This is a genomic window from Rhodococcus sp. NPDC003382 (genome assembly GCF_053589135.1).
In genome coordinates this window covers 1-57064 of sequence record NZ_JBSFRH010000023.1, presented here as the reverse complement: position 1 = coordinate 57064, position 57064 = coordinate 1, and the positions used below count along the sequence as shown (strand labels likewise).

The 57064-nt window shown below is 70.7% G+C and carries 55 protein-coding genes and 1 pseudogene (1 of these 56 cut by a window edge); 16 read left to right on the top strand and 40 right to left on the bottom strand.

Annotated features, from left to right (window positions below; translation table 11 throughout):
• Positions 1-118 carry the 3' portion of an alpha/beta hydrolase fold domain-containing protein gene (locus tag ACWDUD_RS16915; RefSeq protein ID WP_450110040.1) on the top strand. The gene continues 800 nt to the left of window position 1, outside the view, so the window shows 118 of its 918 coding nt (coding positions 801-918); its start codon lies off the left edge, out of view; it ends in the stop codon at positions 116-118.
• Here the strand turns inward: ACWDUD_RS16915 and ACWDUD_RS16910 are convergent.
• The 4 genes from ACWDUD_RS16910 to ACWDUD_RS16895 all read right to left on the bottom strand — a co-directional run bounded on the left by ACWDUD_RS16910 (position 77) and on the right by ACWDUD_RS16895 (position 4000).
• Positions 77-1000 (bottom strand): glycine betaine ABC transporter substrate-binding protein, encoded by a 924-nt coding sequence (locus tag ACWDUD_RS16910; RefSeq protein WP_450110039.1) that lies wholly within the window; start codon positions 998-1000, stop codon positions 77-79. The two genes, ACWDUD_RS16915 and ACWDUD_RS16910, sit on opposite strands and share 42 nt — an antisense overlap.
• 91 nt (positions 1001-1091) lie before the next feature.
• Entirely contained in the window at positions 1092-2285 is a 1194-nt protein-coding gene (locus ACWDUD_RS16905) for an NAD(P)-dependent malic enzyme (protein WP_450110038.1), read from the bottom strand.
• Positions 2286-2699: 414 nt separating this feature from the next.
• Positions 2700-3149 carry a hypothetical protein gene (locus ACWDUD_RS16900; protein WP_450110037.1) on the bottom strand — a complete coding sequence of 150 codons (450 nt, stop codon included), beginning with the start codon at positions 3147-3149 and terminating at the stop codon, positions 2700-2702.
• Positions 3146-4000 carry a PHP domain-containing protein gene (locus ACWDUD_RS16895; RefSeq protein WP_197257407.1) on the bottom strand — a complete coding sequence of 285 codons (855 nt, stop codon included), beginning with the start codon at positions 3998-4000 and terminating at the stop codon, positions 3146-3148. Before ACWDUD_RS16895 ends, ACWDUD_RS16900 begins: the two co-directional genes overlap by 4 nt.
• A 109-nt stretch (positions 4001-4109) precedes the next feature.
• On the opposite strand from ACWDUD_RS16895, the gene ACWDUD_RS16890 reads away from it, so the two are divergent.
• Entirely contained in the window at positions 4110-5165 is a 1056-nt protein-coding gene (locus tag ACWDUD_RS16890) for a magnesium and cobalt transport protein CorA (protein ID WP_248674315.1), read from the top strand.
• On the top strand, positions 5156-6961 hold the full coding sequence (locus ACWDUD_RS16885) for a hypothetical protein (RefSeq protein WP_450110036.1): 1806 nt from the start codon (positions 5156-5158) through the stop codon (positions 6959-6961). The genes ACWDUD_RS16890 and ACWDUD_RS16885 overlap by 10 nt, the downstream gene beginning before the upstream one ends.
• Positions 6962-6992: 31 nt before the next feature.
• Here ACWDUD_RS16885 and ACWDUD_RS16880 read toward each other — a convergent pair whose 3' ends face one another.
• The 3 genes from ACWDUD_RS16880 to ACWDUD_RS16870 form a co-directional block, all read right to left on the bottom strand.
• Positions 6993-7820, bottom strand: a complete 828-nt coding sequence (locus tag ACWDUD_RS16880) for an SDR family oxidoreductase (protein WP_450110035.1) — start codon at positions 7818-7820, stop codon at positions 6993-6995.
• Positions 7821-7903: 83 nt separating this feature from the next.
• Positions 7904-8500 carry a suppressor of fused domain protein gene (locus ACWDUD_RS16875; RefSeq protein ID WP_197257415.1) on the bottom strand — a complete coding sequence of 199 codons (597 nt, stop codon included), beginning with the start codon at positions 8498-8500 and terminating at the stop codon, positions 7904-7906.
• Between the two features lie 44 nt (positions 8501-8544).
• Positions 8545-9657, bottom strand: coding sequence for a winged helix DNA-binding domain-containing protein (locus tag ACWDUD_RS16870; protein ID WP_450110034.1), 1113 nt, complete (start codon positions 9655-9657; stop codon positions 8545-8547).
• 79 nt (positions 9658-9736) lie between these two features.
• Between ACWDUD_RS16870 and ACWDUD_RS16865 the strand changes: the two genes are divergently transcribed.
• Positions 9737-11260 carry an MFS transporter gene (locus ACWDUD_RS16865; protein WP_450110033.1) on the top strand — a complete coding sequence of 508 codons (1524 nt, stop codon included), beginning with the start codon at positions 9737-9739 and terminating at the stop codon, positions 11258-11260.
• Positions 11261-11290: 30 nt separating this feature from the next.
• Here the strand turns inward: ACWDUD_RS16865 and ACWDUD_RS16860 are convergent, their stop codons facing one another.
• The 5 genes from ACWDUD_RS16860 to ACWDUD_RS16840 all read right to left on the bottom strand — a co-directional run bounded on the left by ACWDUD_RS16860 (position 11291) and on the right by ACWDUD_RS16840 (position 15260).
• Positions 11291-11656, bottom strand: coding sequence for a DoxX family protein (locus ACWDUD_RS16860; protein WP_450110032.1), 366 nt, complete (start codon positions 11654-11656; stop codon positions 11291-11293).
• Positions 11657-11817: 161 nt separating this feature from the next.
• Positions 11818-12678: a hypothetical protein gene (locus ACWDUD_RS16855; protein WP_450110031.1), complete on the bottom strand. Its 861-nt coding sequence runs from the start codon at positions 12676-12678 to the stop codon at positions 11818-11820.
• 4 nt (positions 12679-12682) lie between these two features.
• Positions 12683-13498, bottom strand: coding sequence for an NAD(P)H-binding protein (locus ACWDUD_RS16850; protein ID WP_450110030.1), 816 nt, complete (start codon positions 13496-13498; stop codon positions 12683-12685).
• 204 nt (positions 13499-13702) lie between these two features.
• Positions 13703-14191 carry a general stress protein gene (locus ACWDUD_RS16845; protein WP_450110029.1) on the bottom strand — a complete coding sequence of 163 codons (489 nt, stop codon included), beginning with the start codon at positions 14189-14191 and terminating at the stop codon, positions 13703-13705.
• A gap of 112 nt (positions 14192-14303) precedes the next feature.
• A complete protein-coding gene (locus ACWDUD_RS16840; RefSeq protein ID WP_450110028.1) occupies positions 14304-15260 on the bottom strand; it encodes an HpcH/HpaI aldolase/citrate lyase family protein in 957 nt (318 codons plus the stop codon).
• A gap of 205 nt (positions 15261-15465) precedes the next feature.
• Between ACWDUD_RS16840 and ACWDUD_RS16835 the strand changes: the two genes are divergently transcribed.
• The 5 genes from ACWDUD_RS16835 (at position 15466) to ACWDUD_RS16815 (ending at position 20618) form a co-directional block, all read left to right on the top strand.
• A complete protein-coding gene (locus ACWDUD_RS16835) occupies positions 15466-16740 on the top strand; it encodes a magnesium transporter MgtE N-terminal domain-containing protein (protein WP_197250213.1) in 1275 nt (424 codons plus the stop codon).
• Positions 16733-17260 (top strand): DUF1003 domain-containing protein, encoded by a 528-nt coding sequence (locus ACWDUD_RS16830; protein WP_197250212.1) that lies wholly within the window; start codon positions 16733-16735, stop codon positions 17258-17260. The genes ACWDUD_RS16835 and ACWDUD_RS16830 overlap by 8 nt, the downstream gene beginning before the upstream one ends.
• Positions 17261-17447: 187 nt before the next feature.
• Positions 17448-18422: a hypothetical protein gene (locus ACWDUD_RS16825; protein WP_450110027.1), complete on the top strand. Its 975-nt coding sequence runs from the start codon at positions 17448-17450 to the stop codon at positions 18420-18422.
• Positions 18423-18583: 161 nt separating this feature from the next.
• Positions 18584-19459, top strand: a complete 876-nt coding sequence (locus ACWDUD_RS16820; RefSeq protein ID WP_450110026.1) for a lytic transglycosylase domain-containing protein — start codon at positions 18584-18586, stop codon at positions 19457-19459.
• Between the two features lie 25 nt (positions 19460-19484).
• Positions 19485-20618: an Mrp/NBP35 family ATP-binding protein gene (locus ACWDUD_RS16815; protein WP_450110025.1), complete on the top strand. Its 1134-nt coding sequence runs from the start codon at positions 19485-19487 to the stop codon at positions 20616-20618.
• Positions 20619-20645: 27 nt separating this feature from the next.
• Here ACWDUD_RS16815 and nhaA read toward each other — a convergent pair whose 3' ends face one another.
• The 5 genes from nhaA to sigE all read right to left on the bottom strand — a co-directional run bounded on the left by nhaA (position 20646) and on the right by sigE (position 25729).
• The gene (gene nhaA, locus ACWDUD_RS16810; protein ID WP_450110024.1) at positions 20646-22529 is read right to left on the bottom strand and encodes a Na+/H+ antiporter NhaA; all 1884 of its coding nucleotides are present in this window, start codon (positions 22527-22529) and stop codon (positions 20646-20648) included.
• A 25-nt stretch (positions 22530-22554) separates the two neighbouring features.
• The gene (tatB, locus tag ACWDUD_RS16805) at positions 22555-22926 is read right to left on the bottom strand and encodes a Sec-independent protein translocase protein TatB (protein WP_197250207.1); all 372 of its coding nucleotides are present in this window, start codon (positions 22924-22926) and stop codon (positions 22555-22557) included.
• An 83-nt stretch (positions 22927-23009) separates the two neighbouring features.
• Complete coding sequence (locus tag ACWDUD_RS16800) at positions 23010-24554, bottom strand: trypsin-like peptidase domain-containing protein (protein ID WP_450110023.1); 1545 nt, start codon at positions 24552-24554, stop codon at positions 23010-23012.
• A gap of 127 nt (positions 24555-24681) precedes the next feature.
• A complete protein-coding gene (locus ACWDUD_RS16795; RefSeq protein ID WP_197250095.1) occupies positions 24682-25035 on the bottom strand; it encodes a zf-HC2 domain-containing protein in 354 nt (117 codons plus the stop codon).
• Between the two features lie 16 nt (positions 25036-25051).
• Positions 25052-25729, bottom strand: a complete 678-nt coding sequence (gene sigE / locus ACWDUD_RS16790) for an RNA polymerase sigma factor SigE (RefSeq protein WP_231609761.1) — start codon at positions 25727-25729, stop codon at positions 25052-25054.
• A gap of 275 nt (positions 25730-26004) precedes the next feature.
• Between sigE and ACWDUD_RS16785 the strand changes: the two genes are divergently transcribed.
• A complete protein-coding gene (locus tag ACWDUD_RS16785; RefSeq protein ID WP_197250096.1) occupies positions 26005-26640 on the top strand; it encodes an O-methyltransferase in 636 nt (211 codons plus the stop codon).
• 15 nt (positions 26641-26655) lie between these two features.
• Here the strand turns inward: ACWDUD_RS16785 and glgC are convergent, their stop codons facing one another.
• Positions 26656-27870: a glucose-1-phosphate adenylyltransferase gene (gene glgC, locus ACWDUD_RS16780; RefSeq protein WP_197250097.1), complete on the bottom strand. Its 1215-nt coding sequence runs from the start codon at positions 27868-27870 to the stop codon at positions 26656-26658.
• Between the two features lie 106 nt (positions 27871-27976).
• On the opposite strand from glgC, the gene glgA reads away from it, so the two are divergent.
• The gene (glgA, locus tag ACWDUD_RS16775; RefSeq protein ID WP_450110022.1) at positions 27977-29146 is read left to right on the top strand and encodes a glycogen synthase; all 1170 of its coding nucleotides are present in this window, start codon (positions 27977-27979) and stop codon (positions 29144-29146) included.
• Positions 29147-29236: 90 nt separating this feature from the next.
• Here glgA and ACWDUD_RS16770 read toward each other — a convergent pair whose 3' ends face one another.
• The 10 genes and pseudogenes from ACWDUD_RS16770 to dapE all read right to left on the bottom strand — a co-directional run bounded on the left by ACWDUD_RS16770 (position 29237) and on the right by dapE (position 38056).
• Entirely contained in the window at positions 29237-30091 is an 855-nt protein-coding gene (locus tag ACWDUD_RS16770) for a putative RNA methyltransferase (RefSeq protein ID WP_450110021.1), read from the bottom strand.
• A gap of 88 nt (positions 30092-30179) precedes the next feature.
• Positions 30180-30347: a DUF3117 domain-containing protein gene (locus ACWDUD_RS16765; RefSeq protein ID WP_006554284.1), complete on the bottom strand. Its 168-nt coding sequence runs from the start codon at positions 30345-30347 to the stop codon at positions 30180-30182.
• A 148-nt stretch (positions 30348-30495) separates the two neighbouring features.
• Positions 30496-31068: a DNA-3-methyladenine glycosylase I gene (locus ACWDUD_RS16760; protein WP_450110020.1), complete on the bottom strand. Its 573-nt coding sequence runs from the start codon at positions 31066-31068 to the stop codon at positions 30496-30498.
• A gap of 251 nt (positions 31069-31319) precedes the next feature.
• A pseudogene (locus ACWDUD_RS16755) lies at positions 31320-31670 on the bottom strand (DivIVA domain-containing protein); the annotation flags it as partial.
• Between the two features lie 28 nt (positions 31671-31698).
• Complete coding sequence (locus ACWDUD_RS16750) at positions 31699-32652, bottom strand: glucosyl-3-phosphoglycerate synthase (protein WP_248676145.1); 954 nt, start codon at positions 32650-32652, stop codon at positions 31699-31701.
• Complete coding sequence (folP, locus tag ACWDUD_RS16745) at positions 32649-33617, bottom strand: dihydropteroate synthase (protein ID WP_231609762.1); 969 nt, start codon at positions 33615-33617, stop codon at positions 32649-32651. The genes ACWDUD_RS16750 and folP overlap by 4 nt, the downstream gene beginning before the upstream one ends.
• An 89-nt stretch (positions 33618-33706) precedes the next feature.
• On the bottom strand, positions 33707-35491 hold the full coding sequence (locus ACWDUD_RS16740; protein WP_450110019.1) for a long-chain-acyl-CoA synthetase: 1785 nt from the start codon (positions 35489-35491) through the stop codon (positions 33707-33709).
• A gap of 90 nt (positions 35492-35581) precedes the next feature.
• Positions 35582-36175 carry an LOG family protein gene (locus tag ACWDUD_RS16735; RefSeq protein WP_374068486.1) on the bottom strand — a complete coding sequence of 198 codons (594 nt, stop codon included), beginning with the start codon at positions 36173-36175 and terminating at the stop codon, positions 35582-35584.
• Positions 36169-36969 carry an LOG family protein gene (locus ACWDUD_RS16730; RefSeq protein WP_197250103.1) on the bottom strand — a complete coding sequence of 267 codons (801 nt, stop codon included), beginning with the start codon at positions 36967-36969 and terminating at the stop codon, positions 36169-36171. Before ACWDUD_RS16730 ends, ACWDUD_RS16735 begins: the two co-directional genes overlap by 7 nt.
• Before the next feature lie 10 nt (positions 36970-36979).
• The gene (dapE, locus tag ACWDUD_RS16725; protein ID WP_248676143.1) at positions 36980-38056 is read right to left on the bottom strand and encodes a succinyl-diaminopimelate desuccinylase; all 1077 of its coding nucleotides are present in this window, start codon (positions 38054-38056) and stop codon (positions 36980-36982) included.
• Positions 38057-38132: 76 nt separating this feature from the next.
• On the opposite strand from dapE, the gene dapD reads away from it, so the two are divergent.
• Both dapD and ACWDUD_RS16715 read left to right on the top strand, forming a co-directional pair.
• Complete coding sequence (gene dapD / locus ACWDUD_RS16720) at positions 38133-39086, top strand: 2,3,4,5-tetrahydropyridine-2,6-dicarboxylate N-succinyltransferase (RefSeq protein ID WP_197250104.1); 954 nt, start codon at positions 38133-38135, stop codon at positions 39084-39086.
• Positions 39087-39204: 118 nt separating this feature from the next.
• Complete coding sequence (locus ACWDUD_RS16715) at positions 39205-40530, top strand: amino acid permease (RefSeq protein WP_374068489.1); 1326 nt, start codon at positions 39205-39207, stop codon at positions 40528-40530.
• Positions 40531-40548: 18 nt separating this feature from the next.
• On the opposite strand, the gene ACWDUD_RS16710 is transcribed toward ACWDUD_RS16715, so the two are convergent.
• The 8 genes from ACWDUD_RS16710 to ACWDUD_RS16675 form a co-directional block, all read right to left on the bottom strand.
• Positions 40549-42192 carry a hypothetical protein gene (locus ACWDUD_RS16710; protein ID WP_450110018.1) on the bottom strand — a complete coding sequence of 548 codons (1644 nt, stop codon included), beginning with the start codon at positions 42190-42192 and terminating at the stop codon, positions 40549-40551.
• 93 nt (positions 42193-42285) lie between these two features.
• The gene (locus ACWDUD_RS16705) at positions 42286-43539 is read right to left on the bottom strand and encodes a PucR family transcriptional regulator (RefSeq protein WP_450110068.1); all 1254 of its coding nucleotides are present in this window, start codon (positions 43537-43539) and stop codon (positions 42286-42288) included.
• 178 nt (positions 43540-43717) lie between these two features.
• Complete coding sequence (locus ACWDUD_RS16700; protein WP_450110017.1) at positions 43718-45148, bottom strand: acyl-CoA synthetase; 1431 nt, start codon at positions 45146-45148, stop codon at positions 43718-43720.
• A gap of 27 nt (positions 45149-45175) precedes the next feature.
• Positions 45176-45850: a rhomboid family intramembrane serine protease gene (locus ACWDUD_RS16695; RefSeq protein WP_450110016.1), complete on the bottom strand. Its 675-nt coding sequence runs from the start codon at positions 45848-45850 to the stop codon at positions 45176-45178.
• 50 nt (positions 45851-45900) lie between these two features.
• On the bottom strand, positions 45901-47010 hold the full coding sequence (gene dapC, locus ACWDUD_RS16690) for a succinyldiaminopimelate transaminase (protein WP_248676139.1): 1110 nt from the start codon (positions 47008-47010) through the stop codon (positions 45901-45903).
• 13 nt (positions 47011-47023) lie between these two features.
• A complete protein-coding gene (gene fdxA, locus ACWDUD_RS16685; protein ID WP_138997778.1) occupies positions 47024-47347 on the bottom strand; it encodes a ferredoxin in 324 nt (107 codons plus the stop codon).
• A 168-nt stretch (positions 47348-47515) separates the two neighbouring features.
• Complete coding sequence (locus ACWDUD_RS16680) at positions 47516-50116, bottom strand: bifunctional FO biosynthesis protein CofGH (protein WP_450110015.1); 2601 nt, start codon at positions 50114-50116, stop codon at positions 47516-47518.
• A gap of 46 nt (positions 50117-50162) precedes the next feature.
• The gene (locus ACWDUD_RS16675; protein ID WP_197250110.1) at positions 50163-50357 is read right to left on the bottom strand and encodes a hypothetical protein; all 195 of its coding nucleotides are present in this window, start codon (positions 50355-50357) and stop codon (positions 50163-50165) included.
• A 267-nt stretch (positions 50358-50624) separates the two neighbouring features.
• Between ACWDUD_RS16675 and ACWDUD_RS16670 the strand changes: the two genes are divergently transcribed.
• Genes ACWDUD_RS16670 through ACWDUD_RS16660 form a run of 3 tightly spaced genes read left to right on the top strand, consistent with a single transcriptional unit; the run spans position 50625 to position 53358 of the window.
• Positions 50625-51101, top strand: a complete 477-nt coding sequence (locus ACWDUD_RS16670) for a PH domain-containing protein (RefSeq protein WP_248676149.1) — start codon at positions 50625-50627, stop codon at positions 51099-51101.
• Positions 51098-52627 (top strand): PH domain-containing protein, encoded by a 1530-nt coding sequence (locus tag ACWDUD_RS16665; RefSeq protein ID WP_450110014.1) that lies wholly within the window; start codon positions 51098-51100, stop codon positions 52625-52627. Before ACWDUD_RS16670 ends, ACWDUD_RS16665 begins: the two co-directional genes overlap by 4 nt.
• Positions 52624-53358 carry a uracil-DNA glycosylase gene (locus tag ACWDUD_RS16660; protein ID WP_450110013.1) on the top strand — a complete coding sequence of 245 codons (735 nt, stop codon included), beginning with the start codon at positions 52624-52626 and terminating at the stop codon, positions 53356-53358. The genes ACWDUD_RS16665 and ACWDUD_RS16660 overlap by 4 nt, the downstream gene beginning before the upstream one ends.
• On the opposite strand, the gene ACWDUD_RS16655 is transcribed toward ACWDUD_RS16660, so the two are convergent.
• The 4 genes from ACWDUD_RS16655 to ACWDUD_RS16640 all read right to left on the bottom strand — a co-directional run bounded on the left by ACWDUD_RS16655 (position 53321) and on the right by ACWDUD_RS16640 (position 56891).
• Positions 53321-53758 carry a hypothetical protein gene (locus tag ACWDUD_RS16655; RefSeq protein ID WP_450110012.1) on the bottom strand — a complete coding sequence of 146 codons (438 nt, stop codon included), beginning with the start codon at positions 53756-53758 and terminating at the stop codon, positions 53321-53323. The two genes, ACWDUD_RS16660 and ACWDUD_RS16655, sit on opposite strands and share 38 nt — an antisense overlap.
• A 67-nt stretch (positions 53759-53825) precedes the next feature.
• Positions 53826-53984 (bottom strand): hypothetical protein, encoded by a 159-nt coding sequence (locus tag ACWDUD_RS16650; protein WP_197253962.1) that lies wholly within the window; start codon positions 53982-53984, stop codon positions 53826-53828.
• 73 nt (positions 53985-54057) lie between these two features.
• Positions 54058-54939, bottom strand: a complete 882-nt coding sequence (gene mshB, locus ACWDUD_RS16645; RefSeq protein ID WP_450110011.1) for an N-acetyl-1-D-myo-inositol-2-amino-2-deoxy-alpha-D-glucopyranoside deacetylase — start codon at positions 54937-54939, stop codon at positions 54058-54060.
• Positions 54936-56891 carry an ABC transporter family substrate-binding protein gene (locus ACWDUD_RS16640; protein ID WP_450110010.1) on the bottom strand — a complete coding sequence of 652 codons (1956 nt, stop codon included), beginning with the start codon at positions 56889-56891 and terminating at the stop codon, positions 54936-54938. The genes mshB and ACWDUD_RS16640 overlap by 4 nt, the downstream gene beginning before the upstream one ends.
• Between the last annotated feature and the right edge of the window lie 173 nt (positions 56892-57064).

Genomic DNA, 57064 nt, shown 5'->3' with positions numbered 1-57064 from the left:
GCACGTCGCCCACCTGCAGGCGTCGCTGGTCCGCGAGGCCGCCGACGCGATCGTCGACCTGGGTTCGTTCCTGCGCTCACACATGCTCGCCGAGCCACGCGTCCGCGACGGCGGCTGAGTCCTCGCCGTCGTCCACCCGGGCGCGCATCTCGGCGAGGTCGGCGGTGGTGAGTTCACCGGCGATCACACTCAGCGCATCGAGCTGACGTTCCCCGAACACGTCCCGCCGGAACAACGGGACGACGTTCTGGGCCGCGAACACCGGTGGCGCCTCCTCGGCGGTTGCGTCCTCACCGGGCGCGCGGTCCGGGGCGTCGGCCAGTGCGACGAGGCCGGCATCGACGAGCGCGGGTGAGGCCGTCGTGAGGGCGCCGAGCGCGCCGCGATCGGTCGCCGCGCGCACGGCGTCGGCGTCGGCGACCTGCTCGACGGCGGCGGGCACGCAGCCCGCGGCGGCGAGCGCCTCGAGGCCCCCGGTCGCGGCGAAGCCCGGCGTCGCCGCGACCGTGAGTTCCGCGCAGCGGCCGGTGATCTCGTCGACGCCCGTGACACCCAGCGCGGCCGCCGTCGCGTCGCTCAGCACGAGAACGGCGCGGTCCTGGGCGGTCGCGTAGTCGGCGACCGTCAGGTCGGTGGGCAGTGCCCGGCCGAGCGCGGTGAACACGTCCTCGGCGTCCGTCTGCGGTGCGGACGGGTCGAAGTGGCGCAGTAGCCGGCCCGTGTAGCCGGGGACGAGCGTGACCTCGGCGGCGTCCAGCGCGGGGAGGTCGCCCGGATCGCGGACCGTCACGTCGATCCCGGTGCGACGCAACGCCCCCGCGTAGAGCTGGGCGAGCAGCTCGCCGTCGGTCCCGGTTCCCGTGCCGACGACCACGCCGGACGGTCCGGGGGCCTCGTCGAGGACCGGAGACGCGCACCCGGCGACCGCCGCGGCCGCGATCGCCGCCGTTGCGGCCAGGGTTCTTCCCGACCGTGTCGTGCGCTTCGAGTTCGTGGTCACCGTGCCATCCTCGCGCACCGTCCGCAACGCCGAACGCCCCGGTCCGGAAGCCTTGGTGCGGGCTCCGTCCGGGGCGTGCGGTGCGATGCCGCTAGTCGGTGACACCCTCGGCCTTCGCCGCGGCCGCGACGGCCTCGGCGACGGCGGGTGCGACGCGCGGATCGAGCGGGCTCGGAACGATCTTGTCCACCGCCAACTCATCGCCGACAACCGAGAGGATGGCCTCGGCGGCAGCGAGCTTCATGCCCTCGGTGATGCGGCGGGCACCGGCGTCGAGGGCGCCCTTGAACACACCGGGGAAGGCCAGCACGTTGTTGATCTGGTTCGGGAAGTCGCTGCGGCCGGTCGCGACGATTGCGACGTGCTTGCTCGCGACCTCCGGGTGGATCTCCGGGTCCGGGTTCGACAGCGCGAACACGATCGCGTCGTCGGCCATGGTCGCAACGATCTCCTCGGGCACGGTGCCGGCGGAGACACCGACGAACACGTCGGCTCCGTCGAGGGCCTCGATGAGCCCGCCGTGGCGACCGGCCGGGTTGGTGCGCTCGGCGAGGTCGGCCTTGATCGGGCCGAGCTCGGTGCGCTCACGCGAGACGATGCCCTTGGAGTCGAGCACGACGACGTCGGTGGCACCGGCGGCGAGCAGGATGTTGGTGCACGCGACACCGGCGGCACCGGCGCCGGAGACGACGATGCGCAGGTCCGCGATGTTGCGGTTCTGGACCTTGACGGCGCCCATGAGCGCGGCGAGCACCACGATGGCGGTGCCGTGCTGGTCGTCGTGCATGACCGGGCAGTCGAGGGCCTCGATGACGCGCTTCTCGATCTCGAAGCAACGCGGGGCCGAGATGTCCTCGAGGTTCACGGCGCCGAAGCTCGGACGCAGCCGGATCAGGGTCTCGACGATCTCGTCGGGGTCCTTGGTGTCGAGAACGAGCGGGATCGAGTTCAGGCCCGCGAACTTCTTGAACAGCGCGGACTTGCCCTCCATCACCGGCAGCGAGGCGCGCGGCCCGATGTCTCCGAGACCGAGCACGGCGGTGCCGTCGCTGACGACGACCACCAGGCGGTCGGTCCAGGTGTAGCGGGCGGCGAGGGTCTCGTCGGCGGCGATCGCGCGGCTGACCTGCGCGACACCCGGGGTGTACGCGATCGACAGGTCGCGCTGGTTCTCGAGCGGCGACGTGAGCTCGACGGACAGCTTGCCGTCGATGTGCGCGTCGAAGATCTCTTCGTTGGTCAGTTCGACCTTGCTGGGCGTTGGTGCGTCGGACACGATAGACACGATGACACTCCTGCTGGTTCCGTGACCACCCAGGTCGCGGTTACTGCGAAGTAGCTGCGACGATTTACCATTCGTTCGCAGGTGCTTCGCCAAGGACAAATTCTGTGAAGCATCCGGGCGCGATCACGATTACCGCTGTACTACGCTGTACGACTTCCGGAGCGTGATGGCGCCGTGGCTGGTGAGCCCTGGCGACGAGCCCTTGTACAGGGGTCTGCCATCGTCCGGCGTCGGGGGGTATCTCCGGCGCCGGATTGGACGCAAGTTTGCCACCTTCACAACGGAACAATCAAATCGCCACACATTGCGAAGCTCTCACTTTTCGAGCGTCCCACCTGTGAGTTTCGACGAAACCGGGGGTCTTGTCCACGTAACGGACGAATTACTCACGGGTAGCAGGGAAGATACGGGGCGTCATCCCCACCACTGCGTGAACATCAGGAAAGCCGCAGTGACAAACACCACAGCGGAACCGGGTAGAGCGGACAGCCCGCGACGGCGATCCGCGGATATCTGAGCCGCGATCACGACGATCGCGGCCACCACGTGAGCCGCCACGGATTCGACGCCCGGCCCCGGCACTCCCCGATTCCCGGCGAGGTACTGGGCGCCGCCCACGACCAAGGCGAGTATCACGACCGCGCCGCACACCAGTCCGGACAGCGTCCGCACCGCGCGCACGGCGACGTTGTCCCGCCGGCCGGCACGATCGAACACCTCCGTCGGCGAATCCGACGCGTCGTAGTACTGATGGTCGTAGTACTCATCGTCGTAGTACTCGGTGTCGTCATTGCCCGCGGCGTAGTACCGATCGTCGTAGTCGTCCCCGTACGACTCGCGGCCCCGCCGACCCCACGCACTCATCCGACGACCACCTCGACACCCGAGGTCCGTGCGATCAGTTCCTCGAGCGCCGCCGGGTGCGTCGTGAACCGGCCGATGCCGATGTCCTTGTTCGCGCCGTGGTAGTCCGACGACCCGGTGACGAACAGCCCGAGGTTCGCCGCCATGTCCCGCATCAGCCGCACGTCCGCGGCGTCGTGATCGGGATGCTCGGCCTCGAGCCCGCCGAGCCCGTGGTCGACGAGTTCCTCGACGTGGTCGAGCGCCAGCAACCTGCCGCGCGCCCGCGCGCGGGCGTGCGCGAGCACCGTCACTCCCCCGGCCGCCGTCACCATGCGCACCGCATCCTCGAGGGCGGTGTCGTCCTTGGGCACGTAGTAGCGGCCCCGCGGCGACAGCAGATCGGTGAAGGCCGCACCGACCGTCGGAACCACCCCGGCCTCGACCAGCGCCCGCGCGAGGTGGGGGCGTCCCGCCACGGGCCCCGCCGCCTCGACGACGCTCTCCGGATCCGGCAGCAGGCCGTCCTCGGCCATCCGGTACGCCATCGCACGGATCCGCCCGACCCGCTCGGTACGGAGTCGTTCCCGTTCCGCTGCGAACACCGGGTCGGCTGGATCGAACAGGTACGCGAGCAGATGCACCGCGACCGGATGCCCGTCCTCACCGCGGCCGGTGCACGACATCTCCATCCCGCGCACCAGTGTCATCCGGGACGGCAGCGCCGCGACCGCCTCGTCCCAGCCCGCGGTCGTGTCGTGATCGGTGAGCGCAACGACGTCCAGCCCCGCCGTCGCGGCGGCACGGACCAGGTCCGCCGGCGTGTCCGTTCCGTCGGAGGCCGTCGAATGGGAATGCAGATCGATGCGCACCCCTCCAGTTTGTCAGGCGCCGGCCGCACACAGCTCGAGGCAACGCCCCGGGCGGCGTCCGCGGGCGGGTTAGCATGGCCGGGCCGAGCTGCCGCGCGGAAGGGAACCGATGCCGAACCTGCCGTCCCGCCGCGACGCCGACTCCCGAGCCGTCCCCGTCCCCGCCGAAGAGGCCGTCGTCGACTGCGCGGTCTACATCGACGGCAGGCGCCTGCCCGGCCGGTACACGCACTCGGACGCGCTCGCCGAGGTGCGCAGCCGCGGCGAGGGCTTCGTCTGGCTGGGACTGCACGAACCCGACGAACACCAGATGACGAGCGTCGCCCGGACGTTCGGCCTGCACGAGCTGATGGTCGAGGACGCGGTGCACGCGCACCAGCGGCCCAAGCTCGAGCGGTACGACGACGTGCTGTTCCTGGTGCTGCGCACCGTCAACTACGTCGAGCACGAATCGGTGACGACCACCAACGAGATCGTCGAGACCGGCGAGATCATGATCTTCACCGGCCCCGACTTCGTGGTGAGCGTGCGGCACGGCGACCATTCCGGGCTGTCCGACGTCCGGCACCGGCTGGAGCAGTCACCCGGCCGGCTCGCGCTCGGGCCCGCGTCGGTGCTGCACGCCGTCGCCGACTACGTGGTGGACAGCTATCTGGCGGTGACCACCCTGGTCGAGCCGGACGTCGACGACCTCGAGGAACTCGTGTTCACGCCCAGCACCCGCATCGCCGTCGAACAGATCTATCTGCTCAAGCGCGAGATCGTGGAACTGCGCCGCGCGGTGGTCCCGCTCGCCACGCCGCTGCAGCAGCTCACCCGAGGACAGGGCCACCCGATCCCGAAGGACGTGCGCCGCTACTTCCGGGACGTCGCCGACCACCACACCACCGTCGCCGAACGCATCGCGACGTTCGACGAAACGCTCAGCACCCTGCTCGACGCCGCGATCGCGAAAGTCACCGTGCAACAGAACACCGACATGCGGCGCATCTCGGCGTGGGTCGCGATCGCGGCCGTCCCGACGATGATCGCCGGCATCTACGGCATGAACTTCGACCGGATGCCCGAACTGCACTGGGAATACGGCTACTACCTGGTCGTCGGGGTGATCGTGGTGAGCACCGTCGCCCTGTTCCTGACGTTCCGGCGCAACAAGTGGCTGTGAGAACAGCACTTCTCGACCGTTCCTCCACGGTGCCCACGGACCGGCGGGATCGTGTGCGCCTGGTCCTCGGGGTCGGGTTCGCGCTCGTCGCGGTGCAGGTGGCGATCCGCGCGGCCGTCGCCGCGGTCGGCGAACTCTACTGGGACGACCTGATCCTGATCGGCCGCGCGGGAACCTATCCGCTGTGGTCCGCGGAGCTGCTGCTGCACGACCACGACGGCCATCTCATGCCGGGCGCATTCGCCGCGGCCGCGCTCGCCGACGCGGTGGCGCCCCTGCAGTGGTGGCCCGCCGCGGTGTCGCTGGTGGTCGGGCAGGCGGTGGCGTCGCTCGCGGTGCTGCGGGTGTTGTGGCTGTTGCTCGGCCCACGCCGGGTCCTGTGGGGACCGCTGCTGTTCTACCTGTTCGCACCGCTGACGCTGCCGGCGTTCGCGTGGTGGGCGGCGGGACTCAACGCGCTGCCGTTGCAGGCGGCGCTGGCGTGGGTCGCGGGGGACGCGCTGCTGCTGGCCCGCACCGGCCGGCGCCGCTACGCGGTGTCCGCGACCGTGGTCACCGCGATCGCCCTGCTGTTCTTCGAGAAGTCGATCCTGGGGCCGTTCGTCGCGTTCGCGACCGTCGCGCTCGCGTACCGGGTCGACGGGCGCGCCCGGCCGGTGCGGCTCGCGGCGCGACGCGGGCGGGTGCTGTGGATAGCCTCGGCGGCGCTGCTCACCGGGTGGGCCGCGTGCTATCTCACGTTCGTCGAATCCCGTTTCGGGATAGCCGATCTCGCGATGGTGTCCGGGCTGACGCATCACGGGCTGTCGTACGGGTTGGTGCCGACGTTGCTCGGCGGACCGTGGCAGTGGGAACGCTGGAACCCGAGCCCGCCGTGGGCGACGCCGCCGATCGTGCTGGTCGTCGTGAGCTGGGCGGCGGTGATCGCGGCGCTGGTGTGGAGCGTGCGGCGACGCCGGCGGACGGGATGGGTGTGGGCCGCGGCCGCCGCCTACGTGCTCGCCTCCCTGGCGGCGATGATCAGCACCCGGTTCGGTGCCGAGACCACCTACGAACTGGCGCAGACCCTGCGCTACTTCGCGGACTCGGCGGTGATCGGTGCGATCGCGGCCGCCCTGGTGCTGCGCGCTCCCGCACGGGGTGCACCGGCCCGCATCTCCCCTGTCGTCGCGGCGATCTGCGCGGTCGCGTTCACGGCCGGTTCGCTGTGGTCGACGGTGACGTTCACGCGGAGCTGGGTGGACAATCCGACCGGCGACTATCTCGCCACTGCCCGGGTCGCGCTCACCGCCCACCCGGACGTGCCGATCCTGGACCACCCGGTGTCGGTGTGGGTGCTGCTGCCGGTCACGCATCCGCACAATCTCATCGGATCGGTGTTCTCCGCGCTGCCCGGTCGCGCCGAGATCACCGACAGCGCCGAGAATCCGGCCGTGCTGGACGACTCCGGCGCGCTCGTCGAAGGAGCCCTGTTCGCCGTGCGGTGGGTGCCGCCGGGACCCGAGCCGGACTGCGGGTACCTGCTCTCGCCCGGCACAACCGTCGCGCTGCCGCTGGACGGCCCGATGATGGAACTGGACTGGACCGTGCAGCTGAACTATTTCGCGTCGCAGCCCGGGCGGATCGAGGTCGGGTTCCCGGGCGTCGACCCCACGCAGGTTTCGGTCGGGTCCGGTCCGGGCACCGTCTACGTCCGGGTGCCGGGCGGTGGCAACGGCCTGCAGGTGCGCTCCCCCGCGACCGGACCGACCGTGTGTTTCGGGGGCGGTCCGGTCGGGGTGATCACGCCGAAATAACCGGATTCGGTCGGCCCGGCCGCGCCCGGCGTCAGCCGGCCCACCCGACAGCACGCACCGCGGCGACGGCACCGCCGTCGACGAGCAGATCGGTGCCGGTGACGAAACCGGCCTGCGGATCGAGGAGGAACGCGACCGCGGCGGCGATGTCGTCGGGCGTGCCGAGGCGACCGGTCGCGGACATCTCGACCAACGCGCGCATGTTCGCGCCGGACTCGCCGGCGAGTTCCTCCTGGCCCATCGGGGTGGAGATCACGCCGGGGCTGATCGAGTTGATGCGGGCACCCCGCGCGCCCCACGCGGCGGCCGCCGCCTGCACGCGCAGAGCGTTCGCGCGCTTGGCGACCACGTAGGCCATCGCCGGATGCCCCAGCGTTTCCGGTGCGAGGAACGGCAGGTCGAGCAGTTCGCCGGTCGGGGTGGTCGCGAGCGCCTTCTCCTGGTCGGCGGGCAGCCCGCCGGACATGTGCCCCGCCATGCTGGCGATGACGACACCCGCACCGCCGGACGCGACGACGCGCGCGAACTCGTCCAGGACCAGGGCGACACCGAGCAGGTCGACGCGCAGGATGGCCTCGGTGGACGCCTGCACGGGCGAGAGCCCCGCGGTGTGCGCGATGTGGGTGACGCGCCCGAGTCCGGCGGCGGCGTCCGCGAGGGCGACGACCGAATCGCGTTCGGAGACATCGACTGTCCGTTCGGTGACGTCGTGGCCCTCGCCGCGCAGTGTCGCAGTCGCTGCCGCGAGCGTGGTCTCGGCGAAATCGGCGAGCAGCACCTTCCGGCCGCTGCCGAGGCGGCGGGCGATCGCCAGTCCCATGCCGCCTACGCCGATGACGACGACGACGTCCTTGTCCATCCGTGCCTCCCGTGGTGATCGGATGGACGCGACTGTAGAGCAGGGGCGACCCGGATCACATCAGGCAGCAGGAGTGGATCGCGTCACATCCGCGGCTGGCCCCGGTTCGGGTCGCGCACGTCGATGCCGGCTTCGGTCCATGCGTCGCGCAGCGCACCGGCGCCGCGCAACCGCTTCCACGCGGCCTCGGTGCCGGTGAGCGGTACGGCGTCGAAGAACCGGACCGGATCGGCGGGTTCGGGCAGCTCCAGGTCGGGAATGTCGCTGGGTCCGAGCAGCACCGCGGTGAACGGCGCGTTCTCCCACAGTGGTTCACCGAGATCGAGCAGTGCGTCGTCGGTCAGGACGACACCTTCGACGGCGGGCAGCGCCGCGAGGATCGCGAGGGTGCGGTGAACACCGGCGGTGATGCCCTCCGCATTCCGCAGGCTCAGGACCAGCTCGGCGCGCGGGCCGCGGGTGGGATCGGCGACCATCGCCGTGGGATCGCCCATGGGATGCCGCGAACAGCCGAGCGTGACGAACCGGGTGACCCCGGAGTCCGTCGACCGGAACCGCAGCACCTCGATGGGTTCGAGACCCAGGAACGTCACCGATGCCGATTCCGGGTCGGCACCGGACGCACCGGCGACATGCTCGGTGAGGTGGGCACGGACTGCAGGGAGTACAGCGTCGGTCACCCCTGCAATGTACGCCGCGCGCGGCATTCGTCCCGGGTGGCGGGTCAGCGGTCGTCGTCGACGAATCGCACCCGGTGGTCGGCGGTCGCCGGGGCCGCGAAGTCCAGCAGCCGCAGCCCTTCCGCTTCGAGCGCGGACCGGTTCGCGGCCGTGAGCCTGCGCCACGGTGTGATATCCAGTGCCGCAGCATGTTTCGTAATCCTCAGGTCGGCGATACCCGAGACGGTCCCGCCGACGAGCACGGCCGGCTTGACGATGCCGTTCTGCGTCATGATGCGGCGCCGGTTCTCGTCCGAGATCAGCCGCGACCGGTCGGCATGCGAGAGCAGCACGTTGTCGTAGGGCGCGAGGATGCGCGCCGGGGCGGGGGTCGCGGGATCGGGGCGCGGTGCGTCGGGCAGGTCGAACAGTTCGACGCCGCGCTCGTCGCGGAAGACCTCGAGCCGCGGCCGCAGCCGCTCGAAGACCTCGTCGAGCCGGGTGAGCCCGCACCACGCCTGCGCGTCCCGCACGCTCGCGGGCCCGAACGCCCCGAGGTAGCGCAGCAGCAGCGACTCCGGGTCCGGTGCGACCGGCGGGTGACCGGTCCACTCGTCGAGCACGGCCAGCCGCGGCTGCCCGGACCTGCCCCACAGACCGCGCGGCGGCACCTGGACCATCGGCACGAGTCCGCGCACCCCGTGCGCGAGGGCTTTCGGATCGCGGCCCGGGAACCGTTCGGCGAGCAGCGGTTGCAGTTCCTGCTGACTGCGCGGCACGTCGCGGACCAGTTCGCGTCCGGCTGCGGCGAGCGCGTCACGATCCACCCCGGCCAGCGCGGCGGAATAGGCGGTGTTGGTGTCCAGGTCGCGGTCGAGCAGCGGCTGCACCCACGGACGCAGCACGGCCGCATCGGCCGCCGAGACCGCGAAGATCGTGCCGCGCATGAGCACGATCCGCACGACCGCGCGGGCGGCGAGGAGGTCGGAGAGGGACTCGGGTTCGAATCGCCGGATCCGGCTCCACAGCGCGAGATAGGGCGGGAGGGGTGCCTGCGCCTGCAGACCCAGCAGGTGCTCGATCATCGGCAGCGGCCCGAGGTCGCTGCGGCGCAGCAGGTGCTGGCGCGCGAGGGTCGCGCGGCCGAGCTCGCGGTTCGTGAAGATGCGGGGCGTCACCGACTCACCTTCGCACCCCTGTGTCCCGCGTGCCGGTCGCTCGCACGCTGTCGTGGTTCGTCACTGCTACGGTCGGCTGATGGCGAGATCGGACACGTTGCGTACCCGGCTGTTGTTGCCCGCACTGTGTCTCGTCGTCACCACCGTCGCGGTGATGCAGACGGTCGTGGTGCCCATCGTCGGCACCATCCGCGCACAACTCGGCGTGAGCACGACCGCGTCCGGCTGGCTGCTCACCGCGAACCTCCTGGCCGCGGCGGTCGCGACCCCGGTTCTCGGGCGGCTCGCCGACCTGCGCGGCAAACGCTCGATCCTCCTCGGAATCCTGTGGGTGGTGCTGGCCGGGTCTCTGCTGTGCGCCGTCACCGATTCGTTCGCGCTGCTCGTCGTCGGCCGCGTGCTCCAGGGCGCGTCGTTCGCGTTGTTCCCCGTGGGCATCGCGGTGCTCCGCGACGAGATCGCCCCGGATCGGCTCGTCGGCGCGATGGGACTGCTGTCCGGAACGATGGGCGTCGGCGGGGCGATCGGCATGGTTCTCACCGGCACGACCGTGTCGGGCGACACCGATTACCGGCGGGTGTTCTGGCTGTTGGTGCTGTTCAACCTGGCCGGGCTGGTGATGACGTTCGCCGTCGTCCCGAAGCGCACTGCCGCGGCGCACGGCCGGATCGACTGGGCCGGGGCGGTAATGCTGTCGATCGGACTGGCCCTCGCGCTGCTGGCGCTGTCGGAGGGCGGCACGTGGGGCTGGGGTTCACCGGCGACGCTGCTGTGCGCGGCCGGCGGCCTGATCGTGCTCGCCGGCTGGTTCGCGTTCGAACGACACGTCGACGAACCGCTCGTCCCGCCGCGCATGCTCACCCACCGGCCCGTGCTCGTGCTGCACCTGGCGGCACTGCTCGTCGGGGTCTCGATGTTCGTGAACTTCCTCGCGACGTCGTACTTCGTCCAGACACCGCCGGCCGCGGGCTACGGATTCGGCGCGACGGTGCTCGAGGCGACCACCGTGTACATGCTGCCGGGCGCGCTGGTCGGGGTGATCGCCGCGGCACTGGCGGGCCGTCTGGTTCATCGCTTCACCGCCAAGTTGGTCCTCGGGGTGTCCTGCGTGATCGGCACGGCCGGGTTCGTGCTCATCGCCGTGCTGCACGACCGGAGCTGGCACATCATCGTCTCGGGCATCCTCGTCTCGGTCTTCGTCAGCCTCGCCTACGCGGCGCTGCCCGCGCTGCTCGTCGCGGAGGTCCGGCCCGACGAGACCGGTGTCGCCAACAGCATCAACTCGATCGCCCGGACCGTCGGCAGTTCCCTGAGCAGCGCGCTGGTCACCACGCTGCTCGCGACGCTCGTCGGCGCGGGCGGATTCGCGAAGCAGTCCGCCTTCGTCGCCGCGTTCGGGCTCGCCGCGGTCGCCGCGACCGCCGCCGCGGTCCTGGTGTTCGGCACGGTGCGGGCGCCCTCGCGGCCGCTCACCGACGTCGAGGAGGACGAGGTCGAGGCGACGGCGCTGGCCGCGGAATGGGCCGTGGTCGACGGGCTCGCCGGCGGCCGGGTCCCTACTACCGGCAGAACCGATCTCGCGGGTACGCCGGAGCACCCGTAACGGGAATTCCCCGTGTAGGTCCGGCACCGATCACCACGGGGCGTGATACAGCACGCTCGACACGAGGGCAGCGACCGCGAGGGCGAGGAACGTCAGGACGTTCGCGAGCCGCCCCGGATCGTGGTCGCGCACCCGTATGTGGGCGCCGACGGCGGCGAGGAAGTACAGCACGAGAGCGACCGCCGTGACCACGCCGAGCACGGGGACCGCGAATCCCACGATCAGCCCGACCGCACCCGCTCCCAGGAGCGCACCCAGTCGCGGCACCCACGAGCGGGGCAGCTCCACGACGTCGGCTGCGGCCACGACGAGCCGGTGCCGAACCAGGCTCAGCGTGGCGGCACTCGCCATCGCGACGGCGGCGAGGACGGTGATTGCGATGTATGAGGTGTCCATGAGCTTCTCCGTCCGATAGTCCTGTCGTCTGTTCGACGATTCGGACGCCCGGATCGTGACTCCCGCATCGGGCTCGTTCCCATCCACGACGCGTTTCGGAATCCGCCCACGCTGCAGCGTGGGCGGATTCGCATTCACCGCGTCGATCGTCGGGGCTTCGGTCACTCACCCCGCAGACGGCTGACCGCTGCATTCGCCGCCGAGGCCGCGCGCTCGGCCTCCTTCGCGTCCTGCGCCGCGGCTTTGGCGGCACTGCGCGCGAACTCGCGCTGCTCTTCGGCGTGCTGGAGTTGTTCGCGCAGCTCCCGCACCCGCGTCTCGTGGCGAGTGAGTTCCTGCTCGGCTCGTTCGGTCGCGGCGCGGGCCTCGACGACCGCCGCGTGGGCGTCTTCCGCGTCGGCGATCGCGCGTTTCAGTTCGGCCGCGCGGGCCTTCTCCTTCTCCTTCTCGGCGGCGCGCGCCTGCTCGTCCTCGGACTCCTCGGTCGCGGTGTCCTTTGCCCGATCGCGGACGACGTGCAGCGGAGCCGCACCGGTGTCTCCGAATCCGCTGTATTCGAGCGAGGTTTCGAGCCGCCCGGCACGCACCCGTTCCTCGATGTCCGGGTCGGCGAGAGCGGCGTTGAGGGTCTGCCCGACCTCACGCAGCGCCGCCTCGCTCACCCGGCGTCCGCGCGCGACGGCCAGACGGCCCGCCTCCCGTTCGAGCGCCCCGACCGCGTGCCGACGCTGGTTCGACAGCTTGCGCAGATCGCTGCCGGACAGGCGGCGTTGGGCCTTGCGCAGGGCCTCGCCGAGGTCGAGCAGCGCGGCGAGTTCGTCGGCGCGGTCGCGGGCGAGCAGATTCACCAGCCACGCCGCGACCGTCGGTTTGCGCAGCCTGCCGATCGCCGCTGCCGTGTCCCGATCGCCTGCCTTGCGGGCCTGCGCGACGTATTCGTCCCTGGCCGCGACGAAGTCGTTCGGGTCGAGGCCGTACAGCTCGTCGGCGATCTCCTCGGGATCCACGTCTGCGTCCGCCACCGCGTCACCGGAACTCGTCGACGTGGGCGTGCGCCCACTGGGCGAAGGTCGTGGCCGGTCGGCCGAGAACGTCCTCGACGGTCCGCGTGACCTGCTGCGGACGACCGATCATGGATGCTCTGCCGTCGAGATACCAGCCCGCGTACTTCCCCATCGACCGCTGCAGCAACGTCTCCGCCTCTTCGCGGCTCACCTCGCGGAACGGCACCTCACGGCCGAGCACCCGGCCGATCTCGCGGACGATGTCGGGGTGGGTGAGCGACTCGGGGCCGGTCAGCTCGTAGGTACGGCCCGCATGGGCGTCGTCGAGCAGTGCCCGGGCAGCGACCGCCGCGATGTCCTCGAGGGCGATCGGGGCGGTCGCCGCCGTCGGGTACGCACCGCGCACCTCGCCGGTGGTGCGGATCTGTTCCGCCCAGATCAGGGCGTTCGACATGAACTCCCCCGGCTCGAGATGCGTGCAGGCCAGTCCGGATCGTTCGACGTCGGCCTCGATGCCGTGCCAATCCGAGCCTTCCCCGCCGGTCAGCGTCACGATCCTGCGCACACCGGCGTCCCGGGCCAGCTGCGCGACCGCACCGGCCACGGCCGGCACCGGCGCCAGGTAGAGGACGTCGACGTCGTCGAACACACCGTCCAGGGACTCCGGCCGGCCCACGAATCCCTTCGCGACCTCGACCCCGTCGGGCAGCGCGGCGCGAACCGGGTTCACCGTCAGCGCCCGGATCGGGGGAACGGACCGTTCGGTCCCGGTGCGCACGAGCTCGTCGACGACCAGCCGTCCCACATTGCCCGTGGCTCCGGTCACGAGGATCGTCATGGGGCGAGACTACGTCGATCCCGCCCCGCAGGGAGCCGGTCCAGGGCGTGTCTCCTGATCCCTCTCGGATGCACCTGGCGAAACAATCGTCGTCCTGCAAGGCGGAGGAGAAGCCGATACCGGGGTTGTATCGGCGCCGACGACAACGCAGCAGGGCGGCGATTGGGCGACTGGTGCGCCGAAATGGGGATTGGGAGACATGCCCTAAATGGCCAGCTTGGCGAGCAGGTCGCGGGCCCGTTCGGCGGTCTTCGGTTCGCACAGCACGTCGTAGCGGCCGGCGACCAACTGCATCGTCGACGAGAAGTCCCGCTGGCCGCGTGTCGCGGCATACGGGATGGTCGCCGAGATCAGACCGAACACGATGCCACCGACCAGGCCGACGAGCAGCGGACCGAGGAAATCGGTCGAGAAGATTCCCAGCAGGAGACCGAAGAACAGGCCGAGCCAGGCACCCGACACGATTCCCCCGCCGATGACCTTCGGCCACGTCAACCGGCCGGTGACGCGCTCGACCTGCATGAGGTCGACACCGACGATCGTGACGTCCTGAACCGAGAAGTTCTGGTCGGACAGGTAGTCGACGGCGTGCTGGGCCTCGGCGTAGGTCGCGTACGAGCCGACCGGCCAACCACTCGGCGGGGTCGGCAGACCCGGGGCGGGTCGGCCGGGCTGTCCGAGAGGGTTCGTCATGGGCATGAACTCCTTTTCGCGGGGCGACGCGAGTCGCTTCGCAGTCGGGGGCGGCGCACAGCTCCGGCTGTGCGCACGTGTCCATTCTGCCCGGTTGACGACTCCCGCGTGGCTACTGCGGCGGGTCGAACACCGTGGTGCGCGTCATGCCCGCCGCGCGGCCCTTCGCGGAGATCACCAGAGCCATCTTCCGGCTGGCCTCGTCGATCATCTCGTCCCCGAGCATCGCCGCGCCGCGCGCGCCGCCGGCGGCCGAGGTGTGCCACTCGTAGGCGTCGAGGATCATCTCGGCCTTGTCGTAGTCCTCCTGCCGGGGGCTGAAGACCTCGTTGGCCGCGTCGATCTGGCTCGGGTGCAGCACCCACTTGCCGTCGAAACCGAGGGCGGCGGTGCGCTGCGCCGATCGGCGGAACGCCTCGACGTCGCGAATCTGCAGGTAGGGACCGTCGATGGCCTGCAGCCCGTGGGCGCGGGCGGCCATGAGGATCGTCATCAGGATGTGGTGGTAGGCGTCCCCGCGGTCGTACCCGTCGGGCTGTTCGCCGACGACGAGGGTGCGCATGTTGATGCTGGCCATGAAGTCGGCGGGACCGAACACGAGCGTCTGGACCCGCGGGCTGGCCGTCGCGATCTCGTTGATGTTGGTCAGGCCGATGGCGTTCTCGATCTGCGGTTCGATACCGATCGCGCCGACCTCGAGGCCGTGTGCCTTCTCCACCTGTGTGAGCAGCAGATCCAGGGCCTTGACGTGGCTCGCGTCGGGCACCTTGGGCAGCAGGATCGCGTCGAGGTGCGCGCCCGCGCCGCCGACGACGGACGTGACGTCGAGGTAGGTGGCGTCGGTGGTCCAGTCGTTGACGCGCACGACCTTGAGCTGCTCGCCCCAGCCGTCCTCGTTGAGCGCGTCGACGATGTTCGTGCGGGCCTCTTCCTTCGCCAGCGGCGACACCGCGTCCTCGAGGTCCAGGAAGATCTCGTCGGCGGGCAGGCCCTTCGCCTTCTCGATCATCTTCCGGCTGCTTCCGGGGACGGCGAGTACGGATCGACGCGGCTTGTACGAGAACGACATGAGCTGGACGGACCTCCCGTTTGCAGTTTCGGCGCCCCCACGCCCTGACCCGGCCATCATGTCAGCAGTGACCGAACCCTGAACGACCACCCGTCTGTGGCGTGGATTTCACGGCGGGGGCGCGGGTCCGGGCGGTGCGGCGTGACCGGCGGGGGCCGCTCTTATGCTTGGCTGGTCCGGCACCGAATTCGTGGGGAGTGACCACTTGGCAGCAGTGAGCAAGGTGTTCGCGGCCAGGCTTGCGGGCCTGGTCGTTCTCGGACCCGACGGCGAATCGATCGGTCGCGTCCGCGACGTCGTGCTCACCATCCGGATGGGACGCCAGCAGCCGCGTGTCATCGGCCTCGTCGTCGAGCTGCCCACCCGGAGGCGGATCTTCGTGCCGATGCTGCGCGTCACCGCGATCGAGCCGGGCGCGGTGACCCTCACGACCGGAAACGTCAGTCTGCGCCGATTCAAACAGCGCCCGACCGAGATCCTCGCCCTCGCCCAGGTGCTCGATTCGAAGGTCCGGGTCGACGACCCGGAACTGCCCGAGCTCGCCGGGGTCGACGCGGTCGTCGTGGATCTCGGCATCGAGCTGACCCGCACCCGCGACTGGCTCGTCACGCGCGTGGCGGTACGGCAGCACCGGGGCCGGCTCGCCCGGCGCTCGGCGATCCACGTCGTGCGGTGGCAGCACATCTCCGGGCTCACCGCGGCAACGCTGGCCATGCCCGGCCAGGGCGTCTCGCAACTGCTGCTGCAGTTCGAGGACATGCGCCCGGCGGACGTCGCGCTGGCACTGCGGGAACTGCCCGAGAAGAGACGCAACGAGGTCGCGGTCGCGCTGGACGACGAACGCCTCGCCGACGTCGTGCAGGAGTTGCCCGCCGACGACCAGACCGAGCTGCTCACCAGCCTCGGTGTCGATCGCGCCGCCGACGTGCTCGAGGCGATGGACCCGGACGACGCGGCCGACCTGCTCGGTGAGCTCCCCGAAACCGAAGCCGAATCGCTGCTGCAGTTGATGGACCCCGAGGATTCGGAGCCGGTGCGCCGCCTGCTCGAGCACTCGCCCGACACCGCCGGTGGTCTGATGACCCCGGAGCCGGTCGTGCTCACCCCGGCCACGACGGTTGCGGAGGCGCTTGCGCGGGCACGCAACCCGGACCTGACACCGGCGCTGGCGTCGATGCTGTTCGTCGTGCGGCCCCCCACCGCGACCCCCACGGGCCGCTACCTCGGCTGCGTGCACCTGCAGCAGTTGCTGCGCGAACCGCCCGCGAGCCTGGTCGGCGGCATCGTCGACAACGACCTGCCCCGGCTCGATCCCGGCGATTCCCTGACGGCCGTCACCCGGTACTTCGCGACCTACAACCTGGTGTGCGGTCCGGTGGTCGACGACGAACAGCATCTGCTCGGCGCGGTCACGGTCGACGACGTGCTCGATCACCTGCTGCCCGAGGACTGGCGTGAAGAGGAGACCGACGATGAGTGACCGCACCACTCTGGCCAGCCAGCGTCTCGACACGCCGCGGTCGTCCCGGTTCCGGCTCAACTTCGACGCGGAGGCCGTCGGCCGGGTCAGCGAGTCGATCGCGCGCTTCCTCGGGACCGGCCGCTATCTGCTGATCCAGACGATCATCGTCGTGGTGTGGATCTCCCTGAACATCCTCGCGGTGGACCTGAAGTGGGATCCGTACCCGTTCATCCTGCTCAACCTGGCGTTCTCGACCCAGGCGGCGTACGCGGCACCGTTGATCCTGCTGGCACAGAACCGTCAGGAGAACCGCGACCGGGTCTCGCTGGAGGAGGACCGCGCGCGGGCCGAGCAGACGAAGGCGGATACCGAGTTCCTCGCACGGGAACTCGCCGCCCTGCGGCTCGCGGTCGGCGAGGTCGCGACCCGCGACTATCTGCGCCGCGAACTGGACGACCTGCGTGCCCTGCTCGTCGACACCGAGGACGAGTCCGCCCGGTCCGGGAGCCAGGCGAAGGCGCGCAGCGCGCGGCGCTGACGCCACCCGGTGCGCGGCGCTGACGTCATCCCGAGCGAGCACTCGGCTCGACTGTTCTGTAATCTCCGTCACAGACATGCCGGGTCGGGCGGCGTGGGGGTCCGAGTTCGTGACTTGTGCGGGGAATGCTGTGCAACGCAATGCTGTGCAACGCAATGCTGTGCAACGCAATACAAGGGGTGGTCGTGTGCGGTGGCAGGGTCTGATCGCGGTGCCGGTGATTCTCGCGGCGGGATATGCGGCCGCCTCGTCGTCGGCAGCACCGTTGACCGAACCGGCTGCCGCGGCCGAGGAAGCCGTGACGACCACGGCCGGGGCCGTGGGGATCGTCCCGGGCACTCCCGCGCCGGGTACCCCGCCACGCGGCCCGGCGGCCGCCCCCGCGGGCATTCCCACCGACCCGCTGGCGCAGTTCCCGCCCGATGTCACGGTCCCACCCGGCCAGCCGTCCCCCGTGCTCGCGGCGGAGGGTCCGCTCGCGGTGCCCGAACTCGTCTACTACGCGTATCGCGCTGCGGAGATGCAGTTGCAGATCGACACGCCCGGGTGCGGGCTGCCGTGGAATCTGCTCGCGGCGGTCGGGCGGCTCGAATCCGGGCACGCCGAGGGCGGCCGTACCGATGTGCTCGGCACCCTGAGCACCCCGAAGGTGTCGCCGAACGGTGAACTCGGCCCGATGCAACTGCCGGCGGCGGTGTGGGAGCAGTACGCGATGGACGGCAACGCCGACGGACGCACCGATCCGCAGAACGTGTTCGACCAGTCCCTCGCGGCGGGCCACTGGATGTGCGCGAACGAGGCGAACCTGCGGGAGCCGGAGGGCCGCGCCCGGGCGATCGCACTGTTCGACCCCCGCCCGGAATACCGGGTGAACGTCGAGGCGTGGTCGGCTGCGTACGAGAAGGGTGCGGCCACGTCGCCGGGCGTGATCACCCCGCCGCCGATGCCCACGACCACCGTCCGGCCGGTTCCCGACGCCGCGGATGTCGCGGCCCCCGAGCCGGTGGCACCACAGCCGGTCGCATCCCAGCCGGTCGTCGTGGAGGAGCCGGCCGCCGAGCCCGCCCCGGCCGAAGCCGCGCCTGCTCCGGAGGCTCCGGCTCCCGCTCCCCCGGCCCTGCCGGAAATCCCCTGCCTGGTTCCCGCGCTCTGCCAGCAGTAGCGGTGTGTCTTTGTGGCGGCCCCAGCCGCCATAAAGGCACACGGGCGCGCAGCGCACCCTGTTACATCACGTTTGAATAACGGAACAATCTCAGCCCGTGTTATCGTCGGTCGGCCAGATAACGGAGGCATCTCGAAAGGGTGCCCGAGGGAAGGTAGCGAGTGGGCCGGCACAACAAAGTTACGACCTCCAAGTTGCGACGAAATTCCGTCATCGCAGTAACAGGACTCGTACCGGTGGGCCTGGTCACCGCGGCCGCCGCCACCGCGGGCGCGACCTCGAAGAGCTTCCTCGGTATCCACCAGACCGCCGGCTCCGCCGAGGCCGAAACCGCTGCCGCCGACACGACTCCCGCCGAGGTCGTCCGGTCCGTCGCGCCGGTCGCCGACCTGATGGTCGCGCCGGAACCCGCCGCCGCACCCGCCCCGAAGGCCGCGCCGGCACCCGAACCGGAACCGGCCGCATCCGTCGTCCGGCAGCAGGGGCCGCTCGGGATCCCCGCGGTGAACTTCGCCGCCTACCAGAACGCCGAACGCATCCTCGCTGCCGAGAACCCCGGCTGCGGCATGTACTGGACGCTGCTCGCGGGCATCGGCCGTGTCGAATCGGGCCACGCCAACGGCGGACGCGCCTCCGACGACGGCAAGCTCTTCGATCCCGTCATCGGGCTTCCCCTCAACGGCAGCCTGCCCGGCCAGGCCACCATCTACGACACCGACGGCGGCGCCCTCGACGGCGACACCGTCTACGACCGCGCGGTCGGCCCGATGCAGTTCATCCCCACCACCTGGAACCAGTACGCGGGCGACGGCAACGGCGACGGCGTCGCCGATCCGCAGAACCTGTTCGACTCCACCCTGACGACCGCCAAGTACCTGTGCGACGGCGGCCTCGACATGCGCAACGTCGCACAGGCCACCAAGGCCATCCACCGCTACAACAATTCGATGGCCTACGTCGCGAACGTCCTGGCCTGGTCCGCGGCCTATTCGACCGGCATCGAGCCCAGCCCCGTCGACCTGCCGCGCATCCACTGATCCGTACCCGCCTACGATGGGCGCCATGGCAGTGAGTGAATCCGAAATCCGCAGTGCCCTCTCCCGGGTGCAGGATCCGGAGATCCGCAAACCCATCACCGAACTCGGGATGGTCAAGAGCATCGACATCGACGCCGACGGAAACGTCGCCGTCGCCGTCTACCTCACCACCGCCGGGTGCCCGCTGCGCACCGAGATCACCGAACGCGTCACCAAGGCCGTCGCCGACGTCGCCGGGGTCGGTGCCGTCGACGTGACCCTCGACGTGATGAACGACGAACAGCGCACCGAACTGCGCAAGTCGCTGCGCGGGGACTCCACCGAACCGGTCATCCCGTTCGCCCAGCCCGGATCGCTGACCCGCGTCTACGCGGTCGCGTCCGGCAAGGGCGGGGTCGGCAAGTCGTCGGTCACGGTCAACCTCGCGGCCGCGATGGCCGCGCGCGGTCTGTCCGTGGGCGTCCTCGACGCCGACATCTACGGTCACTCGATCCCGCGCATGCTCGGCACCGACGCCAAGCCCACGCAGGTCGAGCGCATGATCATGCCGCCGATCGCGCACGACGTGAAGATGATCTCCATCGCCCAGTTCACGCAGGGCAACACTCCGGTCGTGTGGCGCGGGCCGATGCTGCACCGCGCGCTGCAGCAGTTCCTCGCCGACGTGTTCTGGGGCGACCTGGACGTGCTGCTGCTCGACCTGCCGCCCGGCACCGGTGACGTTGCGATCTCCGTGGCCCAGTTGATCCCGGGCGCCGAGATCCTCGTCGTCACCACCCCGCAGCAGGCCGCTGCGGAGGTCGCCGAGCGGGCCGGGTCGATCGCGCTGCAGACCCGTCAGCGCATCGCCGGTGTCGTGGAGAACATGTCGTGGCTCGAACTGCCCGACGGCACCCGCATGGACGTCTTCGGCACCGGCGGCGGCCAGGCCGTCTCCGAACGGCTCACCCGCGCGGTCGGCGCGCAGGTCCCCCTGCTGGGGCAGATTCCGCTCGACCCGGCGATCCGGGAGGCCGGCGACGCCGGAACCCCGATCGTGCTCAGTGCCCCGGATTCCGCCGCCGGAACGGCGCTGCGCGAGATCGCCGAGAAGCTCGCGGTGCGGCGCCGCGGCCTGGCCGGCATGTCGCTGGGTATCGACACCACCCGTCACCTCTGAGCGTCACGGCCGGCCCCATACCGGGGCTCAGCCGGCGCCGACACCCGATTCGCCCCGTCGCCGCGCGTCCTCGAGCCGCCGGATCAGGGTCGCCGCGTCGAACGGTCCGGTGTGCCGGAGCAGATCCTCCCCGGACACGCCCAGATAGAACGTGGGGGTCTGGGTGATCTCGCCGACCTCGGCGTCGACGGCATCGTCGACGACCCGCAACCGCGTGGCACCGGTCCGCAACGTCTCCTCGAAACGCTCCAGGTCCACACCCAACTCGGCCGCGTAGCCGTAGATGTCGTCCTCGCCGAGGCGGTCGGCGTGCGCGAACAGCTCATCGTGCATCTCCCAGAACAGGTCCTGCTCCGCCGCGGCCTCGCTGGCCTCGGCGGCGAACCGCGCGTTCGGGTGCGCCTCGTCGCGCGGAAGGTGCCGGAACACGTACCGCACCGCGTCCCCGAAATGCGCGTGCACGTCCCGGATGCTGCCGGTGGCCCGGCTGCAGAACGGGCATTCGAAGTCGCCGTACTCCACGAGCGTCAGCGGCGCGTCGACCGGGCCGCGGATGTGGTCCCGCCCCACCTCGACCGGGCGCGGCAGGAACCGGCTCGTCACCGGGACCGGGCCGCGCCGCCGGTCGTCGATGCGGAACAGCACCCACCCCACCACGGTGGAGACGATCGCAGCGGCGAGCACCGCGACCCGCGCGTCGTTCGCGAGGGTCGGCGACGGGATCGCCAGATCCACGATGAACAGGGAGATGGTGAACCCGATCCCGGCGAGCGCGCCGCCCCCGGCGATCTGCGACAGCGTCAGCCCCGGCGGCAGCGCCCCCGGACGCATGCGGGTGAACAGCGCGACCGCGCCGGTGATGCCGACGAACTTGCCGACCACCAGACCGAGCAGGATGCCCCACGCGAGCGACGACCGCACCGCGGCACCGACCGCCTCCGCGCTCAGCACCACCCCGGCGTTCGCCAACGCGAACACGGGTACGACGAGAAACGACGTGTAGGGGCCGTAGAGCCGCAGCAGGCGCTCGTTGACGGACACCGCGCGGAGCACACCCAGCTGTGCCGCCCGCGCATAGTCCGAGTTCGGTGACTGCCGGAACGCACGGGCGAGTTCCCCGGCCCTCTCGACCTCGCTGCGCCGGGGTGGATACACCGGAAGTATCAGCGCGATCAACACCCCGGACAGAGTCGGGTGGACACCGGACTCGTAGAACGCCACCCAGGTGGCCGCCGCCACCAGGAAGTACACGACGCCGCGCCAGACCGCGAGGCGACGCAGCAACGCGATCCCCAGCAGCCCGATCGCGCCGAACACGAGAGGCCCGACCCGCAGATCGTCGGTGTAGAACAACGCGATCACGCCGAGCGCCCCGATGTCGTCGGCGACCGCGAGGGTGAGCAGGAAGATCCGCAGCCGGGCCGGGCACCGCGGGCCGACCAGCGCGAGCGCGCCCATGACGAACGCCGTGTCCGTGGAGATCACGACACCCCACGCTCCGGCCGCCTCACCGCTCGGGTTGAGCAGCAGGAACAGCACGACCGGCACCGCCAGCCCGGCGACCGCCGCGACGACCGGGACCGCGGCCCGGGTCCGATCGGTGAGCTCGCCGATGGTCAGCTCACGCTTGACCTCGAGCCCCACGACGAAGAAGAACAACGTCATCAGCGCGTCGTTGACCCAGTGCTGCAGGTCCATGCCGATGCCGTAGTCGCCGATCTGCACGGTCAGCGGCAGATGCCAGAACGCCTCGTAGGAGTCGCCGAGGTTCGCCCAGATCAGCGCCGCCACGGTCGCCGCGAGCAGAAACGCCGCCGACGCCGAATCCTCGTCGGTGATCTCGCGGATGCCGGCGAGCCGGGCCGCGAGACGGCCGCGCCGCACAGGGGTTCGGACCTCCTGTGCTGCCACGGCTATCCGATCAGATCCCGCGCGCTCAGGTCGCGTCGGTGTCGATCGGGGGCAGCTCCCCCGCTCCGAGCGGTTTCGCCGCCGGCGGTTTCGGTGCCGGCTTGTCGAAGTTGCCGGTGAGGATCGAATCGTCGCCGTCGAGCAGATGCTTGGTGATGACGGCCTTCGGGGTCATGCCCCGCAGTTCGTTCAGCTCGGACAGCGGCTTGCGCAGGTCCTCGAACTCCGGTCCGAGTTCGTCCTTGAGCTGCTGGCGGGCGCCGGACGCGTAGTCGCGCACCTGACGCAGCGACTTCGTCACCCAGGAGACCGCGCCGGGCAGCCGCTCGGGTCCCAGGACCACGAGCGCCGCCACGAGGAGCACCATGAACTCGCCCCAACCGATGTTGCCGAACACCGTTCCAGAGTACGTGGTCGGATACCGGGGCGTGCGGTTGACGTGCGCAGATCACAACCGGTGCCCGAGAGGCTCCCGGCCGGTCAGTCCGATTCGGGGGTCACCTGCACGTCGACGAGACGGCCGCTGCGCACGAGCTGGACGGTCACCGGTTCCCCGATCCGCTGCTCGTGAACCGCCACGACCAGCTCGTCCGCGCTGGTCACCGTGCGGTCGCCGACCTTGACGATCACGTCGCCCTCGACGATCCCGGCACGCTGGGCCGGGCTGTCGGCCTGCACGTTCGCGACCTCCGCCCCACTTGCGGCGTCGTTGACGACCGTGCGGGCGTTCACCCCGATCTCCGGGTGGTGCATCTCCCCGCTGCGGATCAGTTCCTGGGCCACCTGCGTGACCGTGTCGATGGGAATCGCGAAGCCGAGCCCGACCGAACCGCCGGTCTCCGTCTTGATCGCCGAGTTGATGCCGATCACGCGACCTTCCGCGTCGACGAGCGGACCACCGGAGTTGCCGGGGTTGATGGACGCATCGGTCTGCACGGCGTCGATCACGGCGTCGGTGTCGGTGCCCTGTCCGCCCAGGCGCATCGGCCGATGCAGGGCGCTGACGATGCCGCGCGTGACGGTCTTGCTCAGGCCGAGCGGCGAGCCGACCGCGATGACGTCCTCACCGACCTGCACGTCGGCGGACCGTCCCAGTTCGGCGACCGTCAGGTTGTCGACGTCCTCGACCGCGAGCACCGCGAGGTCGGTGTGGATGTCGCGGCCGACGATCGAGGCGGGCACCTTGGTGCCGTCGTTGAAGGTCACCTGGATCTTCGCGTCGGGGCTGCTCGCCGCCATCGACACGACGTGGTTGTTGGTGACGATGTACCCGGCGCCGTCGATCACGACCCCGGAACCGGTGCCGGCCTCGTCGCCGAGCGTCACCTGGATCGACACGACCGCCGGGAGCACCGCGTCGGCGACCCGCGCGACCTGCCCGGTGGGCAGTTCGTCGTCGCCGGCGATCTGCGAGAGCGACACACCGCGGCTGGTCAGGGATCCGTTGTCGGCGGTCACCAGCGCGACGATCAAGCCACCCACCATGCCGATCGCGACGGCGACCGCCGCGAGGGTCGCGAGAGCGCGCGGTTCGACGCGACGGTCGAACAGCACCTCCCGCAGGGTCAGTTTCCGTCCGGGCGGCAGAACCTGCTCACCCTCCTGCTGCGCGGCGGGTCCGAGCCGCACCGGGGTCGACGGATCGCGCCAGGGATCGGGTTCGGGGGCCGCCTCGTTTCCGGCATCGGCGCCGGGTGCGGCGGGCGGGCGCTGCAGGGTTTCGGTGGCGTCGTCGGGCCGGCCGAACGCCTCGGCGAGGACCGGGTCGGCGGGCGGGACGTGCGCTACCGGGGGTTCGGCGGCGCGGGCGCGGGCGGCGTCGGTGAACGATCCGGCAGTTCCCGACGGCCGGCCGAAGACCCGCGCGGCGGCCGGGTCGACCGCGGGCCGGTACACCGGGCGCGGTTCCAGGCGTGGCGTATCCGCCGGACGTTCGATCGCCGGGGACGCGGCGGTGGGGCCTGCCGGCTCACCGTCGGTGGCTTGCCACCCGGACTGCTGCACTGATTCCGCTTCCGCCGTCACGCGTGTCCGTCTCCCCCGTCGTGGTCACTCACGGTGCCCAGTATCACCGATGGGACCCGATATCTCCGACGGGCCCACGTATTCGGGTGGGGCAGCATGTTCAGGTAGATGAGCGTATCCGGGTGGGTCAGCGGCGCCGGCGGATGGACCAGCGGCGTGCCCCCGGCCACATCTGTTCCAGCCCGGGCAACAGCGACTGCGGTGCCTGCGCGGGGGAATCCTGGAGATGGGTGGGGATGTTGCTGAGCGCACCGAGCAGGGAACTCGGCATCTGCGGTGCCCGACGAGCGGCGTTGCGCAGCGCGTGACGTGCCTGCTGCTGGGCCTCCACCTCGGCTGCGCACTCGGGGCACATCGCCAGGTGCTGGGACGCCCGCAGGTACGCGTTCATCCGCAGTTCGCCGTCGACGTACGCCGCGACGGCTTCGCTGGCGAGATGCTCAGTGGAGCCGAACTGTCGGGGCGGGAACCCCATCGTCATCAGACCCTCCTGGCGGCTACCCCGCACGGACTCGACCGGACTCGTTCTCCGCATTCTGACGGAGATGCTCGCGCAGTGCCTGGCGACCCCGGTGGATGCGGCTGCGCACCGTGCCGAGTTTGACGCCGAGCGTGGCACCGATCTCCTCGTACGAGAGTCCTTCGATGTCACACAGCACCACAGCCGCACGATACTCCGGCGCCAGCGAATCGAGCGCGGACTGCAGGTCTGCATCGAGACGGGCGTCGTGGTAGATCTCCTCCGGGTTCGGCCCCTCGGCGGGAACCCGGTCGTAGTCCTCGGGCAGCGCTTCCATGCGGATGCGGTTGCGGCGGCGCACCATGTCCAGGAACAGGTTCGTGGTGATGCGGTGGAGCCAGCCCTCGAACGTGCCGGGCTGGTAGTTCTGGAGGGACCGGAACACGCGGATGAACGTGTCCTGGGTGAGGTCTTCGGCGTCCTGCGCGTTGCCGGACAGCCGGTAGGCCAGCCGGTACACGCGGTCGCCGTGTTCGCGGACCAATTCGTCCCACGACGGCATCGCCCCACGATCGCCCGTGGCGTCGAAGACCGCCGTGCCGCTCAGCTCGGCGACCGCGTCACCGTCGGTGCTGCCGTCGAACACGTCGGAACCGGTGAGGGCCCCGCCGGAGGCGGTTAGGGCACGAGTAACGCTCGTGGGGGTGTCGACCATGTGGATCGCTGGATCCTCCTCTTCGGGACCGCCGATCGAGAACTGTCACGTACCCTGTCGAACGCCCGGGGCGGCCGGATTGTTCCCCGGCCCGTGTGACATCCGTCGACCGTTGCAGCGCGGTCTGCGCCGCGCAGTCTGCTCTGCGTGTGGCTACACCCTCCCCTGTCCCCATGTGTCACCCCTATGAGTAACCTGAGGCGGAGCTGAGAATTCATCCCCCGGGTCGTGCGCGCCTGCCTGCGCGGACGCGATCTCGACGCTAGCCTCGACCCGTGCAGACCAATGCCGAACGGATTCTGGCCCACGCCGAGAACGTCGTCGTCGAGGACGAGCTGCTCGTCGCGGCGCGCGAACGTGCCCTCGACCTGGGCGCCGATCCGATCCCGCCCTCCGTCGGCGCCGCGCTCGCCCTGTTCGCCCGGATGCTCGACGCGAAGACCGTCGTCGAGATCGGGACCGGCGCCGGTGTCAGTGGACTGTGGCTGCTGCACGGCCTGCGTGAGGACGGCGTGCTGACCACGATCGACAGCGAGCCGGAGCATCAGCGGGCCGCGAAGGAGGCGTTCCGTGATGCCGGGATCGCGGCCTCGCGCACCCGGCTCATCAACGGACGCGCCCTCGACGTGCTGCCGCGGCTGGCCGACTCCGGCTACGACCTGATCTTCGTCGACGCAACCCCCGCCGACCACCCGCACTACGTGCGCGAGGGTGTGCGTCTGCTGCGCCCCGGCGGGGTCCTGGTCCTGCACAACGCGCTGCTCGGCGGACGGGTCACCGACCCGAGCGAACGGGACGCGACCGTCCTGTCGGTCCGGGACGCGGCCCGCGCGGTCTCGGCGGACGACCGCCTCTCCCCGGTGGTGCTGCCCCTCGGCGACGGGCTGCTGTGCGCGGTGCGGATCAGCTGATCCGGGACTGCTCCGTCATATCCACACACCCTTGCCGATGGCGACGACCCCGCCGTTGCTGACCGCGAACCTCTGACGGTCGCGTTCGAGATCGACACCGATGATCTCGCCGTCGCCGACCACGACGTTCTTGTCGAGGATCGCGCGACGCACCACCGCGCCCTTGCCGATGCGCACGCCCGGCATCAGAACGCTGCCCTCCACGGTCGCTCCGTCCTCGACCATGACGTTCGAGCTGAGCACCGAGTTGCGGACGGTCGCGGCGGACAGGATGCTGCCCGCCCCGACGATCGATTCCTGCGCGAGTCCGCCCTGCACGAACTTCGCGGGCGGCAGGTTCTCGGCGGCGCCGCGGATCGGCCAGCGCTTGTTGTAGAGGTTGAAGATCGGGTGCACGGACACCAGGTCCATGTGGGCGTCGTAGAAGGCGTCCAGCGTCCCCACGTCCCGCCAATAGGCGCGGTCGCGTTCGGTGGCGCCGGGCACGACGTTGTCGTTGAAGTCGTAGACGTGGGCAGCACCCTGGGCGACCAGCGCCGGGATGATGTCGCCGCCCATGTCGTGGTCGGAATCGGAATTCTCGGAGTCCGCCCGCAACGCCTCCACCAGCACCTTGGTGGTGAACACGTAGTTGCCCATCGACGCGAACGTCACGTTCGGGTCGTCGGGAGTTCCGGGCGGGTGCGCGGGCTTCTCCAGGAACTGGGTGATGCGGCCCTGTTCGTCGCTGTCGATGCAACCGAACGCGTACGCTTCGCTGCGCGGCACCCGGATCCCGGCGACGGTGACGCCCGCACCGGATTCGATGTGCTGGCGCACCATCTGTTCCGGATCCATGCGGTAGACGTGGTCCGCGCCGAACACGACGATGTACTCGGGATCCTCGTCGTACACCAGGTTCAGAGACTGCAGGATCGCGTCGGCGCTGCCGGTGTACCAGCGCGGACCGAGCCGCTGCTGCGCGGGAACCGGCGTGATGTATTCGCCGGTGAATCCGGACAGCCGCCACGTCTGGGAGATGTGACGGTCCAACGAGTGGGACTTGTACTGCGTCAGCACGCAGATGCGCAGGTAGCCCGCGTTCACCAGGTTGCTCAGCACGAAGTCGATCAGACGGTATGCGCCGCCGAACGGCACGGCAGGCTTGGCGCGGTCGGCCGTCAGCGGGTACAGGCGTTTGCCCTCGCCGCCGGCGAGCACGATTCCAAGCACATGTGGCTGGCTCCTCACACAGTCAACCTATCCGCCACCCCACAACGCCGCCAGCGATGCGCAACATCGACACGCAGAGGTGACCCCGGTAGCCGGAACATCGCGAGCCGGATAGTTTGAGCGGGTGCGGGTGGCAATGATGACGCGGGAGTACCCGCCCGAGGTCTACGGCGGAGCCGGAGTGCACGTCACCGAGCTCGTGGCGCAGCTGCGACGGCTCTGCGACGTGGACGTGCACTGTATGGGTGCGCCCCGCGAGGGCGCGTTCGTCCACGACCCGGATCCGGCGCTCGCCGGCGCGAATGCCGCGCTGACGACGCTGTCGGCCGAGCTGCGGATGGCGCACGCGGCGAGCGGCGTCGACGTGGTGCACTCGCACACCTGGTATTCGGGCCTGGCCGGGCACCTGGCGGCCGAACTGTACGACGTGCCCCACGTGCTCACCGCCCACTCGCTCGAACCGCGGCGGCCGTGGAAGGCCGAGCAGCTCGGCGGCGGTTACCGCATCTCGTCGTGGTCCGAACGCAACGCCGTGCAGTACGCCGACGCGATCATCGCGGTCAGCGCCGGGATGCGGCTCGACGTCCTCGACGCGTACCCGTTCGTCGATCCGGCGAAGGTGCACGTGGTCCGCAACGGAATCGACACCGGGGTGTGGCATCCGGGACCGGCGGAAGGGGCCGAATCGGCGCTCGACCGGCTCGGAGTCGATCCGGACCGGCCGATGGTCGCGTTCGTCGGCCGCATCACCCGGCAGAAGGGTGTCGGCCACCTGATCGCGGCGGCGCACCATCTCGACCCGGACATCCAGCTGGTGCTGTGCGCGGGCGCTCCGGACACCCCCGAGATCGCCGCCGAGACCGAACGCGCGGTCGCCGAACTGCAGGAGCTGCGCGGCGGCGTGTTCTGGGTCCAGGAGATGCTGCCCACCGAATCGGTCCGCGAGATCCTCTCGGCGGCACGGGTGTTCGTGTGCCCGTCGGTGTACGAGCCGCTCGGGATCGTGAATCTCGAGGCGATGGCCTGCGAAACCGCCGTGGTCGCGTCCGACGTCGGCGGTATCCCGGAGGTCGTCCAGGACGGCATCACGGGACGTCTCGTGCACTACAACTCGTACGAACCGCAGACCTACGAGCGTGCGCTCGCCGCGGCGGTGGACGAAATCGCGCTCGACTCGGATCTCGCCGCCCGGATGGGCCATGCCGGGCGCGATCGCGCGGTCGCCGAGTTCTCGTGGGCGCAGATCGCCCGGCAGACGCTCGCGGTCTACCAGGACGTCGCCGCGCGCCGGTGAGCCGGCAGGCGCGGTCCAGTGCTGCGCCGGCAGGCGCGGTCCAGTGCTGCGCCGGTAGGCGCGGTTCAGTGCTGCGCCGGTAGGCGCGGTTCAGTCCCGCCGGGTCCACACCGAGACGGTGACGGCCGCCGTCACCGTGAACGGCTCGGGCAGCTCAGCCAGCAGCGCCGCGCGGCGATCCGCCGTGACGTGATGGGCGGACGGTCCCATTCCCGCGAGCAGGGCGAGCTCGTCGTGGCCCAGGGCCATCGCGAATCGGAGCTCGCGGCGGTCCGTGCGGTCGAAGGCCCCGGACAGGGCCGCCCCGAGGCGTTCGGTCTTGCGGTCGTCGACCTGCACCATGCCGGGTAGCGCGACCAGTTCCTGCAGGTGCTCGGTCGTCGGGGTGACGACGACGAGCCGCCCGCCGGGTTCGAGCACCCGATGGGTCTCCTCGGCGTTGCGCGGGGCGAAGATCGACAGGACGTGACTGAGCGACCCGGTGCGCACCGGCAGCTGCCGCCACACGTCGGCGAGCACGGCACCGACGCGAGAATGGCTGCGGGCGATGCGGCGCACCGCGGGTTTGGAGACGTCGAGGCCGATGCCGCGCGAGTCCGGCAGCGCGTCGAGCACGGTGGCGAGGTACTGGCCGGTGCCCGCACCCACTTCGAGGATGCGCGCCGCCGCGGGATTGTCGCCGGCCGGCGGAGTCTCGGCGCACGCCCGGGCGACGGCGTCGCGGATGGGGTCGTAGTGTCCGGCGCCGAGGAAGTCTCCCCGCGCGGCGATCATCTCGGCGGTGTCCCCGGTGAAGCGGGTCGCGGCGCCGGTGAGAAGCGTGACGTAGCCCTGTTTCGCGACGTCGAAGTTGTGTCCGCTCTCGCACAGCAGGGCGGAGTCGTCGAGGTCCATGCCGAGTCCGCACTGCGGGCACGCGAGCAGATCGGTCACCGCGTCGAGCACCGGTGCTCCTCACAGATGGGGTCGTGGAACGAGTCCGGGCCCCGCGCATCGAGGAGCGCAGGGCCCGGATCGTCCGAAATCGGACAGATCAGCTGGTAACACTCTTGAGTTCGTCACCGAGGGCAGCAGCCTCTTCCGGCGTGAGCTCGACGACCAGACGTCCGCCTCCCTCGAGTGGAACCCTCATGACGATTCCTCGTCCCTCTTTGGTTGCTTCGAGGGGACCGTCCCCGGTCCGGGGCTTCATGGCCGCCATCCTCTGCTCCCTCCAAATCTGCGCTCAACGACTGAGCGCCTGGGTTACCGTTGTGCCCGGACAGTTTATCGGCGGGCTCGCCTTCCCATTCTTCCCTATCCGGGCATGGACCGGGTAGCTGACTCCTCGGTCACATCACATTTTCTGGTCAAGCGTCCATTTGGACCCAGCAGTCCGCGACGTGATCGTCGACCATTCCGGTGGCCTGCATCAGCGCATACGCCGTGGTCGGGCCGACGAATCGGAAGCCGCGGCGCTTGAGCTCGCGGGCCATGGAGGTGGATTCCGGGGTGACGGCGGGGATCTGCGCCACCGTCGCGATCCGCGCCGGGCGGCGCGGTGGCGCGAACGACCACAGCAGCGTGTCGAGGTCCGTGTCGGCCAGATCCAGCACAGCGCGGGCGTTGGCGATCACGGCGTCGATCTTGCGCCGGTTCCGGACGATTCGGGCGTCGGCGAGCAGGCGGTCGACGTCGGCGTCGCCGAACCCGGCGACCGCCTCGACGTCGAAACCGGCAAAGGCCTCTCGGAACGCCTCCCGCTTGCGCAGGATCGTCAGCCACGACAACCCGGACTGGAACGCCTCGAGGCAGAGGCGTTCGAACAGTTCGTCGCGGCCGTGCAGCTCCCGGCCCCACTCGGTGTCGTGGTAGTCGCGGTACAGGGTGGAGCCGGGCGTGTCGACCGCCCACGGGCACCGCACCCGGCCGTCGCCGCTCACCGCTTCTCCCCCGGTCCGGGCTCCGAGTCCCAGGCTTCGCCCGTTTCGGCGTCCCCTGTTTCGGTGCGCGCGGCTTCGGTGCGCGCGGCTTCGGTGCGCGCAGCCTCGGCACGGGCGACGACGGCGTCGGTCGCGATCGCTTCGGTCTCCGCGTCGGCATCGGCCTCGTGCGCGAACTCCTCCGCCGGACCCTCGTCCGTGTCGGCGTCGGTATCGGCGGGCTCGAAACCCTCGAACTCCCCTGTCTCGAACTCCCCTGTCTCGAACTCCCCTGTCTCGAAGTACCGCTCGCCGCCGTCGGAGGCGGCCGGTACCCCGGCGCGCTCGTATTCGGCGACGCGGGCGCGCAGCCCGTCGATCTCCCGGGCCAGCCGGTCCAACGCCCAGTCCACCTCGGACGTCTTGTAGCCCCGGACCACCTGCTGGAACCGCAGATTGTGCACGTCGACGCCGGTGACGTCGGTGGCGGGCAGCACGGTCGCCGTGGTCCCCGGGGGGATCGGCGCCAGGGCCTCTCCGCGGCCGAACACGGCACTCGCGGCGGCGAACAACGCCGCGCCGACGACCACCATGACGACGACGTACAGCAGAACCGTCAGCATGACCCGATCTTGGCACGGGCCGCCGACATCAGCTCCCGGGCCTACCGATCAAGGTGTTCATCGGCGGCCGGTCGGTCAGCTCGACGTGGCGTTCGACCGGCACGAACGAGTCCCCGTCGACGAGGAACTGGGTCAGCGGCGCCCCGGAGTCGGGGATGCCGCAGCGACGCAGCATCGTGCCGATGATCTGCCGGCTCATGAGCCCGAGATCCGCCAGCGGCCGGTTCCGGTGCTTACGGACACCGAGGTTGACCTGCGCGATGGCGCCGAGCCCGAGCCGATCGTAGGTGTCCAGGAGCAGACCGATCTCGACCCCGTAGCTGGGCGCGAACGGCACCGCGGTCAGCAGTTCGCGGGTTCCCGCGTACTCGCCGCCGAGCGGCTGCAGCACGCACGTGAGTTCGGGACGCAACGCCGCCAGCAGCGGACGCGCCACCAGCTCGGTCACGCGACCGCCGCCGTTCGCGTCCTCGGTGCCGCTCACCCGCAGCGGGCGCCGGTAGTAGCCCTTGACCAGGTGCACGCCGTCGCCCAGCAACAGCGGGCCGAGCAGTTTCGGCACGAACGCCGGGTCCGGCTTGATCAGATCGGAGTCGACGAACACGATCAGGTCGCCGGTGGTGGCGGCGAGCGACCTCCACAGCACCTCGCCCTTGCCGGGCACCGGGTCGATGCCCGGCACCGCCTCCTCACGGGTCAGGACCTGCGCACCGGCGGCGCGTGCGCGTTCGGCGGTGGCGTCGGTCGATCCGGAATCCAGCACGATCAGTTCGTCGACGAGGCCGCCGAGGAGCGGGTGGATCGTGTCCACGACGGCTCCGACGGTCTTCTCCTCGTTCAACGCCGGCAGCACCACCGAGACGGTGCGTCCGGCCTTGGCGCGCTCGAGTTCGGCGACCGTCCAGCTCGGTTGGTCCCAGCTGTTCGTCTCGCCCCATCCTCGGGCCGGGGCGTCCGTTCCGACGCGGACCGGGGCGCTCATGCCAGCCCCCGGGTCGTGCGTGCGGGCGGGCGGGTGCCCGCGATGGCAGCGACCATGTCGACGACCCGGCGGGTCGCTGCGACCTCGTGAACCCGGAACATTCGCGCGCCTGCCGCGGCGGCCAGTGCTGTCGCTGCCAATGTGCCCTCCAACCGGTCGGCGAGTTCCACTCCCAGAGTCTCCCCGACGAAGTCCTTGTTGCTCAGCGCCATCAGCACCGGCCACCCGGTATTTACGAGAACGTCCACCCGACGCAACAACTCGAGCCCGTGATAGGTGTTTTTTCCGAAATCGTGGGTCGGGTCGATGAGGATCGAGTCCGCCGCGACCCCGGCCCGGGCGGCGTTCTCGGCCGCGGCCACCACCTCGGCGGTCACCTGCCCGACGATGTCGGCATAGCGCACCCGGTGCGGGCGGGTGCGCGGCACCGCGCCGCCGGTGTGCGAGCAGACGATGCCGGCACCGAGTTCGGCGGCGACCGAGACCAGGTCCGGATCGGCTCCCGCCCAGGTGTCGTTGATCAGGTCCGCGCCCTCGGCGACCGCGCGGCGCGCCACGTCCGAGCGCCACGTGTCGACGCTGATGATCACCTCGGGGTAGCGCGCCCGTATCGCGGCGACGAACGGCACCACGCGCCGGGTCTCCTCGGCGTTGTCGACCACCTCACCCGGTCCCGCCTTGACCCCGCCGATGTCGATGAGGTCGGCGCCCTCGGCGACGGCACGGTCGACCGCGGCCAGGGCCGCCTCGTCGGTGAACGTGGCGCCACGGTCGTAGAACGAGTCGGGGGTCCGGTTGACGATGGCCATCACCAGCGCCCGGTCGGTCGCGACGGGTCGTCCGCACAGCGTCGGCAGCGGACCACCCGGTGCCTGCGCCGGGGCGCCGGAGGCCGGACGGGCGCCCTCGGGCACGGGGTCAGCGCAGCGACTCGGGTGGTCGCCGGAGGTGGCAGGGCCGATCATGAGCCCATCCTGACACGCACCCCGAACACGCGGAGCCGAGGACCGGGCGCCGCGGCGGGGACCGGCGGTCTCCGGAGCCGCGTCCGGTGTCAGCGCGTCGAAGGCAGCTCTCCTCGCGCAACGGCCTCGACGTACCCGTCGTAGGCGGGCCGGTAGCCACCGGACCGGCCCTCGAGGACGTACAGCGGGTCGTCGCCGGTCTTCGAGAATCCCTCGTCGCGCAGCTCCACCTTGCGGCTCTTGAACGTGCTGGTGTGTTCGAGTTCGTCGACGATCCGCACGAAGAGCGGCACCGCGTACGGCGGCAGCGACGCGAACAGGTCCCGGGCGAGCCGCACGCCGTCGAGCTCGGCGTCCGGATGCAACGTCACGGCGGCCATGCCGGCGCGGCCGTCGGCGCCCGGGACCTCGACGCCGTAGACCACGGCCTCGGAGATCGCGTCGTGCGCGGAGAGCGCGCCTTCGACCTCGGTGGTCGCGACGTTCTCACCCTTCCACCGGAAGGTGTCGCCGAGCCGGTCGACGAACGCGACGTGCATGTAACCCTGGCTGCGCACGAGGTCGCCGGTGTCGAACCAGGTGTCGCCGTCGGCGAATCCGTTGCGCACCAGCTTCGCTTCGGTCGCCTCGGGGTCGGTGTAGCCGTCGAACGGCGCCCGGTCGGTGACCTTGGCGAGCAGCAGGCCCACCTCGCCGGTGCGGACGCGGCGCAGTCGGCCGTCCGCGCCGCGGCGGGCCTTGCCGGTGTCCTGGTCGTATTCGACGACCGCGTACGGCAGGGGGCACACCCCGGCGGTGTGCGTCTGGTTGAGGGCGTTGATGAAGGCGATGTTGCATTCGCTGGCGCCGTAGAACTCGGCGACCCGGTCGATGCCGAACCGCTCGGTGAACTCGGTCCACAGTTCGGGGCGCAGCCCGTTGCCGACGACGAGCCGGATGCCGTTGTCGTGGTCGTCGGGGCGCGGCGGCTGGTTGAGCAGGTAGCGGCAGATCTCGCCGATGTAGATGAAGGCGGTCGCGCCGTTGCGCTTCGCGTCCGCCCAGAATCCCGACGCCGAGAACTTGCGGCCGAGCGCGAGGGTCGCGCCGGAGGCCAGCACCGACGACAGCGCGACCGTCAGGGCGTTGTTGTGGTACAGCGGCAGACAGCAGTACAGGGTGTCGTCGCGGCGCAACCGGACGCCGAGGCTGCCGAGCCCGGACATCGACTTCAGCCAGCGGAAGTGGGTCATCCGGCTGGCCTTGGGCAGGCCGGTCGTGCCGGACGTGAAGATGTAGTACGCGGTGTGACGGGCGTGCAGCCGCTCGGTGACCGCGGGGTTCGCGGAGTCGGCGTCGGCGGCCAGTGCGTCGAGTTCCCCGACCCGCAGCGGGGACGTGCCGAGGGCTGCCGGATCGATCGACGCCAGGGCGTCCTCGCATTCCTCGCCGACGATCAGGATGCGGCTGTCGATCAGACCGAGGCTGTGCGCGAGGACGTCGCCGCGCTGGTTGTGGTTGAGCATGCCCGCGGCGGCACCGAGTTTGACGGCGGCGAGGGTGATCAGCAGCGCCTCGGGCCGGTTCTTCATGAGGATCCCGACGACGTCACCGGTCTGTACCCCACGCTGCGCCAGGACGCTCGCGTAGCGGTTGACCTGGGCGTTGGCATCCCCGTAGCTGATCGAGTCGCCTTCGAATCGCAGGAACGGGCGGTCCGGCCGGCGCTCGGCGACACGCTGGAAGACCAGACCGATCGATTCCCGGGCGTCGGGACGGCGGGTCATACCCAGCGCACCGCGCAGCAGGCTGGGCAGGTCCGGCAGCATCGCCGGAAGCTGACCGGCAAGGCCCGACAGGGAAACGGTCGATTTGTGCTCGGTGGTCACTGGCATCCTCTCGGAAGGTCTGCACACAGCGTCGAAGAACAGCGTCGACCACCAACCTACTCGAGAGTAAGCACGCTGGCGAGGGTTCGGGGTGCGCTAGCTCACAACACCGATCGCACAGCGATCCAGGGCGTCCGCGACCTCCGCGGTGACCTGGAGTCCGTCCAGTGCTCGCTGCGCGACGAATCCCGTGCCGACCATCGAGCGGAGCCACTCGAGCAGCCCGGTGTAGTGCCCGACCGGGTCGAGCAGCACCACCGGCTTGTCGTGCATGCCCAGGTACCCGGCCGTCCACGTCTCGAACAGTTCCTCGAGGGTGCCGATACCGCCGGGCAACGCGATGAACGCGTGCGCCCGATCCTCCATCACCTGTTTGCGTTCGCGCATGGTCTCGGTGACGATCAGCTCGTCGGCGTCGACGTCGGCGACCTCGCGATGGACCAGCGCTTTCGGGATCACGCCCACGGTGTGCGCGCCGGCGGCGCGGGCCGCCTCGGCGACCGCGCCCATCATCGACACGTTGCCGCCACCGGACACGAGCTGCCAGCCTCGCCGGCCGATCTCGGTCCCCACCGCCGCGGCCAGCTCCAGATACGACCCGTCGACGGGCCCGGACGCGCAGTACACGCACACCGACAACGCGATCGGCTGCCCGTTCACCGCGCCCGGTACCGGCGCTCCGTTCACCACGACGTGTTCTCCTCGTACAGCGTGTCCGCCTCTTCCCCACGGTGGGCCTCGACGATGATGCGGACCGCCTCCTCGACGCTGTCGGTGACCGACAGCAGTTCCAGATCGCCGGGCGAGATCTTGCCGGCGCGCACCATGACGGTGCGGATCCAGTCGAGCAGTCCCGACCAGTACTCGGTGCCGAGCAGCACGATCGGGAACCGGGTGATCTTGTGGGTCTGCACGAGGGTCACGGCCTCGAACAGCTCGTCGAGCGTCCCGAAGCCGCCGGGCAGACAGATGAACGCCTGCGAGTACTTGACGAACATCGTCTTGCGGGCGAAGAAGTACCGGAAGTTCAGGCCCAGATCGACCCATTCGTTGAGGGCCTGCTCGAACGGCAGCTCGATGCCGAGTCCGATGGAGAACCCACCGGATTCGCTCGCGCCGCGGTTCGCGGCCTCCATCGCACCCGGCCCGCCACCGGTGACCACCGCGTATCCCGCCTCGACCAGTGCCGCACCGAGTTTGCGCCCGAGCGCGTACTCGGGATCGTCCTCCGGGGTGCGTGCGGAACCGAACACCGCGACCGCACGCGGTACCTCGGCGAGCGCGCCGAAGCCCTCGATGAACTCGCTCTGGATGCGAAGGACCCGCCACGGATCGGTGTGCACCCAGTCCGTGGGTCCGCGACGGTCCAGCAGACGCTGGTCCATCGTCGTCGTCTCGACCGCGCGGTCGCCGCGCAACTGCACGGGACCGCGCTGAACGATCTTGGCGCGGGACTTGCGCCGGCCGGATTCGGTGTCTGACATGGGGTTCACGCTATCGGGAGAGGTAGTCGCGCAGCACCGCGGCCACTTCGGTGATCTGCCCGACCGGGACGTGCTCGTCACGTTTGTGCGCGAGATTCGGATCGCCCGGCCCGTAGTTCACGGCGGGGATGCCCAGCGCGGCGAACCGCGAGACGTCGGTCCAGCCGTACTTGGCGCGGAACCGGCCGCCCGCGGCCTCGACCAGCGCGGCCGCCGCCGGATCCGACAGGCCCGGCAGGGCACCGGGCGAGGCGTCGGTGAGTTCGAAGGTGATGTCGAGTCCGTCGAAGACCTCCCGCACGTGGGCGACGGCCTGGTCGACGGTGCGGTCCGGCGCGAACCGGAAGTTGACGTCGACGTCGGCGGCGTCGGGCACCACGTTGCCGGCGACACCACCGGTGATACGCACGGCCGACAGCCCTTCCCGGTACACGCAGCCGTCGATGTCCACCGACCGCGCCTCGTACCGCGACAGCCGCTCGAGCACCGGGGCGAGACGGTGGATCGCGTTGTCCCCCAACCACGACCGGGCCGAGTGCGCCCGAACCCCGGACGTGGACAGCCGCGCCCGCAGCGTGCCCTGGCAGCCCGCCTCGATCTGTCCGGCCGTCGGCTCGCCGAGGATCGCGACGTCCGCGGCCAGCCAGTCCGGCAGTTCCTTCTCGATCCGGCCGAGACCGTTGAACTCGGCGGCGATCTCCTCGCAGTCGTAGAACACGAGGGTCAGGTCGTGCGCGGGGTCCGCGACCGTCGCCGCCAGGTGCAGGAACACCGCGTCGCCCGACTTCATGTCGACGGTGCCGCATCCCCACAGCAGATCGCCGTCGCGGCGGGACGGGACGTTGTCGGCGATAGGCACCGTGTCCAGGTGCCCGGCGAGCATCACCCGGCTGCCCAGACCCCGATTCGTGCGGGCGAGCACGGCATTGCCGCAGCGCACGATCTCGAAGCCGGAGGTCTGTTCGCGCAGCGCGGTCTCGACCGCATCGGCGATCACGGCCTCGTCGTGCGACACGCTGGGAATGTCCACCAGCGCAGCGGTCAACTCGACGGGATCGGCGTGCAGGTCCAGGCGTGGTACGGGCATAGGTGCACGATACGGAACGCGGGTTTTTCACAGGGCAGGCGCAGCCGGGCAATGCCCTCGCGTAATCTTCTCGACCGTGAGTGCACTCGGAGCATCGGCAGTAGGCATCGCGAACATCGCGGCGGACGGCACCGTCCTCGACACCTGGTACCCGGCCCCCACGCTGGGCGAATACGGCGAGACGGGCACGCAGCGGCTCGAGGGCACCGACATCCCGTCGGACCTGGCGCTGCTCGCCGGCACCGACGAGGCCCGCGAGGTCTCCCAGGTCGTGGTGCGCACGACGATCGCCGACCTGTCCCAGGCTCCCGTCGACGCGCACGACGTGTACCTGCGCCTGCACCTGCTTTCGCACCGCCTGGTGAAGCCGCACGGCCAGAACCTGGACGGCATCTTCGGTCTGCTCGCCAACGTCGTGTGGACCAACTTCGGCCCGTGCGCCGTCGAGAACTTCGAAACCGTTCGTTCGCGCCTGCGCATCCGCGGTCACGTCACCGTCTTCGGGGTCGACAAGTTCCCGCGCATGGTCGACTACGTCGTGCCGTCGGGTGTGCGCATCGCCGACGCCGACCGCGTCCGGCTGGGCGCGCACCTCGCGTCGGGCACCACCGTCATGCACGAGGGCTTCGTGAACTTCAACGCCGGCACGCTCGGCAGCTCGATGGTCGAGGGTCGCATCTCCGGTGGCGTGGTCGTCGACGACGGCTCCGACATCGGTGGCGGCGCGTCCATCATGGGCACCCTCTCCGGTGGCGGCAAGGAAGTCATCTCGATCGGCAAGCGCTGCCTGCTCGGCGCCAACGCCGGTGTCGGCATCTCGCTCGGCGACGACTGCATCGTCGAAGCCGGCCTGTACATCACCGCGGGCACCAAGGTCACCGGACCGGACGGAACCGTCGTCAAGGCCAAGGAACTCAGCGGCGCGTCGAACCTGCTGCTGCGCCGCAACTCGGTCAGCGGGGCCGTCGAGGTCGTCCCCAACAAGGGCACCGGCGTCGAACTGAACGCCGCCCTGCACGCCAACGACTGAGCCCGGCGCGCATCCGAACAGAGCTACACCCGAGCAGAGCAGAGCAGTGACCGAAGCCGGACGACCCCACACCGAGATCGAGGATCTGGGTACCGGCCTGAAGGTCCGGCACCTGACGATGATGGGACTCGGTTCCGCCATCGGCGCGGGCCTGTTCCTGGGGTCCGGCGTCGGCATCGCCGCCGCCGGACCCGCGGTCATCGTCTCGTACATTCTCGCGGGCATCATGATCATCTTCGTGATGCGGATGCTCGGTGAGATGGGTGCCGCGCTGCCCGCCAGCGGTTCGTTCTCCCACTACGCGCGCATCGGCATCGGCGAGTGGGCCGGCTTCACGATGGGCTGGCTCTACTGGTTCATGCTGATCATGGTGCTCGGCGTCGAGATCACCGGCGCCTCGAGCATCGTCAACTCGTGGATCCCCGCGGTGCCGCAGTGGGTGATCGCGCTGGTGTTCGTCACGTTCTTCGCGGTCGTCAACCTCGCGAAGGTCGCGAACTTCGGGGAATTCGAATTCTGGTTCGCCGCACTGAAGGTCGCGGTGATCGTCGCGTTCCTCGTCATCGGTGTGCTGCTGGTGTTCGGCCTGTTGCCCGGGACCGAACCGGTCGGGACGACGCATCTGTTCGGTGACGGCGACGGCTTCGCGCCGAACGGCATCGCGGGTATCGCCGCGGGTCTGCTCGCGGTCGCGTTCGCATTCGGCGGCATCGAGATCGTCACCATCGCGGCCGCCGAATCCCGGGACCCGGAACGAGCCATCGCGACCGCGGTGCGCACCGTCGTCTGGCGCATCAGCATGTTCTACCTGGGGTCCATCGCGATCATGGTGCTGGTGCTGCCGTGGACCGTCGCGGGCAGCACCGACGATTCGCCGTTCGTGTCCGTGCTCGACGTCGCAGGCATCCCGTACGTCTCCGGATTCATGGAACTGGTCGTCGTGGTGGCGCTGCTGTCGGCCTTCAACGCGAACGTCTACGGAACGTCCCGGATGGCGTTCGCCCTCTCCCGCGGCGGCGACGGTCCCGCCGCCCTGAGCAAGCTCTCGCACACCGGGGTGCCGCGCAACGCGGTGCTGCTGTCGGTGTTCTTCGGGTTCGTCAGCGTGCTGCTGAACTGGCTGCTGCCCGACACCCTGCTCGGGATCCTGCTCAATGCGGTCGGCTCGGCGCTGCTGGCGATCTGGATCTTCGTCGTCGTCGCGCAGTTGCGCCTGCGTCCGCGATTCGAGCGCGAAGGCGTCCTCACGGTCCGCATGTGGGCGTTCCCCTACCTGAGCTGGTTCACCCTGGCGATGCTCGGCGCGTTCATCGTGCTGATGCTGTTCGACGACGCCGCCCGCATCCAGTTGCTGTCGACGCTCGTGCTGTTCCTGGTGATCGCCGGGATCGGCTTCGTGTGGCAGCGCCGCACCCGGCAGCACCCGACCCGGCAGGCGCAGTAGCCGGCCGATCGAACCTCGCTAGCGGGTGCGGTCCACGAGGGCGCTGACGAAGATCGCCGAGATGTCGGCAGGGTCCTGCGCGATGTAGCTCGTTCCGCCGGTGGCGTGGGCGATCGCCGCGAGCGCATCCGCATCGGCGTCGTCCGTGATGCCGACCGTGACGATCACGACCGGCCGGGCCGGATTCTGCTCGCGCTCGAGGGTCGCGACCAGATCCTCCCGGCCGATGCCGCCCGATTCGTCGTCCCCACCGTCGGTCAGGACGATGACGCTGTTGATCGCGCGCGGGTCGTAGGTGGCCTGCATCTGCCGGAACGCTGCGAGTGTCGTGTCGTAGAGGGCCGCGCGATCGCCCGCCGCTGCCGCCGCCTCGGCCGCCACAGTGGTGCTGAGCGTGTTCATCAGATCCCGCTGCAGGTGCCCGTCCACCATGGTGTCGAGCCGCCGGATGGGCAGCAGTTCGCGGTGGCCCTGCCCGTCCCCGCCGAGATCGTCGGCGAACACCCACAGGCCGGCCTGCACGCTGCCCGAGAACATCGCCGTGGCGGAGCGGGCAGCCTGCTCGGTGAGTTGCAGGCGCGTGGCGCCGCCGACCGGCGTGTTCATCGACGCAGAGACGTCGACGGCGACGAGCGTGCGGATCGGCAGGGCCAGTACCGCCCACGCCTGCAGCGCTTCCTGAGCGATGCTCTCGTCGTGCAGGGTCATCGCGGTGATCTCACCGACCCCGGCTCCCTCGGACAGGGCCCGCCCGGCGGGATCGCGGAACCCGTGGGCGACGAAGACGTCCCGCGCCCACTGCGTCGAGAAGATGTCCGCCAGCATCCGTCCCGCCTCGGTCGCGTCGCGGTGCCGCTCCGGGCCCGGCGCCGTCACCACCAGCGAGTAGTCGAGCAGAATGCTGCCGTTGTCGGGCACCTTCGCTTCGAGCACCGCGCCCCCGAGTGCGTCACCGCCGTCGGTGCTGTACCGGTGGAACTGCTGTTCGGTGGCGACACCGACCCCGCCCTCCGACGCGATCAGGTCGAGCAGGATCCCACCGGTCGGTGGCTCGTCCGGCCGGGCGTTCTCGCGCTGCGCGAGGGGTGCCATCGCGGTGCGCACGGTGCCGATCGCGACCGGATCGTTCTCGGTTTCGGCGAGCGCCGCCCGGATCGGCGCCGCGGCTACACCCGTGCGCAGCGGATTGCCCGGACGCAGGTCCTTCAGGGCGAGGGCGGCCCGCCAGGTGGCCACCTCGGGGACCTGCCCGGGCCGTCCGACCAGGACCGCAGGCGTCGTCGCGATCGGCGTGAGGACGGTCTGCACCGGACCCGACGCCATCGCCGACGCGCGGGTGGCCCACCAGCCCGAATCCGTAATCCACAGGTCGGGTGCGCCCTCCCCGGTTCCGAGCAGGCCCGCAACGTCACCGGGTTCGGCGACCGAGACGGTGAAGCGTGTACATCCGGTGTCGGCACGGGCGAGTACCTCTTCGACCGCGTCCTCGATTCCGGGCGCCACCGCGAGGGTGTATTCGTCGACGACGTCGCACCGGTCCCGCCAGGCCCGGACCGCTCCCGCAACACCGGCGCCCAGTCCGACAAACAGTGCGACGACCAGCAGGTACGCCGCGGCCCTCCGTGTCGGGCGACGCTTCCGCTCGCCGGGCGGCACCGCCATACGACTCCTCCCCTGACCGATGATCCGGCCGACCTCCGGGTATTACCCCCCATATGACGCCGGTCACACCTTATCGGTCACGAGATGCAATCGTTACAGCATCGTGAGACCCCCGGCGTGTTCCGGGACGACACCCTCCAACCGCCGAGCCACGATCGCGGCCTGCAACTGCCGCAACCCGGACGGCCGGGTCGGGTCGTACCCGGTCAGCTGCGCGATGCGCTTGAGCCGGTAGTCGACGGTGTTGGCGTGCACGTGGAGCGTGCGGGCGGTGAGCTGGCGGCTCAGGTCGTGGGCGATGTGCGTCTCGAGCGTCTCGATGAGCTCCGGCGTGTCGTCGAGCGGTTCGAGGACCCGGGCGAGGTACTCGCGCGCCGGGCCGGGCCGGGTGAGCTGGTACTCGAGCGCCAGGTCCTGCATGCGGTACACCCCCGGCGCGCGGCCGAGCTGACGAACCAGATCGAGCAGTTCGTGGGCCTGCTGCGCTCCGGTCGGCACCTCGGAGACCGTCGCGTGGACCACCACGATCGTCACCGACACCCCGGCGACCGTCTCGATGCGCTCGCGCAGCATCGCGATCGAGTCGTCGCTGCGGGCGCCCGCGAGCAGCACCGTGCCGCCTTCCGGCCCGAGCAGCGCCAGCTGCCGCCCCTCGCAGGCCGCTTCCAGTTCGACCTCGACGCGACGGAGGGTGCGGCGGGCGACGACGTCCTGCCGCACGTGCGGATTGCGGGTGTCGGGATGGCGGGCCAGCGCCAGACCCAGCACCGTGTACCCGTCGGCCAGCTCGAGCCCGGACCGCCGCGCGACCGCGGCGGCGTCCTGGCCGCTCAGCAGGGCGGTGACCAGTTCCTGCGCGGCGACGTCCCGTTCCCGCTTGATCGCGTCGAGTTCGGCGACGAAACCGGTGGTGGCGGCGACGGTGACGCGCTCGAGCAGCGCCATCCACAGCCGGGACGCGGCGGCGATGGACTCGATGTCGCCCTCACCTGCGCGTTCGGTCACCAGTTCCCAGCCGAGGCGGATTCCCTCGTGGTAGATGCGCAGCATGTATTCGAGCCGGAAACCGGCGCGCGCCCACTGCGCGGCGCTGCTGCGCAGCTCGGCCAGGTCGGCGTCCGACGGCAGCTCACCCGCGTCGAGCAGGTGGATCGCGATGCGCAGGCATCGGACGGTGATCTCGGTGACGTCACCGCGCAGCGACTCCCCCGGCCGCAACGAGCACGGCGCGACGTGGTCGGCGAAGTGCGCGACGAGTTTGCGGGCCACCGCCGGCAGATCACGAAGCGGTACCGACGCCGGCTTTCCGTCGACGACGAATGCGGGCTCCCCACCCCCCGGAACCATCGGATGCACGTGATCTGTCCGCACGTGATCGGTCACAGACATGTTTCAACCCCCCCAATGAGTAGACGCACCTACTGTGCAGAAAACAATCCGCCTTCGGGGGCGGAATGCGCAACCCCAAGTCACAGATTTCTCGCGAACTCCGCCCGGCGGGGCCCATCCACCCCGCCGGCGGCTCCTATCCGAGCAGCAGCTTCTTCTGCACCTTCCCCATCGCGTTGCGGGGAAGGTCCTGCACCACCCGCACCTCCCGGGGACGTTTGTGCACCGAAAGCTGCTGTGCCACAAGGTTGACGAGTTCTTCCTCGTCGACCTCCGGACCGCCCGGACGCGGCACGACGAACGCGACGATGCGCTGCCCCAGATCGTCGTCGGGCACTCCGACGACGGCGACCTCCCGCACCGCGGGGTGCCCGAGGAGGACGGTTTCGATCTCCCCCGCACCCACCCGGAACCCGCCGGACTTGATCAGGTCGGTCGATTCGCGGCCGACGATCCGGTGGAATCCGCCGGGATCGATCACGGCGACGTCACCGGTGACGAACCAGCCGTCGTCGGTCCGTGATTCCGCGGTCGCGTCCGGGCGGTTGAGATAGCCGTCGAACAGCATCGGCCCGCGAACCTGCAGCACACCGATGCTCTCGCCGTCGTGCGGCACGTCGGCGCCGTGTTCGTCCCGCAGCCGGGTCTCCACGCCGCGCACCGGTGTGCCGACCCACCCCGGCCGGCGTTCCCCGTCGGCGCGGGTGCTCAGCGTCAGCATGGTCTCGCTCATCCCGTACCGCTCGATCGGCGTGAGGCCGGTCAGCTCGCGCAGCCGCTCGAACACCGGCACCGGCAGCGGGGCACTCCCGGACACCAGCAGCCGCGCGCCGCTCAGCGCCCGCGCCGACGCCTCGTCCTCGACGACCCGCGACCACACCGTCGGCACCCCGAAGTACAGCGTGCCCCGGGCCTCGGCGTACGCCTGCGGTGTCGGCTTGCCGGTGTGGATCAGCCGGCTGCCCACCCGCAGGGGCCCGAGGACACCGAGGATCAGGCCGTGCACGTGGAACAGGGGAAGCCCGTGCACCAGGATGTCGCGGCTCGTCCAGTCCCACGCCTCGGCGAGCGCATCGATGCCCGCGGCGATCGCGCGGCGGCTCAGCAGCACACCCTTCGGGGCTCCCGTCGTGCCCGAGGTGTAGAGCACGAACGCGATGCGCGCCGGATCCGGTTCGGGCAACGCGTGCCAGTCCCGCGCGTGCAGTCGCACCGCGATCACCGGCAGTTGCGGGACGGCGTCGTCCGATTCGGGTGCCGCTCCGAGCCAGGCCTGGGCGCCGGAATCGTTCAGGATGTGTGCCCGCTCGGCCGGACCGGAATCCGGCGGCACCGGAACGACGGTGACACCCGCGAGCAGCGCGCCGACGACCGCGACGATCGTCGACGCCGTCGGGGTCGCGAGCACCGCGACCCGCTCGGCCCGCGCGACGCGCGCCGCAACGGCGGTCGCGGCACCGAGGAGATCGCTCCGGGACAGGGTGTGCCCGTCGGTCCGGACGGCGTCGGGCACGTCGTCGCCGCGCGCGACGGCGAGGGGATTCAGTGAGGACAGGAGTGCAGACACGGCATCACCTTCCCACAGACCGCATCCTCAGGTCCCGACCGCTGCGGCCGACACCGGGCGGGTCGGCGGCATCACGGTGCCGAGGACCGCGCCGAGCAGCATGCCGCACAGCACCGCCACACCGTGTGCGTCGTCGATCAACAGCAGCAACGCGCCGATCGCGAGAATCGCCAGGGACACAGCCAGTTCGAGGCGGCGGGCACCCATCGACAACCAGAGTCCGGCGGTCGCCGCGGCCAGGGCGAATGCCGCCGCGGAGCAGCCGGCACCGGCGGACGGCGACACGAACGAGGTGAACAATCCCCACATCAGCTGTCCGCCGGCGAACAGGGCGAGCGCACGGCCCGGCCCCCACACGCGCACACCCGCGACCGCGAGCACGGCGAGCAGCACCAGGTTCGCCACGGTGGCGGCCGCTCCCCCGTCCTGGACGAGCACCGACGTGCCGATCCGCCACCATTCGCCGTCGTTGCGGATCTGCACCGGGTTGCGCCGGAACATCTCGTCGAGCGCGGGCACGGCGACCCGTAGCAGGGACGGCACGGCCACTATCAGCCACAGCACGGTCGCGGCGAGGGGCGGGGGCCACAGGAACGTCCCGAGGTCGCGGGCACGGGCCCAGCGAAGCGCAAGCAGCGTCGCCAGCACGGCGAACAGGACATACAACACCGCCGATCGCGGATCGTCGCCCGATGTGCTCACGGACGCCAATCTACCTGCGTACGACCGGTTTCTCGGGTTACCGAGCCCGATCAGCCGAGTCGGGACGCGGCCGCGGCGATCCTCTCGTCCGTCGCGGTCAGCGCGATCCGCACGTGCTGCACACCACCGGGACCGTAGAACTCGCCCGGTGCCACCAGGATTCCGCGTTCGGCGAACCAGTCGACGGTCGCGCGGCACTCCTCGCCGCGCGTCGCCCACAGGTAGAGCCCGGCCTCGGAATGGTCGACGGTGAAGCCGGCGCCGCGGATCGCTGCGAGCAGCACCTCGCGCCGCGCGCGGTACCGCTCGCGCTGGATGTTCTCGTGCTCGTCGTCGAGCAGCGCCGCGGTCATCGCGGACTGGATAGGCAGCGGCAGCATCATGCCGGAGTGCTTGCGCACCTCGAGCAGGTCCGCGACCAGTTCGGCGTCACCGGTGACGAACCCGGCGCGGTAGCTGGCGAGGTTCGAGGTCTTCGACAGCGAGTGCACGGCCAGCAGGCCGGTGTGGTCGCCGTCGCATACGCTCGGGTGCAGGATCGACAGCGCTTCGCCTTCCCAGGTCAGCCCCAGGTAGCACTCGTCGGACACGACGACGGCGCCGCGGCTGCGGGCCCAGTCGACGACCTTGCGCAGGTGCTCGAGGCCGAGCACCTTGCCGGTCGGGTTCGACGGGGAGTTCACGAACACCAGCGCCGCGCCCTCGGGGCCGAGTCGGTTGAGGCCGTCGGCGCGGATCAGCCGCGCGCCGGCGAGCAGACCGCCGACCTCGTAGGTCGGGTAGGCCAGTTCGGGGATGACGACGAGATCGTCGGCGCCGAGACCGAGCAGGGTCGGCAGCCACGCGATCATTTCCTTGGTACCGATCGCCGGCAGGATCGACGACTCGGCGAGGCCGGTGATGCCGTAGCGGCGTGCGAGCGCGCCGACGGCGGCGGACCGCAGTTCGGCGGTGCCGTGGGTCGTGGGATAGCCCGGCTCCTCCGCGACCGCGACGAGTGCCTCGCGGATCACCGGGGCGACCGGATCGACGGGGGTTCCGACCGAGAGGTTGACGATCCCGTCGGGATGCGCCGACGCCTTCTCCTTGGCGTCGGTCAGCGAGTCCCAGGGGAAGTCCGGCAGTGATTTCGCCACCGAACGACGTGCACGTGTGGTCACCGTGGAGGTCAACTCATTCCTCGCCCATGGGAGGAAGCGCCTTGATGAACGGCGGGTCGTAGTCGACCTTGCCGAGCTTGGCAGCGCCACCGGGGGAACCCAGATCGTCGAAGAAGTCGACGTTCGCCTTCACGTAGGCGGACCACTCGTCCGGCACGTCGTCCTCGTAGAAGATCGCCTCGACGGGGCAGACCGGCTCGCACGCACCGCAGTCGACGCACTCGTCGGGGTGGATGTACAGCATGCGACCGCCCTCGTAGATGCAGTCGACGGGGCATTCCTCGATACATGCCTTGTCCATCACGTCCACGCACGGCTCCGCAATCGTGTACGTCACTGCTGTTCTACCTGCCTTTCACTATGCCCGCCGACCTGCGCGGTCCCGCCCGAATCGGCCACCCGCGGCGACCGACGCCGTCCAGTATCCCCCGCCGGGCGGGGACCCCGACGAATTAGGGTGCCCTGACCTGCTGGAGGACCGGTGCGGATGTCCCGGCCGCCGCCGTCAGGCGACGGTCACCCCGATGTCGCGACGCGCGTACGCGGTAGTGCGCTGACGGGCCGGACGGCCGATGCCCTCGGCGATCGCGACCAGCTCGGCGACGGTCTTCTCCGATCCGTGCTGCGATCCCGCCATCCGGGAGATGGTCTCCTCCATCAAGGTGCCGCCCAGGTCGTTGGCGCCACCCTGCAGCATCGCCTGCGTCCCGGCGACCCCGAGCTTGACCCAGCTGGTCTGGATGTTGTCGATCCGCCCGTGCAGCATGATCCGCGCCAGCGCGTGCGCGGCGCGGTTGTCGCGCATCGTCGGACCCGGCCGGGACGCGCCCGCGAGGTACAGCGGCGACGACTGGTGCACGAACGGCAGCAGCACGAATTCGGTGAAACCACCTGTGCGGTCCTGGATTCCGCGCAGCACGTTCAGGTGTCCGACCCAGTGGTGCGGCTGGTCGACGTGCCCGTACATCATCGTCGAGCTCGACCGCAGCCCCACCTCGTGCGCGGTCGTCACGACGTCGATCCACTCGGCGGTGGGCAGCTTGCCCTTGGTGAGCACCCAGCGCACCTCGTCGTCGAGGATCTCGGCGGCGGTGCCCGGGATGGTGTCCAGGCCGGCCTCGCGCAGTTCGATCAGCCAGTCGCGGGTGGAGATGCCGCTGCGCGCGACGCCGTTGGCGATCTCCATCGGCGAGAACGCGTGCACGTGCATCGTCGGGACCCGCTCCTTGACCGCGCGCACCAGGTCCGCGTAGCCGGTGACCGGCAGTTCCGGATCGATGCCACCCTGCATGCACACCTCGGTGGCACCGGCGACGTGCGCCTCCCACGCCCGGTCCGCGACTTCGCTCGTGGACAGGGTGAACGCGTCGGCGTCGCCCTTGCGCTGCGCGAACGCGCAGAACCGGCAGCCGGTGTAGCAGATGTTGGTGAAGTTGATGTTCCGGTTCACCACGTACGTCACGTCGTCGCCGACGGTGTCGCGGCGCAGCGCGTCGGCGAGTGCGACGACCGCCTCGAGACCCGGACCGTCGGCGGTCGCCAGCGCCAGGTATTCGGCGTCGGAGCAGCCGGCGGGGTCGCGTTCCGCCGAACGCAGGGCCGCCAGCACATCGGTGTCGACCCGCACGGGAGCGCTCGCACCGAGGGCGAGGACCTGCTCGCGGACGGTTTCCCAGTCACCGAAGGCGCTGCCCAGGTCGGAGCGGTGCTCGGTGTTGCGGCCGGTGACGTCGATGTCGGAGTTCAGGTCGATGCGTCCGGACGACTCCCAGTCGATGTCCGGTTCCTGCCAGGGCAGCCCGGACGGGATCACGTCGGCGGCGAGCCCGGTCTGCGGGTCGGACAGCGCCCGCACATGGGCCGCGATCCGCGGGTCGATCCACGGCTGACCGGCCAGCACGTACTGCGGTTGCGCGGCGATCCGTTCGGTGAGGGTGAATCCGGCGTCCGTGCTGATCTGCGCGAGCGTGTCCAGGTTCGGCCACGGCCGCTCGGGGTTGACGTGGTCGGGGGTCAGCGGCGAGACGCCACCCCAGTCGTCGACGCCGGCGGCGAGCAAGGCGCGGCACTCGTCGTGCGAAACGAGGTTCGGGGGCGCCTGGATGCGCATGCCGGGGCCGAGCACCAGGCGGGCCACGGCGATCGCGGCCCGGAACTCGTCGAGATCGGCGTCGTCGTGACCCCGCATGGCGGTGTCGTCCTTGGCCCGGAAGTTCTGCACGATGACTTCCTGGATGTGACCGAACGCCTTGTGCGACTTGCGGATCGCGGCGATCGACTCGGCCCGTTCGGTGAACGTCTCGCCGATGCCGACGAGGATGCCGGTGGTGAACGGCACCGAGAGCCGTCCGGCGTCGGTGAGCACCCGCAGACGCACCTGCGGGTCCTTGTCCGGGCTGCCGTGGTGGCACTGCCCCTTCTCGGTGAACAACCGCTCGGAGGTCGTCTCGAGCATCATGCCCATCGACGGCGCGACCGGCTTGAGCCGGGAGATCTCCGCCCAGCTCATCACGCCCGGGTTCAGGTGCGGCAGCAGGCCGGTCTCCTCGAGTACCCGGATCGCCATCGCCCGCACGTAGTCGAGGGTCGAATCGTAGCCGCGCTCGTCGAGCCACTGCCGGGCCTCGGGCCACCGGTCCTCGGGCCGGTCACCGAGCGTGAACAGCGCTTCCTTGCAGCCGAGTTCGGCGCCCTGCCGCGCGATCTCCAGGATCTCGTCGGGTTCGAGGTACATACCCCGACCCTCCGCCCGCAGCTTGCCGGGCACGGTGACGAACGTGCAGTAGTGGCACTTGTCCCGGCACAGCCGGGTGATCGGTACGAACACCTTCCGCGAATACGTGACGGTGCCGGGACGTCCCGCCGCGGCCAGACCCGCATCCCGCACCCGCGCCGCGGACGCGCACAGGTCCTCGAGATCCGCGCCGCGGGCCTGCAGCAGGACGGCGGCCTCGTCGACATTGAGCGTCACGCCGTCGCGGGCCCGGCGCAACGCTCGCCTCATCCCCGGCACAGCCTGCGCCTCGGTCCGCCCGGCGGCGCCGGGTCGGACCGAGGGCATGGGAAGGTTCGTGACGGGAGCGTCGTCGTCAGTGGAGCGGGTCATTGGGCGATCATGCGCCACGACTCCGACGCGTGCCACCTCCGGGTGCTCACTCCCTGGGATAGTCCTCGTCTTCGGGGACGGACAGGCTCTGCTCGACGGCGTCACCGGGATCGACCTCGAGCGGAACCTGGTCGGGCACCACGTCCTCCGCGGCTTCGTCGTCGTATGCGTCCGTGACCTGCTCGATCCGATCGGCCTCGGGCAGTCCGGCGAATTCGTCGGGGCGCGCTGATCCAGGCATCACAATCCTCCTCGTCTCGACGTTTCGACCAGGCGGCCCGCGTGCCGGACCGGCCGGTACAACCGAGCCTATCGGCTGCGTGCGCTCCCGGCTCGTGATCTTCTCCCACCTGCGTGTTCACTCGGGGTCGGGAGACTCGTGGGCCGGATCCGACCGAGTCGCGCAATACTCGGGAGCGACCGCCGCGGCGACGAGGAGCACGAATTGACACGGGATTCCGAACTGGGCAGACCCGACGCCCGGACCGTTCCACCGACACCGGTGGTGATGGACGATCCCGCGTGGCGGCCGAGCCCGAAGGCCCGGTTGCTGTGGGCCGTGAACGCCGCGCTGCTGTGGATCCCGATCGTCGCCGCCCAGATCGTGTGGGCGATCGTCGACGCCGGTCACGGCCCGTGGCACGTCGCGGCCGCGGTCGCGACGCTTGTGCTCGCCGCCGCGCACATCGGCCTCGTGCCGGTGTGGCGGTACCGGGTGCACCGCTGGGAGATCAGCGACACCGCCGTCTACACCCGGTCGGGATGGTTCACGCAGGAACGCCGCATCGCGCCGATCTCCCGGATCCAGACCGTCGACACCGAGCGCGGCCCGATCGACCGGTGGCTGGGACTGGCGACGGTCACCGTCACCACCGCGTCGTCGGCGGGAGCCGTGGAGATCGCCGCCCTCGACGTCGCGGTCGCCGACGCCACCGCGGCGCGTCTCACCGAGATCGCCGGACGCAACGGGATCGACGCGACGTGAGCATCGAATCCGTCCCCCCGGAATCGGAGAGCCCGGCCGCGCTCGCCGCCGAGGCCGAGCAGCCGTGGCTGCGGCTGGACCCGCGGATGCTGCTGGTCCACCCCGTGCAGGAGATCCTGCGGCTGCTGCCGGTGCTCGCGGTGTCGGTGATCGTCGGCAGCAGCAGCGGCAACCACGGCTGGGGTCTGGCGGTCGCCGGGCTGCTCGTCGTCGTCGGTGTGCTGCGGTGGTTCACCACCACCTACCGGATCGGCCCGGTGCACGTCGAGCTGCGACGCGGTCTGCTGCAGCGGCAGGTGCTGTCGATTCCGCGCAGCCGCATCCGTTCGGTGGATGTCGACCGCCGCGTCATGCATCGCCTCCTCGGGCTCGCCTCGGTGCGGATCGGCACCGGTCAGGCCACCTCCGGCGGCCGCGACCGCAACCGGTTCGAACTCGACGGGCTCGCGATCGGCGCGGTGCCGGCACTGCGCGAGGCGCTGCTGTCCGGCCACCCCGTCCCGGACGACCGTCCCGACAAGGCCCCCGCAGCCGCCCCCACCGAGATCGAACTCGCCCGCCTGCAACCGTCCTGGGTGCGCTACGCGCCGTTCTCCACGACCGGGCTCGTCGCGGTCGCGGCGGTCGCGGGTGTGGTGTTCCAGTACGGGCTCGGGGAACGCCTCGCCGAGTCCGGCACCGTGCAACGCGGCATCTCGTGGGTCACCACGGCCGGTCCGGTGATCGCGGTCGCGGTGGGAGCGGTGGCGTTGCTGGCCGTCGCGAGTGCCGCGGCGTGCGTGCGGTACCTGCTGCTCTACGGGAACCTGCTCGTCACCGACGACGGCCGCACCCTGCGCATCGGCCACGGGCTGCTGCGGATTCGGCACACCACCCTGGACCGGGCGCGGCTGCGCGGCGCGGTGCTGCGCGAACCACTCGCCCTGCGGATCGCGGGCGGTGCCCGGCTCGACGCGATCATGACCGGTGTCGCGGCCGAGCGCGGCGAATCGTCGCTGTTGCTGCCCGCGGCCCCGGCCGCCGAGGCGCATCGCGTCGCGACGGCGGTGGTGCGCGACCCGGCACTGCCGACGACACCGCTGCGGTCGCACGGTGCCGCGGCGCGCCGGCGCCGCTACACCCGGGCCGTCCTGCCCGTCGTCGCCGTGCTCGCGGCCGTCGCCACGGCGGTCACCGGCCGGACGGTTCCGCTGCCCGTGTGGGTCGGCGCCGGTCTGCTGATTCCGGTCGCGGCCGGTCTCGCCTGGGACCGGTTTCGCAGCCTCGGGCACGCCGTCCTCCCCGGGTGGCTGATCACCCGCAGCGGATCGCTGAATCGGCAGCGGGTGTGCCTCGAAGCCGACGGGATCATCGGCTGGACCGTGCGGCAGACGTTCTTCCAGCGGCGTGCCGGGGTCGCCACGGTCATCGCCGCGACGCCCGCCGGGGTCGGGCACTACGAGATCCTGGATGTGCCGGTGGGGCAGGCGTGGGCGCTGGTCGAGGCGGTCACCCCGGGCGCCGGCGACGTGTGGGCGAACCGATGACCCGGCCACCAGACGAGACGCCGCACACCCTCGCCGAGATGGACGAGCAGCTGGTGAACTGCCGGGCCTGCCCTCGGCTGGTGGCGTGGCGCGAGCAGGTGGCACGCGACAAACGTGCCGCGTTCCGCGACGAGACGTACTGGGGCCGCCCGGTGCCGGGTTTCGGCCCGGCCGACGCGGCGCTGCTCATCGTGGGTCTGGCACCGGCCGCGCACGGCGGCAACCGCACCGGTCGGATGTTCACCGGCGATCGGGCCGGAGATTTCCTGTATGCCGCGATGTACGACGCGGGGCTGGCGTCGCAGCCGACGGCGACGCACCGCGGCGACGGTCTCGTCCTGCGGGGCACCCGGATCACGGCGCCGGTGCACTGCGCTCCGCCGGCGAACCGTCCGACGACCGTCGAGCGCGACACGTGCCGTCACTGGCTGGACCTCGAACTGAAATTGCTGACCCCGACGCTGCGCTCGGTGATCGTGCTCGGCGGTTTCGGCTGGCAGGCGCTGCTGCCGGTGCTCGCCGACGCCGGCTGGGCGATCCCGCGGCCGCGACCGCGGTTCGGGCACGGCGCGCACGTCGAGCTACCGGGAGCGTCCCCGGACCGGGCACCACTGCACCTGTTCGGGTGCTATCACGTCAGCCAGCAGAACACCTTCACCGGGCGGTTGACCCGGTCGATGCTGGCCGACGTGCTCATTTCTGCGGCGGAGACTGCCGGACTGCGTTCGTGATGGCGTTGATGCGCGCGCTGAACAGGTACAGGCCGGCCGGGCCGAGCGCCGCGATCGGCAGCAGCAGGATCCGCCAGTCCGCGACCGCGAGCTGATCGGCGCCCGGGCCACCGACCAGGCACAACAAGAACCCGACGGTCCAGGCCACGAGCGGCCACGTGGCCTTGCCCAGCGATCCGGTCTCGGTGCGCACCGCCATCACCAGCAGCAGGTTCACGACCGCGGCGAGCAGGATGGAGATCGGGAACGGCACCGAGCCGATGTACATGCCCAGGAACAGCACGGACAACACGGCACAGATCAGGCCGTCGACGACGAGCAACGCCACGACACCGGTCCGGGGTGGGACGTCGGCGGGAACGGAGGCGTCGGATGGTGCGGTGGCGGGATCGGCCGTCATGGTTTCGATAGTGCGCCAACGTGCCCCCGATGCGCACATCGGGGGCACGGTTCCGGAGCGGTCCGGATCAGGGAACCGGCGGATAGCCGAGCATCGTCAGCAGCTGGCTCTGCTGATCTGCGAAGTCGTACAACGCGTGGTAGTAGTCGGCGCGGATCTGATCGGCGTAGGGCCGCAACGAATCGACGAACGCGACGATCTGATTCTGGACGGACCAGTTGTACATCCGCATCCCCCCGGGCTCGGCACCGACCGGACAGTGACTGTGAGCAGAATCACTCCTGCTCGGCAGCGCCAGCCTACGTCAGGCCCGCGAAGAGGTCACGCTCTCGGCCGGAGTCGTCGACGTCCCCGAGCGCGCCCCGCACGAGCACGAAGTGCTCCTCGGCGAAGACCGGCTGGGCGATCAGGTTCGACAGCGCGAACGCGGCGCCGCCGGGCGCGACGATCACCTGGGTGGCGTGCGCGGCCATCGCCGCCCGCTTCGCGTCGAGCACTCCGCCGACGTCCACGGCGGTGGTCACCCGCTCGTCGGGCACGCTCGGCAGGTCGCCGGCGTCGGGCACGGCCCACTCGGCGGGGATGTCGCCGAGCGCGGCGAGTCCGTCCCGCAGCGCGCTCTCCTCGGTGACGGTCCAGTACAGCTTCGGGGTCGACCACGGCTCCCCCGCCTCCGGATACGCGTCGGTGGCGGCCGCCTCGATCGCGGCGGTCACGCGCTCGTGCACGGCGACGTGATCGGGATGGCCGTAGCCGCCGACCGGGTCGTACGTGACGACGACGTGCGGGCGCAGTTCCCGGATCACGGCGACGAGCGTCGACACCGCTTCGTCGTGGTCCGCGTTGACCCAGGCCCGGGGGTTCTCCGCCGACGGGGTCCCGGCCATGCCGGAGTCGCGCCAGCGTCCGGCGCGCTCGAGGAAGCGGGGCGCGGCGACGCCGAGCGCGGCGAGCGCCCGGGTCAGTTCCAGGATGCGGTAGCCGCCGAGCTGATCGGCACGATCGGCGACGAGTTCGGCCCAGTCGTCGCCGATGACCTCGCCTTCCTCGCCGAGCGTGCAGGTCAGGACGGTGACTTCGGCGCCCTCTGCCACGTAGCGGGCGATGGTCCCGCCGGTGGTGAGGGTTTCGTCGTCGGGATGGGCATGCACGAGCAGCAGCCGCCGGGCAGCGTCGGTCACGGGGTCGTCCTCCACCAGTTGGGGGCGTCGGCGACGACACCCGCAGGTACCGCACCGGCCAGCGATACGCCGTCGATTCCGGGGCCGGCCGCGACGACCGTGCGGTCCTGCACGATCGGCAGGTTCACGGCGAGGTCCCACAGCTTCGGCTGCGCGTTCGTCAGGATCTCGTGGACGTCACCGTTACCGCGGATCGCGGCGTCGAGGTCGGCGGTCAGCGACGGGTCGCACACCGAGCTCAGATTGCTCGGGGCCTCGAGCTGCGCGATCACCGCGTCCTCCTCGACGACCTCGGTCTCGGGGGAGGGCTCGTCGGCCGGGGTCGGGGCCGGGGCGGTCGGTGCCGGGTCGGAGTCGGTGGTTTCCTTCGGAGGCGTGCCGACCACATCGGACGGAGGCGTGCCGACCACATCGGACGGAGGCGTGCCGACCACATCGGACGGAGGCGTGCCGACCACGGGGGGTGGAACCGGCAGGCACCCGAATCGCGACAGCGCGGCCGTCGCCGGATCGTTTCCGGCCCGCATCCAGCCGACGACGGCGTGCACCCGGCCTTCGACGAGCGCGTCGCCGTACAGCTCGTCGGCCGGCAGCGCGGTGACGGTCGCGCGGATGCCGGCCCCGCGCAGCAGATCGGCGGCGGTCCGCGCGACCGCGAGGGGTACCCCGGCGTCCTCGACGACACCGATCACCAGGGTCAACGGCGCGCCGTCGCGGACGAGCAGTCCTTCGGTTTCGGTCTCGGGTGCCGGCGCCGGAGTGGTTGCGGGTGCGGCCGTCGCCACGGGCGCGCCGGACGCACCGTCCGGAACGTCGACCGGAGCCGGCGGCGGCGCCGGCAGGTATCCGGCCTCGGCGAGCAGGCCGAGGGCCTGCTCGCGGGCGGGTCGCGGAGGCATCGACGGCGCATAGCCGGGATCCGAGGGAGCGAGCACCTGGGCACGAGCGGGAACGACCGCGGATTCGGTTCCCGCCGCGACGGTGGCGAGCAGGTCCGGGTCGAGCAGACCCAGCACGCCGCGGCGCACGCGCGGATCGGCGAATTCCGGAGTCCGCGCGTTCAGGGTGAGATCGAGTGTGCGCGGCTGCAATTGGGTGCCGGCCCGGACGCCGGGAACCGCACCGAGCTGGGCGAGCAGGGCCGATCCGCCGCGCACCTGCGCGACCTGCACGTCGCCGGTGCGCATCGAGTCGGTCAGCTGGGAATCGGTGCCGCCGCGGCGCAGCAGGATCTCGTCCGGCCGGGCGGGCAGCCCCCAGAAGCGGTCGTTGCGTTCGAGCAGGATCTCACCGCGGCCGCGGTCCACCGAGTCGACGGAGAATCGGCCACCGGACACCGGGATCGACTCGGCCAATCCGGTGACGAAGCCGCCGGGCGTGTCCTTGACCAGGTGGGCGGGCAGCAGATCGGAGAACAGTTCACGCCACGCCGGGTACGGCTCGCGCAAGGTCACGGTGACGGTCTTGCCGCCCCCGGAGGACGCGACGTCCTCGATCAGCCGGTACCCGGACGGGTCCACGACCCCGGGCTGGGTGATCATCTGCTGCCACAGGTAGCGGAAGTCCTCGGCGGCGATCGGCGCACTGTCCGACCACTGGGCGTCGGTGCGCAACTGGTACGTGATCGTGAACGGGTTCTCCGAGGTGACCTCGGCCGACACGAGCACCGACTCGTCGGGAACACGGTCCACCAGCGCCGGGTTCGCGGGGTTCGGCACGGTCCGGAACGCGCTCGGCAGCACCAGTTCGGCGACGGCGTTGCCGACCGGCGATTGGTCCGCGAGCAGGTGCGGATTGAATCCGGCGCCGATGTCGTCGATGGCGACGACGACGGTGTTGCGCTGCGGCGCGGGCGCCGGGGTCTGGGTCGGCTCGGTCTGCTCGATCGGCGGGGGCGGAGAGGCGGTGCACGCCGCCAACCCCATGGCCAGAGCGGTGATTCCGGCCATCATCAGTGGCCGGCGCCGTCTCCGGACGCGCGAACGCAACAACCGAGCCTCCCCTCCGTCGGACAACGGCTCGGGTGGCGGTGCTCGGCTCCACCGTGCTGCGCGTCGCCAACAACGCACCGTGCCCGGTCGTGGTGTGGCGCGGCGACACCGAGAATCCGCTGCCGAACGACAAG

What these genes read in the sequence shown, in the direction of transcription:
- ACWDUD_RS16900 (WP_450110037.1), bottom strand. Translation starts at nt 3,149, where the DNA reads ATGAGTGCGTGGGGTCGGCGGGGCCGCGAGTCGTACGGGGACGACTAC.
- ACWDUD_RS16890 (WP_248674315.1), top strand. Translation starts at nt 4,110, where the DNA reads ATGCCGAACCTGCCGTCCCGCCGCGACGCCGACTCCCGAGCCGTCCCC.
- ACWDUD_RS16880 (WP_450110035.1), bottom strand. Translation starts at nt 7,820, where the DNA reads ATGGACAAGGACGTCGTCGTCGTCATCGGCGTAGGCGGCATGGGACTG.
- ACWDUD_RS16865 (WP_450110033.1), top strand. Translation starts at nt 9,737, where the DNA reads ATGGCGAGATCGGACACGTTGCGTACCCGGCTGTTGTTGCCCGCACTG.
- ACWDUD_RS16860 (WP_450110032.1), bottom strand. Translation starts at nt 11,656, where the DNA reads ATGGACACCTCATACATCGCAATCACCGTCCTCGCCGCCGTCGCGATG.
- ACWDUD_RS16850 (WP_450110030.1), bottom strand. Translation starts at nt 13,498, where the DNA reads ATGACGATCCTCGTGACCGGAGCCACGGGCAATGTGGGACGGCTGGTC.
- ACWDUD_RS16845 (WP_450110029.1), bottom strand. Translation starts at nt 14,191, where the DNA reads ATGACGAACCCTCTCGGACAGCCCGGCCGACCCGCCCCGGGTCTGCCG.
- ACWDUD_RS16840 (WP_450110028.1), bottom strand. Translation starts at nt 15,260, where the DNA reads ATGTCGTTCTCGTACAAGCCGCGTCGATCCGTACTCGCCGTCCCCGGA.
- ACWDUD_RS16830 (WP_197250212.1), top strand. Translation starts at nt 16,733, where the DNA reads ATGAGTGACCGCACCACTCTGGCCAGCCAGCGTCTCGACACGCCGCGG.
- ACWDUD_RS16815 (WP_450110025.1), top strand. Translation starts at nt 19,485, where the DNA reads ATGGCAGTGAGTGAATCCGAAATCCGCAGTGCCCTCTCCCGGGTGCAG.
- ACWDUD_RS16795 (WP_197250095.1), bottom strand. Translation starts at nt 25,035, where the DNA reads ATGACGATGGGGTTCCCGCCCCGACAGTTCGGCTCCACTGAGCATCTC.
- sigE (WP_231609761.1), bottom strand. Translation starts at nt 25,729, where the DNA reads ATGGTCGACACCCCCACGAGCGTTACTCGTGCCCTAACCGCCTCCGGC.
- ACWDUD_RS16765 (WP_006554284.1), bottom strand. Translation starts at nt 30,347, where the DNA reads ATGGCGGCCATGAAGCCCCGGACCGGGGACGGTCCCCTCGAAGCAACC.
- ACWDUD_RS16750 (WP_248676145.1), bottom strand. Translation starts at nt 32,652, where the DNA reads ATGAGCGCCCCGGTCCGCGTCGGAACGGACGCCCCGGCCCGAGGATGG.
- folP (WP_231609762.1), bottom strand. Translation starts at nt 33,617, where the DNA reads ATGATCGGCCCTGCCACCTCCGGCGACCACCCGAGTCGCTGCGCTGAC.
- ACWDUD_RS16740 (WP_450110019.1), bottom strand. Translation starts at nt 35,491, where the DNA reads ATGCCAGTGACCACCGAGCACAAATCGACCGTTTCCCTGTCGGGCCTT.
- ACWDUD_RS16730 (WP_197250103.1), bottom strand. Translation starts at nt 36,969, where the DNA reads ATGTCAGACACCGAATCCGGCCGGCGCAAGTCCCGCGCCAAGATCGTT.
- dapE (WP_248676143.1), bottom strand. Translation starts at nt 38,056, where the DNA reads ATGCCCGTACCACGCCTGGACCTGCACGCCGATCCCGTCGAGTTGACC.
- ACWDUD_RS16715 (WP_374068489.1), top strand. Translation starts at nt 39,205, where the DNA reads ATGATGGGACTCGGTTCCGCCATCGGCGCGGGCCTGTTCCTGGGGTCC.
- ACWDUD_RS16710 (WP_450110018.1), bottom strand. Translation starts at nt 42,192, where the DNA reads ATGGCGGTGCCGCCCGGCGAGCGGAAGCGTCGCCCGACACGGAGGGCC.
- ACWDUD_RS16705 (WP_450110068.1), bottom strand. Translation starts at nt 43,539, where the DNA reads ATGGTTCCGGGGGGTGGGGAGCCCGCATTCGTCGTCGACGGAAAGCCG.
- ACWDUD_RS16680 (WP_450110015.1), bottom strand. Translation starts at nt 50,116, where the DNA reads ATGACCCGCTCCACTGACGACGACGCTCCCGTCACGAACCTTCCCATG.
- ACWDUD_RS16675 (WP_197250110.1), bottom strand. Translation starts at nt 50,357, where the DNA reads ATGCCTGGATCAGCGCGCCCCGACGAATTCGCCGGACTGCCCGAGGCC.
- ACWDUD_RS16670 (WP_248676149.1), top strand. Translation starts at nt 50,625, where the DNA reads ATGGACGATCCCGCGTGGCGGCCGAGCCCGAAGGCCCGGTTGCTGTGG.
- ACWDUD_RS16660 (WP_450110013.1), top strand. Translation starts at nt 52,624, where the DNA reads ATGACCCGGCCACCAGACGAGACGCCGCACACCCTCGCCGAGATGGAC.
- ACWDUD_RS16655 (WP_450110012.1), bottom strand. Translation starts at nt 53,758, where the DNA reads ATGACGGCCGATCCCGCCACCGCACCATCCGACGCCTCCGTTCCCGCC.
- ACWDUD_RS16650 (WP_197253962.1), bottom strand. Translation starts at nt 53,984, where the DNA reads ATGTACAACTGGTCCGTCCAGAATCAGATCGTCGCGTTCGTCGATTCG.
- ACWDUD_RS16640 (WP_450110010.1), bottom strand. Translation starts at nt 56,891, where the DNA reads ATGATGGCCGGAATCACCGCTCTGGCCATGGGGTTGGCGGCGTGCACC.